This is a genomic window from Actibacterium sp. D185-2 (genome assembly GCF_054954595.1).
Window position 1 is genome coordinate 106436 of sequence record NZ_JBPWNX010000006.1, and the last position, 54715, is coordinate 161150.

Genomic DNA, 54715 nt, shown 5'->3' on the forward strand with positions numbered 1-54715 from the left:
AAAGGTGACCGCGGCGCTGGTCATCGCCGTGGAAGGCATCAGTGATCTGGGCGACCGGTTCGGCAGCCCCGCCGCCGATCTGGCGTTGCGGCGGATCGCAGAACGGCTGACCGGCGCGCTGCGCGGCGGCGACGTGCTGGCCCGGATGAACGGGTCATGCTTCGCCGTGGCGCTCTGCCCCGTCCGGCGCGGCGATCTGGAAACCCTGTTGCAGATATCCGGCAGGCTTCAGGATGCGGTGCGCGAACCGATCAGCATCGACGCGACCACCGCCTATCTGACCAGTTCGGTCGGCTTCTGCCTGCAAAGCCGCAGCCCCGCCGCCACGGGCGCCGCCATGCTGGATGCCGCCGAAGCCGCGATGCGCGAGGCACGCCAGCACGGGCCGGGCGCGATCCGCGCCTTTTCGGCGGAAATGCAAAGCGCGATCGCCCAGCGCCACGATCTGATCGACGAAGTGGCGCAAGCGCTGGAGGACGGGCAGATCCGGCCCTGGTTTCAGCCGCAAATCTCGACCGATACCGGCGCCGTGACCGGGTTCGAGGCGCTGGCGCGCTGGCCGCACGAAACCCGCGGTCTGATTCCGCCCGAAGAGTTTCTAGCCGCGATCACGCAGGCCGGGCTGTCCGAACGGCTGAGCCAGGAAATCCTGTTCAACGCCTTCTCGGCCCTGCGCGGCTGGGACCAGGCCGGAATCCGGGTGCCCGCGATCGGAGTCAATTTCTCGGGCGAGGAATTGCGCAACCCGAAACTGGTGGACAAGATCCGGTGGGAGCTGGATCGTTTCAACCTGTCTGCCGACCGGCTGACCGTCGAAGTGCTGGAAACCGTGGTCTCGAACGCCAGCGACGACATGATCACGCGCAACATCGCCGGGCTGGCCACCTTGGGTTGCGGCATCGATCTGGACGATTTCGGCACCGGCCATTCCTCGATCGCGTCGATCCGGCGCTTCGCGGTCGGGCGGTTGAAAATCGACCGCTCTTTCGTCACCCGCGTCGATCAGGACCGTGAACAGCAGAACATGGTGGCCGCGATCCTGACCATGGCCGAGCGGCTGGGCCTGGACACCCTGGCCGAAGGCGTGGAAACCGTCGGCGAGCACGCGATGCTGTCGCAACTTGGCTGCGGCCATGTTCAGGGCTTCGGGATCGCCCGCCCGATGCCGTTCGAAGACACGATCGCCTGGGTCCACAAACATCAGGAAAAGCTGGAAACCGCGGCCAGCCTGGGCCGTCAGGCCGGATAACCCGTGCCCGCCCCCAGCTGTGACGGGAAAACCGCTTGACCTTCCCCGCCCCGTTCTGTTGAACCTCCATCACCTTTCCAAGGACAGATGGCGGCCTGCATATGGACGATCAGAACAAGAACCTAATCCTCGCATCGGTGCTCAGCTTTGTGGTGATCCTCGTGTGGTTCATCCTCTTCCCGCCCGAAACGCAGGCCCCGCCACCACCCGCACCGGCCACGGTCGAAGAAACCGGACTGGCCCCGACCCCGCCCGCGGTCGGCACCGGCGGCGCACCGGCACCGGCGCTCGGGTCCGTACCCGCCGTGGCCGACGCCCCGCGCGTTGCAATCGACACGCCCAGCCTGGCCGGTTCGATCTCTTTGCTGGGCGGGCGGATCGACACCCTGTCGCTGAAGGGCTACCGCGACACGCTTGAGCCCGACTCGGCCAATGTCGCCCTGCTGGCCCCGGTCGGCGGCGCGCATCCCTATTACGCGATCTATGGCTGGGCCCCTGCGGGCGATCTGGCCAACAGCGCGGTGCCCGGCCCCACCACGCCCTGGACCGTCCAGGAAGGGGCCGCACTGACCGCAGAGACCCCGATCACCCTGAGCTGGGATAACGGCGCCGGCCTGATCTTCCGCCGTACGATCGCGATCGACGATCAATACATGTTCCGGATCACGCAAAGCATTGAAAACACGACCGCTGCCCCGGTGCGCGCGGCCCCCTACGGAATCGTGGCCCGGCAGCATAAACCCGAACAGGCGAAGTTTTTCATCCTGCACGAAGGCGTCGTGCGCCAGAACGACAACGAGCTGAAAGAAATCGCCTATGACGACATGCCCGACATGGATTTCGTCGAGCGTGAGGCCGCCCGCGCCGATGTCGCCAACGTCGAGTCCGACGGCTGGATCGGGTTCACCGACAAATACTGGATGACCACGCTGATCCCCACGCCGGGGCAAAGCTTTACCTCGGTCGCGAAATATGTGGCCCAGTCCGACATCTATCAGGTCGAGGCCCGACAGCCCGCCCTGACCGTCGAGCCCGGCGCGACCGTCACCGCCGAAACCATGCTGTTTGCCGGCGCCAAGGAGTGGGAGGCGATCCGCAACTATGAAGAAACGCTGGGCGTCAAGAAATTCATCGACTCGATCGACTGGGGCTGGTTCTTCTTCCTGACCAAGCCGATCTTCCGGGTGCTGCATTTCCTGAACGGCTTTATCGGGAACATGGGCTGGTCGATCATCGCGCTGACCCTGCTGATCAAGGCCTGCGTGTTCCCGCTGGCCAAGAAATCCTATGTCTCGATGGCGAAGATGAAAGAACTTCAGCCCGAGATGGAGAAGCTGAAAGAGCGCGCCGGCGACGACCGCCAGAAGCTGCAGCAGGAAATGATGGCGCTGTACAAGAAGGAAAAGGTGAACCCCGCCTCGGGCTGCCTGCCGATCTTTCTGCAAATCCCGATCTTCTTTTCGCTCTACAAGGTGATCTTCGTCACGATCGAACTGCGTCACGCGCCCTGGATCGGCTGGATCAGGGACCTTTCCGCACCCGATCCGTCCTCGATTCTGAACCTGTTCGGCCTGCTGCCCTTCGCGGCACCGGATGCGACCTCGTTCCTGGCGTTCTTCTCGCTGGGTGCGCTGCCGATCCTGCTGGGGGTCTCGATGTGGCTGCAACAAAAGCTGAACCCGGCCCCCGCGGACCCGGCGCAGAAGATGATCTTTGCCTGGATGCCGTGGATCTTCATGTTCATGCTGGGCCAGTTCGCCAGCGGGCTGGTGCTGTACTGGATCACCAACAACACCATCACCTTCCTGCAGCAATACATCATCATGCGCAGCCACGGGTATAAGCCCGACGTGTTCGGCAACATCAAGTCGAGCTTCCGCAAGGCCACGAAGCCGGACGAAAAGTGATGGCAGAACTGGCCCGCATCTGGCGCCACCCGATCAAGGGACACGGGGCCGAGGCGCTGGAAGCGGTCACACTGACTGCGGGCCGGACCATGCCATGGGATCGCACCTGGGCCGTGGCCCATGACGCGGCCAGGGCGGACGGGTCGGAATGGGCGCCCTGCGCCAACTTTTCGCGCGGCTCGAAGGCGCCAGCACTGATGGCCATTTCCGCCGTGTTGGACGAGGCCACCGAAACCGTCACCCTGACCCATCCCGCCCGGTCGCCGCTGCGGTTTCGCCCTGACGGCCCAACCGACGCCTTTCTGGACTGGGTCGCACCGCTGATGCCCGCCGACCGCGCGCAATCGGCGCGCATCGTGCGTGTGCCGGGGCGCGGCATGACCGACAGCCCGTTCCCCTCGGTCAGTTTGCTGAGCCTGTCCTCGCTGGCCGCGCTTAGCCAACAGGTTGGTCAGGATCTGTCACCGCGGCGGTTTCGCGGCAATCTGTGGATCGACGGGCTGCCCCCCTGGGCCGAGTTCGACTGGATCGGCAAGCGCGTGAAAATCGGCGGGGCCGTGCTCGAGGTGCGAGAGCGAATCATCCGCTGTCTGGCCACGACGGCGAACCCCGAAACCGGACTGCGCGACGCCGATACCCTGGCCGCGCTGAAAGATGGCTGGGGCCACACCGATTTCGGCGTTTATGCCGAGGTCGTGCAATCGGGCCCTGTCGCCCTTGGCGATACGCTGGAGGTATTTTGATGCAACTGCCATTTCCCGTCGCGGATGAACCCGACGCCGCCACAGCCGAATACGGCCGCATCCTGTTTGCAGGCCAGACCGAATTTCTGAAAGGCGTGGTCGCGATGGACGGGCTGCCGCCCGCTGACCGGCTGGAGGTCTGCTTTGCCGGGCGTTCCAACGTAGGGAAATCCAGCCTGATCAACGCGCTGACCGGCCGCAAGGGGCTGGCGCGGGCGTCGAACACACCGGGCCGCACGCAGGAGATCAACTATTTCACCCTCGCCGACAGTCACTATCTGGTGGACCTGCCCGGCTATGGCTATGCCGAGGCGCCGCTGCCGGTGGTTGCGAAGTGGCAGCGCCTGCTCAAGGCCTATCTGTCGGGCCGTCAGACCCTGCGCCGCGCCTTCGTGCTGATCGACGCGCGCCACGGCGTGAAAACGGTGGACGAGGAAATCCTGAAGCTGCTGGATCAGTCGGCGGTGACCTTTCAGGCGGTGCTGACCAAGGCCGACAAGGTCAAGGCCGCCGACCTGAAAAAGGTACTGGATCAGGTGCGCGGCGCGCTGGCGAAACACCCGGCCGCCTTTCCCGAAATTGTCGTGACCAGCTCGGAAAAAGGTGATGGCATCGCCACGTTGCGGGCCATTATCGCCACGCTGGAATAGGCCGCGCCCCGGCAAATCGCCCTTGGCAGGCTGGCCGTGCTCCATTACCAAGCCTCAACCGAGGATCGCCCCATGAAGAAGCAAACCGCCATGAACCGCGACTGGATCGCCACCGCCCGGACCCTGTCCGAGGCCCTGCCCTATCTGCAGCGCTATGACGAATCGACCGTCGTCATCAAGTTCGGCGGCCACGCCATGGGCGATGACGATGCGATGGACACCTTTGCGCGTGACATCGTTCTGATGCAGCAGGTCGGCATCAACCCGGTGATCGTGCATGGCGGCGGCCCGATGATCAACGAGATGCTGGCCAAGCTGGATATCAAATCGGAATTCGTCCGGGGCAAGCGCGTCACAGACGAGGCCACCGTCAAGGTGGTCGAAATGGTGCTGTCGGGGCTGGTGAACAAGCGCATCGTGCAGGCGATCAACCGTCAGGGCGGCAAGGCCGTGGGCCTGTCGGGCAAGGATGCCAACCTGATGATCTGCGAGCAGACAAATGCCGATCTGGGCTTTGTCGGCACCCCGGTGGAAATGAACCCGGCGGTGCTGCGCACGCTGCACGCGGCGGAAATGATCCCGGTCGTGGCCCCCTTGGGCGCGGGCCGCAACGGCGAAACCTTCAACGTCAACGGCGACAACGCCGCCGGTGCCATCGCCGCCGCGCTGAAGGCCGACCGCCTGCTGCTGCTGACCGATGTAACCGGCGTCAAGGATGCCAGCGGCGAGGTGGTGACAGAGCTGACACCGGATCAGATCCGCGCACTGACCGCCGAGGGCGTGATCGCCGGCGGCATGATCCCCAAGACCGAAACTGCGCTGCATGCGATCGAAGGCGGCGTGCGGGCGGTGGTGATTCTGGACGGGCGTGCGCCGAATGCCTGTCTGCTGGAACTGTTCACCGAACATGGCGCGGGGTCGATCATCCGCCAGCCGCGGTAGCCCCCTGTGCGCCGCTATGACACGCTGCGCACCCGGGTGCGGGCCGCGCATCTGGATATTTTCGGCGCTTTCCACCCCGGCCCTGACGATGGCGCGCCAAAGGGGTGCGGTACGCTTGTGTTGCTGGGTCCGCTTGAGCCCGGCTTCTGGCCGCATGTCCGCGCCGCGCCGGAATTCCATGATGGCGCGGGCGATCCACTGGACCGCTGGTCGGCGCGGGTGATCGGGGCGTTGGCCGCCGATTTGAACGCGGTCGCTGTTTTCCCCTTTGGCGGCCCGCCATTTCAGCCCTTCATCCGCTGGGCGCAATGCTCGGGGCGGGCGTGGGCCTCGCCCGTGTCCCTGCTGGTGCATGATGTCGCGGGGCTGTTTGCGTCCTATCGCGGGGCGCTGGCCCTGAACGATGTTCTGGACCTGCCCGCACTCCCGCCCTGCCCCTGCGACACCTGCGTGGACCGGCCCTGCGCCCACGCCTGCCCGGTGGGCGCGTTGGGCGCCGGGGGCTATGATCTGGCCGCCTGTCACGGGTTTCTGGACAGCGCGCCGGGGCAGGACTGTCTGCAAAACGGCTGTGCTGTGCGCCGGGCCTGTCCCGTCAGCGAAACCTATGGCAGGATGCCCGCACAATCGGCATTCCACATGGCTGCGTTCCACAGATGACCCTGCGACTGATCCTTGTTCGCCACGCGAAATCCAGCTGGGACGATCCCACGCAAGACGACCACGAGCGTCCGCTGAACCGGCGGGGGCAGCGCGCGGCGCCGGCGGTTGCGGCGTGGCTGGCCGAACGCGGGCACCGCCCGGCCGAGGTTGTCAGCTCGACCGCGCGGCGCACCCTGGAAACATGGGAGCGCATGGCCCCCGCCTTTCCCAACGACACGCTGATGCGGCGCGAACCGGCGCTCTATCATGCCTCTTCCGAAACGATGCTGTCGGTGCTGCATCATTGCGCGGCCTCGCCGGTTTTGATGCTGGGGCATAATCCGGGCATCGGTGACTTCGCCGGGCGGCTGTTGCAAAAGCGGCCCGATCACGCCCGGTTCGGGGCCTATCCCACCTGTGCGGCGCTGGTGGCGGAATTCGACATCGACGATTGGGCCGATCTGGAATTCGGCACCGGCCGCGCGGTGGATTTCGTGGTACCCGCCGATCTGACTTCCTGAAACGAAAAACCCCCGGCGCAATGGCCGGGGATTTCCGTTCGAACAGTGATAAGATCAGTGGCCCAGGATCTGGCTGAGGAACAGCTTTGTCCGGTCGCTTTTGGGGTTGTTGAAGAACTCTTCGGGTTCGTTCTGTTCCACGATCTGGCCCTGATCCATGAAAATCACCCGGTTTGCCACCTGACGGGCAAAGCCCATCTCATGCGTGACGCAAAGCATGGTCATGCCCTCTTCGGCAAGCTCGATCATGGTATCCAGAACCTCCTTGATCATCTCGGGGTCCAGCGCCGAGGTCGGTTCGTCGAACAGCATGATCCGCGGCCGCATACACAGGCTGCGGGCGATCGCCACGCGCTGCTGCTGACCGCCCGAAAGCTGACCGGGATATTTCGACGCCTGCTCGGGGATCTTCACCTTTTCCAGGAAATGCATCGCCGTTTCTTCGGCTTCCTTCTTGGGAACCTTGCGCACCCAGATCGGCGCCAGCGTGCAGTTTTCCAGAATCGTCAGATGCGGGAACAGGTTGAAATGCTGGAACACCATCCCGACCTCGGAGCGGATCTTGTCGATGTTCTTCAGATCGTTCGTCAGTTCGGTCCCGTCCACCACGATCCGGCCAGCCTGATGTTCCTCCAGCCGGTTGATGCAACGGATCAGCGTGGATTTGCCCGATCCCGACGGGCCGCAGATTACGATTCGCTCGCCCCGGTTGACGGTCAGGTTGATGTCGCGCAGAACGTGAAACGCCCCGTACCACTTGTTCATATCGGTGATCTGGATGGCGATCTTTTCCGAGATCGTCAGCTTGCTGCGGTCAATTTCGCGGTCGATTGCAAGTTCAGACATTGGGTCACTCCTTTAGCGATGGCCTGTCTGAAGCTTGCGCTCCAGGAACATCGAATAACGGGACATGGAGAAGCAGAAGATGAAGAACATGAACGCGATGAAGCCGTACAGCTCCCACACGATACCGTTCCAGTTCACATCCGCACGAATAGAGTTCGACAGGCCAAGCGGGTCGAGCAGGCCGATGATCGACACCAGCGTGGTGTCCTTGAACACCCCGATGAAGGTCGACACGATGCCGGGGATCGAGATTTTCAGCGCTTGCGGCATGATGATCAGCCGCTGCGCCTTCCAGTAGTCAAGACCCAGCGCATCGGCGGCCTCGTACTGACCCTTGGGCAGCGCGGCCAGCCCCCCGCGCACCACCTCGGCCATATAGGCAGAGGCAAAGAGGGTGACCATGATCATGACCCGCACGATGATGTCGAAATCGGTGCCCGGCGGCATGAAATAGTTCAGCAGGACCGAAGCCACGAACAGCAGCGTGATCAGCGGCACGCCCCGGACGAACTCGATGAAACCAACGCAAAGCGATTTCACGATCAGCAGGTCGGACTGCCGCCCCAGCGCCAAAACGACGCCGATGGGCAGCGACACGGTGATTGCCACCAGACCGATGGTGATCGACAGCATGAAACCGCCGAAGTTCCGGCTGGCCACGGCCTCGATCCCCAGCGGGATCACACTGTGCAGCCCCTGCGCGACCGGGTTGGCCAGGAAAATCCACCACAGGATCGCCAGCACGACCGATGCGATCAACCCGGCCAGTTCGCCCATCACTTTCGCGACGATCACATAGGCGCCATAGCCGACCGCGAAACCGGCGATGACCGCCAGCGGCGTCCAGATCGTGCCGCCCCACAGCAGCCAGGGCACCAGGAACGGCGCAAAAATCGAAAAGCGCATCATCTGGCGCGGCAAACCGTTGAACAGGATCGGGGCCAGCGCGACAAGCGCCACGGCAAAGGCCAGGATCGGTCGCCAATACAGTTCGGACGGATAGAAGCCGAACAGCAGTTGCAGCCAACGCTCGCGGATCACCGCCCAGCACGCGCCGTGGGTGCCTTCGCCATAGGTGGCGGCGATCGCTGCGCGGCATTCGTTCAGCGACCCGGCGGACCAGCTGGACTGAAACACCCAAGGCAGGATCGAGGACAGGACGAAAAACACGAACAAGGCCGACAGAAGGGTCAGGATCGTGTTCAGGGCGCCGGAAAACAGATTTTCCCGCATCCATCCGATGATCCCGCCCGAGGCAATCGGCGGCTCCTGCTGCGGCAGCATTTCGCTGCGGACATAAGACAGATCAGACATCTTACCGCTCCACCAGTTTGACGCGATTGTTGTACCAGTTCATGACGCCAGAAATGGTAAGCGAGATGATCAGATAGACCAGCATCAGCAGCAGGACGCATTCCAGTTCGCGGCCGGTCTGGTTCATGGTGATGCCGCCCAGCGTGCCGGTGATGTCCATATAGCCCACCGCGATCGCCAGCGACGAGTTCTTGGTCAGGTTCAGGTATTGCGAAATCAGCGGCGGGATGATCACCCGCAGCGCCTGGGGCAGGATCACCAGCCGCATAGTACGATTCGGACGCAGGCCCAGTGCGGCGGCAGCCTCGGTCTGGCCCTTGGAAATGGCCATAATCCCGGCGCGCACGTTTTCCGCGATAAAAGCTGCGGTGTAGAAGGACAGCGCCAGCCACAGTGCGATCAGCGAGTTGCGCATATGGACGCCGCCCTGAAAGTTGAAGCCCTTGAGGGCGGGGTAGCCCAGATGGAACCCAAGTGCTGCCAGCACGACGATGATCGGCACGACGATGACGGCCAGGCTCAGATACCAGGTGGTCGGGCGCTCGCCGGTCGCTTCCTGAATGCGGTTGGCGCGCTTGGTGATCTGCGACGCCCCCCAGAACCCGGCAATCGCGACCGCGACCAGAACGATCAGCTCCAGGCTGATGTTGAAGATGCCGAAGAACGGAAGATCACCCAGCCCGCGGCTGAACAGCGGTTCAGGCACATAGATGCCGCGGTTCGTCACCGCCATACTGTCCCACAGCCACATCGATGCCGCAGGGTTTTCACCCCGGAAAGCATTGGGCGCGGGCAGCGTTTCGATCAGGATCGCCATGAAGAACACGATCCAAAGCAACACCGGCACGTTGCGGAAGGTTTCGACATAGACCGTCATGATCCGCGCCACCAGCCAGTTGTTGGACAGCCGCAGCACCCCGATAATGACCCCCATGATGGTCGCCAGGACACAGCCCAGCGCGGCCACCAGAAGCGTATTCAGCAGGCCGACGAAGGACGCGCGAAAATGGCTGCTTTGCGAATTGTAGTCGATCAGGCGCTGGTTGATGTCATAGCCGGCAGGGTCGCTGAAAAACCCGAAATCGAACTCTTTGCCCAAGGTGGACAGGTTCTGAATCGTGTTGTTAACCAGCCAGCCGGCGGCAAGCATGAACCCGATCAGCGCGACAACCTGGATGGTCAGGGACCGATACCGGGTGTCGTAGATGAGCATACTTAGCCGGAACGACTCCTTCGGAGGGTCGGTGAGTGTGGTCATGCGGATTTTCCCCGTTTCCCCAGATAGTGTCCCGTCCGGCGTGTTCTTTGCGCGCCTTGGCCCCTGGGTGTTTTCTTATGCACTTGGTACAGATGGCAGAAGGGCGCGGAGTGTCCGCGCCCTTCGCCAGATTGTCTTAGCGGAACGGCGGCGCATAGAGCAGGCCGCCATCGGTCCACTGCGCATTCAGGCCGCGCGCCAGGCCGATCGGGGTGGCTTCGCCGATGTTCTTCTCGAAAATCTCGCCGTAGTTGCCACCCGCCAGAATGGCGTTCTTGGCCCAGTCGGCGGACAGGCCCAGCATCTCGCCCAGGTTACCCTCGGTGCCAAGCATACGGTTGATTTCCGGGTTGTTGGTGCCGGTCGACAGCTCTTCGATATTGGCCGAGGTGACACCCAGCTCTTCGGCGGCGATCAGCGCGTTCAGCGTCCAGCGTACGACATCGGCCCAGTCGGAATCGCCATGGCGCACCAGCGGGGCCAGCGGCTCTTTGGAGATGATTTCCGGCAGGATCACATGCACCGCCGGATCTTCGAAGGTGGCGCGGGTTGCGGCCAGGCCGGATGCATCGGTGGTGTACACGTCGCAGGCGCCCGCCAGATACTGCTGCTGGGCTTCGGCGTTGGTTTCGATCGGAACCGGCTCGTAGCTGATGTTGTTGACGCGGAAGAAGTCGGCAAGGTTCAGTTCGGTCGTGGTGCCGGTCTGGATGCAGACGGTCGCGCCGTCCAGATCCTTGGCCGAGGATACGCCCAGCTCTTTCGGGACCATGAAGCCCTGACCGTCATAGTAGTTCACGCCGACGAATTCGAACTTGAGGTCCACATCGCGCGAGAAGGTCCAGGTGGTGTTCCGGGCCAGCACGTCGATCTCGCCCGAGGCAAGCGCGGTGAACCTGGTCTTGCCGGTGGTCGGCACGAATTCGACGGCGGTCGGGTCACCCAGAACTGCGGCGGCGACAGCGCGGCACACGGCAACGTCAAAACCGTTCCAAACGCCGTTGGCATCCGGCGCGGCAAAGCCGACGAGGCCGGTGGCAACGCCGCAGTTCAGCTTGCCGCGGGCTTTGACATCGTCCAGCGTCGCAGCAGCCGAGGCACCAGCGACAAGGCCGGCGACGGTCAGCGCGCCAAGAAATACGGATTTTTTCATTTTTACCTCTTCCTGATGGTCCGCCCTGATGGGCGGTTTCTTTCTGCCCCATGGGGGCGAGATGATACTGTAAGGCCAGATGCCCGTGTCAGCGCCGCAAGTTTGGGCAAATTAGCCTGAAAACGTCAAGGCCAGTGTCGGGAAACCCCAATTAACGTTCGGTCGACTTCACGGTTTTTACCATATGATTAATTCCTGAGCAAAAGAGCGGGGATTACGCAGCTTGTGCTGAACCATGCGTCAGCGCGTAAAACCGCATCGCGTGCAGGAAGTCGCGGTGCTTGCTCTCGGCCAGGGCGGTGGCGTCTTCATCGGCGCCCCATTGCTCTTCCTGCCAGGTCTCATCGATTCTCGACAGATGCCACAGCGCGTCCGCCGGGGCCCAGCCTTCAACGGCGGCGATCCCGATGATCAGGGACCCTGACAGCGCCACCAGATCGTGCAGCGCAGTCAGTTCGAATGCGTCATGCGCCGCGACCCGTGCGGCCAGCCGCGCCAGACTATCGGCCGGCTGGGTCTGATGGATGATGCCCGTGGTCACCAGAAGCGGGGTCTGCAATTCCTCGGCAGCGCGCCGCAACAGCGGGTCCCAGCCTTCGGCCTGACAGGCGATCAGCCCCTCGGGTCCGTCGGCGCGATAGCACAGCAGGTCGGTCTCGCCATAGGCGGCGACCAGCATCGCGACCTCGTGCCGCTGCGGCATCACCTTGTCGATGGCCGAATTGGCCGAACGGGTCACCGGCATAAGGCGCGGGTCGATCTGATCGCCCTGTGCGTTCCATTCGTCAGCCACGGCATTGGCCATGGCGACCGTCGGCAGGACCAGTGGGGCCTTTGCGGGGGTCTTGATCGCGCGTCCGTCCAGCGACACGGCATAGCCATTTGCGGCCTCGGCCACGCGGGCCTCTTTCCAGAATCGTTTGCGCTTCCAGTCAGTCATCCGTCACATACTCCACACCCTGTCCAACACGGCGGGCAATTCGGGAAAGGTCGCGATCACATGATCCGCCTGCGACAGCCCGCCAACCCCGTGATAGCCCCAGCTCACCCCCACCGTGCCCATACCGGCGGCGCGGCCCATTTCCATGTCGAAGCTGGTATCGCCGATCATCACCGCATCGCCCGGCGCCACCCCGGTTTCGGCCAGTGCCGCGTGCAGCATGGACGGGTGCGGTTTGGACGGATGGTGATCGGCCACCTGCTCGGTCACGAAGAACCGCTTCAGCCCCTGCGCGGCAAGCACATGATCCAGCCCGCGCCGCGACTTTCCCGTGGCCACGCCCATCAGCAGGTCATCCTGCGCGGCCAACTCCTCCAGCACCGCCAGCGCGCCGGGATATAGCGGCGACGGCATATCCGCCAGGCGCAGGTCCTGGAACGCCTCTTTATAGGCCGCGACCATGCGATCGGCCTGCGCGTCGTCCAGATCCGGCGCCAGCCGGCGGATCGCAATGGGCAGTGACAGGCCGACAATCGCCAGAACCGCCGCTGACGGCGGGCAGATCAGGCCGCCCACCTCGAAGGCCGCCGCCATCGCGGCCTTGATATGGGCCTGACTGTCGATCAGCGTGCCGTCGACGTCGAAGATGACCAGCCGCAGATCGCTCACTCCTGCTCCTCGAACGGGTCGGCGGGCACATCCCGTTCATGCCAGTCGAACGTCGCCCAGGTCTTTTTCATATGCTCGGGCAACGGCGCGGTGATGCTCAGCTGCGCGCCCGTTACCGGATGCGGCAGCGACAGCGACCGCGCGTGCAGGTGCAGTTTGCGGGACAGCTCGCCGCCCAGCTGCGCGCCCCAGCCATCGCCCAGGTTTTCCTGCCCCGAGCCGCCGTATTTGCCGTCACCGATGATCGGGTGGCCGATCTCGGCCATATGGGCGCGCAGCTGATGGGTGCGGCCCGTGACCGGCACCAGCGCGACCCAGCTGACCCGCTTGGCCAGCGAGCTGAGCACCGCGTAATCGGTGGTGGCGCGTTTGGCGCCCGGTGTGCTGTCCACCTCCTGCGGGTGGATGCACAGCATCTTTTCGGCCTCGCCATGGGCGCCGTGGCCGGACGCCTTGATCAGGCCATAACGGATCGTGCCCATCGGCGGGTGGGGCTGGCCGGCGACAGCCGCCCAATAGATCTTGCGCGTCTCGCGCGACCGGAAGGCGGCGGTCAGGGCCGCGGCAACCGCCCGCGTGCGTGCCAGGATCAGAACGCCGGATGTGTCCTTGTCCAGCCGGTGCACCAACCGCGGCTTTTCGTCGAAGCCAAAGCGCAGCGCGTCGGCCATGCCGTCCACATGGCGAATCTGTCCGGTGCCGCCCTGGGTGGGCAGGCCCGGCGGCTTGTTCAACGCGATGATGTAATCGTCGCGGTACAGCACACAGGACTGGATCAGCGCCACGTCGGCATCCGATACGTTGAACCTTGGCTGCGACGTGACCTCGCCCGGTTCAGGCAGTGGTGGAATGCGCACCTGCTGGCCCACCTCGACCCGTGTTGCGGGTTTGACCCGGCCACCATCGACACGAATCTCGCCCTTGCGGCACATCTTTTCGATCCGCCCCTGGCTGACATGGGGAAAGTGGCGGCGAAACCAGCGGTCAAGCCGCTGATCGCCGTCATCCGCCGTAACCTGAACCGTCTGAACGCCACTCATGCGAATACCCCCCGCGCCGCCAACAGGCCCAGCGCAATTGCCAACAGCGACAGGATGACCGAGGCCGCGACATAGCCCGCCGCCAACCCGGTCTGCCCGCGCTCGAAAATCGTTATCGCATCCAGTGAAAAGGCCGAAAATGTGGTGAACCCGCCCAGCAGGCCGGTCATCAGCAGCGGCGCGAACCGGGTGCCGCCCTTTTCGGCCAGAACCACCACCAGAACCCCCATCAGGAACGAGCCCGCGATATTCACAATCAGCGTCCCCCACGGGAATCCATGCCCGATCACCCGGGTCGCGGCCACGCCGGTCAGGTAGCGGCAACACGCGCCCAGCGCGCCGCCCAGTGCAACTTGTGCCAGTGTTGAAATCATGGGGCCTCTGTCATCCGGGCGGGCGGGCTTGTCAACCACCCTGCCGCCTGGCGCGCAGCTTGGCGAAATAGTCCACACGCTTTTTCAACTCGCGCTCATAACCGCGCTCGACCGGGGTGTAATAGACGCCGTGCTTCATGGTTTCGGGGAAATAGTTCTGCCCCGAAAACCCATCCTCGGCGTCATGGTCATAGGCATAGCCGTCGCCGTAACCCTGCTCCTTCATCAACGAGGTGGGCGCGTTCAGGATATGTTTGGGCGGCGGTTCGCTGCCGGTCTTCCTGGCCGCCGCACGGGCGGATTTGAACGCCACATAGCCCGCATTGGATTTCGGCGCGAGCGACAGATAGATCAGCGCCTGGGCCAGCGCCAGTTCGCCCTCGGGGCTGCCCAGACGCTCAAAAACCTCCCACGCGTGCAGGCAGATGGTCTGCGCCTGCGGGTCGGCCAGCGCGATATCCTCAACCGCCATGCGGGTGATGCGCCGGGCCAGATAGCGGGGATCCTCGCCGCCCTCCAGCATCCGGGCGAACCAGTACAGGGCGGCGTCCGGGTCCGACCCGCGCACCGATTTGTGCAGGGCCGAGATCAGATTGTAATGCTCGTCGCCGGATTTGTCGTATTTCGCCGCCCGCTTCATCAGCCGGGTGGCCAGCGCGTCCACATCAAGCGGCCCGGCCATCTTCCACGCCATCACCTGTTCGATCAGATTCAACAGCGCGCGACCGTCGCCATCGGCCATTTCCAGCAGCGCCTCGCGCGCCGGGCCGGTCAGCGACAGGGCGCGGTTCAGCTCTTGCTCGGCGCGTTGGGCCAGCAGTTCCAGATGCGCCAGATCCAGCCGTGTCAGCACCAGAACCTGGGCGCGGGACAGAAGGGCGGCGTTCAGCTCGAAGCTCGGGTTTTCGGTGGTGGCGCCGACCAGAAGGATGGTGCCATCCTCCATATGCGGCAGGAACCCGTCCTGCTGCGCCTTGTTGAAGCGGTGAATTTCATCCACGAACAGCAGGGTCCCCTGCCCGTTCGTGCGCCGAAGCTTGGCCGCCTCGAACACTTTGCGCAGCTCGGGCATGCCAGTGAAAATCGCGCTGATCTGCACAAAGGCCATGTCGGTCTCGTCGGCCAGAAGCCGCGCGATCGTGGTCTTGCCGACACCGGGCGGCCCCCAGAAGATGATCGAGGACAGGCTGCCCGAGCCCAGCATCACCCCCAAGGGCGCGTCCGGGCCCAGCACATGCTCCTGCCCGATCACATCGGACAGGCGCCTGGGCCGCAGCCGGTCGGCCAGCGGGCGGGGCGCATTGCCGTGCGGCGCCGGGTCCGGCGCTTGATCGAAGAGGTCAGCCATGCGCCAAGCCTATCCCAGCCGCATCAGACGCGAAAGCGCAACACGCCGCGCTGGCCATCGCGCAGATATTCGATCAGCCAGCTGCGCCCGGTGCCACCCGCCGCCGCGCGCACATCGCCGGTGTCGTTGATCATGGTCTTGTTGACCCGCAGCAGCACATCGCCCGGCCGCAGCCCCACCCGCGCGCCGACCTCGCCCGGGTCGGTCACCAGCACACCGCGATCGGTCGGGCCAAGGTTGAACTCACCCGCAACCGCCGGGTTGATGTTTACCACCGACAGACCGGCCAGAATACTGGCCCCGGCCACCGTGAACGGATCGCGCGCCGGGGTTTCGGGCGGCGCGATCATGGCGACCCGCGCCCGCCGCTGCCGCCCGTCGTGCAGATAGGACGCTTCGACCGTGCCGCCAACCCCGACGGCGGCCATGCGGAACATCATCTCTTGCGGGGTGTTGACCGGCATCCCGTCCAGCGACAGCACCACATCGCCAACCGACAGCCCGGCCTTGCCGAACGGGCTGTCGCCGTGCAGCTCGCTCAGCACCACGCCTTCGGGCAGACCCATGCCCAACCCCTCGGCCAGGGCCGCATCCACCGCCTGCCCCGACAGGCCCGCCCAAGGGCGCGCGAAACGGGTGTTGCCCGCCGCGGCCTGTTCGACGAAGCGCTGGACCAGATCGGCCGGAATCGCGAAACCGATGCCGTTGGACCCGCCCGAGCGGGTCAGGATCGCAGTGTTGATCCCCACCAGCCGGCCCTGCATGTCCACCAGCGCCCCGCCCGAGTTGCCGGGGTTGATCGCCGCGTCGGTCTGAATGAAATAGCCGCGCCCGCTGCCCACCGAAATGCCCGACCGCGCCAGGCCCGACACGATCCCGCTGGACACGGTCTGACCGATCCCGAACGGGTTGCCGATGGCCAGCACCAGATCGCCCACCTCGACCGACTCGGACGCCCGCAGCGCCAGCGCGGGCAGATCATGCGCATCGCTCAGACGCAGGATGGCCAGATCGGCCTCTTCGTCGGCCAGCATCACCACGGCGTCGAATTCACGCCGGTCGTTCAGCACCACCCGGATCTGATCGGCCTGACCGGCGACATGGTAATTCGTCACCACGATCCCGTCAGGCGACAGGATCACCCCCGAACCAAGCGCGTTCTGGACCCGCGGCATGGTCTGGCCGCGAAACAGATTTCCGAAGAACGGATCGTTGGCAAAGGGGCTGAGCTGCGCCTCGACCACGCGCTTGGCATAGATGTTGACCACCGCCGGCGCGGCCTGCTTGACCACCGGCGAAAAACTGAGTGCGATCTGGCTGCGGCTTTCCGGCACCGGCGGTTCAGCCTGGGCAGCGGTCACAACAAGAATGGCGGTAAGTATGGCGATCAGCCGTGTCATCGGGGCCTCCTGGCAAGTGCAGGCCCGATATGCGCTCTTGGCTTCCCGAGTTCAACGGGCAGGGCGCCCCCCGCCCGGGGGCGGAGGGCCGCTTTGCAAGGCCGCTTAGTGCAGATTGGCGGCAAAGTTCATCGACACGACCTGGTTGTCGATATTGTCGATGTTCATCACCGGACCCATGGCCGTCATGTCCACGCCGACACGCTTGGACCAAAGCGGCCAGTTCGCATTCAACAGGGTCACGCACTGGACCGCACCAAGGCCGCGCACCGCCTTGGTCAGTTCCAGAACCAGCTTGGCATAGATCGGGCGGCGCAGATGCACCGGCACCTTTTGCGACACGAACAGCCGGGAACTTTCCCAGACCGCGTCGGCCACCGGTGCCTCTTCGTACAGAAGGTTCGAGGGGATCGTATCCAGCAGCCCCTTCTGCGCATCGCGGATCATGTAGGTGTAGATGCCGCATTTCGCCGTGGTCGGGGTCAGCCGGTTGCCCGCCAGAACCTGCCCCAGTTCGTCGTGCACGACGACCCAGCGGCTGGCCGGTGTGTCGTATTGGTCATATTCCATGCCCAGGGCTTCGGGCAGATCCCATTTGTTCTGTTCGATGAACAGCTCGCGACGGGCGCGAAGCATGTTGGCGAACAGTTCGCCATGGTTGTGGAGATTTTCGAAGGAGAGTGTGGTGGTAAGCATGAGAGCCTCCTGCAGGGTTGGGTTGAGAAAGTTAAAACCTTGCGGAGGGCGATGTCCTCGTCAGAGCAACCTGTAATCTTTCGCTCGTTGAATAGCTTCGGCAGTGGTGCGCGCCATGAGCCGCTGACGTGCTGACGTCAACCGCGCCTTGAGAGCACTTTCCGAGATGCCCAGCTTTGCGGCTGCCGCCGCGTGCCGGTCGCCATCCGCAATGCATTTCAGCGCTTCGATCTGAGCTGAAGTCAGCTCTTGCGGAGGCTCGGTCATATCGTGAAGCCGGTGAACAATTCCTTGTACTTGTTCAATTTCGGCGTCCTCGAATTCCCGATCTGCTCGTGCCACACTTGCAATAGTCCGGGAACCGATAGGTCCCCAGGAGATCGTCACGCCATACCTCAATCCGAACCTTTCGGCCTCTTTCAGAATGCCGAACGGATCCGGGATATTTTCATTGCTCCACCGCGTTGCTCCGGTGGTTGAAAAGCCCCAGGCAACCATAGGGTCGCGCAGGACGTATCCGTTCTCAGTGTAGTGGCTCAGCCAAGTCGGGTCATAGCTCTGGAACGTCATCAGCGGAGAGGTGAACCTGATATGTAAACCTATATTGAACCCTTTGGGTGCCAAAGGGTCCAGCATCCGAAGTTCCCGATCAAAGACTGACTTTTCGAACATGTCTTTTTAGACAAGTTGCGTGAATCCCAGTCAACCTTAAATTGACCATAGTGACTCGCAGTTGAAATTTTCGGGAGTAGCCAGTGAGGGCCATCCACCCAAATCTATTTACACAAGTTATGCGGCTTCCTGCCGGCATGCGGGCCGATATCCTTGAATTTCTCGGGGCGACACCCGTTGAGGATGCACAGCTTCGGCAAATGCTCGCCGAAGCGTCGGCACGCTTGCAAGACAGCCCGGCATGCGACCAACCATCGCCCGCCTTGGGATAAACGAAAAACCCCGCCGAGACATCGGCGGGGTTTTCACTTTCAGGGCCTGTGCCCGAAACTTATTCTTCGAACGCTTCTTCCGCTTCCAGGCGTGCCCGGTCGCCGGCGCCTTTTGCAGCCATGTCGCGATCCACGAATTCGATGATCGCCATCGGTGCCATGTCGCCATAGCGGAAGCCAGCCTTCAGCACGCGCACATAGCCGCCATTGCGGTCCTTGTAGCGCGGCCCCAGGATGTCGAACAGTTTCGCCACATAGGCGTCCTGCTTCAACTTGCTGGCGGCCAGACGGCGCGCATGCAGATCGCCGCGCTTGCCCAGGGTGATCAGCTTTTCGATGATCGGGCGAAGTTCCTTCGCCTTGGGCAGAGTCGTCTTGATCTGTTCGTGTTCGATGAGAGAGCCAGCCATGTTCGCGAACAGCGCCTTGCGGTGTTCATGGGTGCGGTTCAGGCGGCGGTAGCCTTTAGCGTGACGCATGTTAATCTCCTGGTCGTCGTTTTGCTTTGTCCGGCGGTGCCTGGTCCTGGCGCCGCTCTCCTTGGGGCGTTTGCCCTTGTTTTCCCCGCCTGTGCGGGCATTTCGCGGGGGCCGTTTAGACCACGGCCCCCGTATCTGTCAATCTCAGAACTGGTCTTCGAACTTCTTGGCCAGATCTTCGATGTTTTCCGGCGGCCATTCCTCGACATCCATGCCCAGATGCAGGCCCATGCCGGACAGCACTTCCTTGATCTCGTTCAGCGACTTGCGGCCGAAGTTCGGCGTGCGCAGCATCTCTGCCTCGGTCTTCTGGATCAGATCGCCGATATAGACGATGTTGTCGTTCTTCAGGCAGTTTGCCGACCGGACCGACAGTTCCAGTTCGTCCACTTTCTTCAGCAGCAGCGGGTTGAACTCCAGCCCGTCATCCTCGGCTTCACGGCCGGCGGATTCGGGCTCTTCGAAGTTCACGAAGATCGACAACTGGTCCTGAAGGATCCGTGCGGCATAGGCCACCGCGTCGTCCGGGGTCAGCGAACCATCGGTTTCGATCTTCAGCGTCAGCTTATCATAGTCCAGAACCTGACCTTCGCGGGTCGGCTGCACGTCATAAGCCACTTTCTTGACCGGCGAATAGATCGCATCGATCGGGATCAGGCCGATGGGTGCATCTTCCGGCTTGTTCTTGTCGGCGGCGACATAGCCCTTGCCGGTGTTCACGGTCAGTTCGATGAACAGATCGGCACCTTCGTCCAGGTGGCAGATCACATGGTCCTTGTTCAGAACCTCGATACCGGCGGTTTCGGAAATCTGGCCGGCGGTCACGATGGACGGACCCTTGGCGGCAATCGAAACGCGCTTGGGGCCTTCGGCCTCCATGCGAATCGCGACACCCTTGAGGTTCAGCACCACGTCGGTGACATCTTCACGCACACCGGCGATCGAGGAAAACTCGTGCAGCACATTGTCGATCTGAACGCTGGTGATCGCAGCGCCCTGAAGCGACGACATCAGAACCCGGCGCAGCGCGTTGCCCAGCGTCAGGCCAAAGCCGCGCTCCAGCGGTTCGGCGATCACGGTCGCCTGGCGCGCGGGGTCGTTGCCCGGCTTCACCTCAAGCTGCGTCGGCTTGATCAGTTCTTGCCAATTCTTGTGGATCATGCGTGTCTCCTCAATCCCAGTTCCCTGCCCATGCCCAAAGCAGGCAACACCCGAGGTAATAATGACGAAAGCGGGCCGCGCGGATCATTCCACACGGCCCGAGCGTGAGTGCCTGATCAGACGCGGCGGCGCTTCGGCGGACGGCAACCGTTATGGGCGATCGGCGTCACGTCGCGGATCGACGTGATGTTCAGACCGACGGCGGCCAGGGCGCGCAGTGCGCTTTCACGGCCGGAACCGGGGCCCTGCACTTCGACTTCGATCGTTTTCACGCCATGTTCCTGTGCCTTCTTGGCTGCATCTTCGGCAGCCATCTGAGCGGCATAAGGGGTCGATTTGCGCGAGCCTTTGAAGCCCATCGTGCCGGCGGACGACCAGGAGATCGCATTGCCCTGCACATCGGAGATCAGGATCTTGGTGTTGTTGAACGAGCTGTTCACATGCGCCACGCCAGCGGCGATGTTCTTACGCTCTTTTTTCTTCGTACGGGTCTTTTCGCGTGCCATTGAAACTGCCCTCCCTTACTTCTTCTTGCCGGCAATGGCCTTTGCGGGGCCTTTGCGGGTGCGAGCGTTGGTGTGGGTACGCTGACCGCGCACGGGCAGGTTGCGGCGATGACGCAGACCGCGATAGCAGCCCAGGTCCATCAGACGCTTGATGTTCATCTGCACTTCACGGCGCAGGTCGCCCTCGACGGTGAAGTTCGCGTCGATATGCTCGCGGATGGCCAGCACTTCGGCATCCGACAGCTCGTTGACGCGGCGGGTCGCGTCGATTCCGACGGACTCGCAGATGGTTTTGGCCGACGCGGGGCCGATACCTGTGATATAGGTGAGTGCGATGGGGACGCGTTTCCCCGTCGGGATGTTAACGCCTGCAATACGTGCCAAGACGGACTTTCCTTTGGTTGCGGTTCCGTAGCGCCAGAACCTTTTTTCACAACTGAAGCCCGAAAGCATTTTGCCTTCGGGCCACGATTAATTTGTCATTTTGTGCTGGTCGGCAAATGCGACAACTTTCATGACGATTCTCTGTCGAGAGACCGTCCCTAGGGCCTTTTCAGCCCAAGGTCAAGAGCGCACCGTTAAGCTTTGTCAAGCACCGCCTTGATGCTGCCGGCCACGGTACCGACGTCGGCCAGGCCATCAATCACCGAAAGATCGCCCTTGGCATAGTAATAGCCGATCAGCGGCGAGGTCTTCTTGTAATATTCCATCAGCCGGGTGCGCAGGCTTTCCTCGTTGTCATCGGCGCGGCGCTTCAGATCGGTCGATCCGCAGACATCGCACTTACCAGCCTCTTTGGTCGGCTTGGTGACGTCGTGATACACTTCGCCGCAATTTCCGCAGGTAAAACGCCCGGTGATGCGGGCGACCAGCGCCTCGTCATCCACGCGCATTTCGATCACCGCGTCCAGGGTGCTGCCGTATTTCGTCAGCAACGCGCCCAGTGCGTCGGCCTGGGCCAGTGTCCGGGGAAAGCCGTCAAAGATGAAGCCGCCGCCCTGGGTGCCTTGCAGCTTTTCCTCGATCAGGCCGATGACGATCTCGTCGGTGACAAGGTCGCCGCGATCCATCACCTCGGCCACGCGCTTGCCCATCTCGGTGCCGGAACTGCGCGCCTCACGCAGCATGTCGCCGGTGGAAAGCTGAACCATGCCGCGCTCGTCAACCAGTTTGCGCGCCTGGGTTCCCTTGCCGGCCCCCGGGGGGCCAAGAAGTATGATGTTCATCGACGGGCTGTCCCTTTCTTGCCGCCGCGGCGTTTACCCCGCAGCTGAGATTTTTCGATCAGCCCCTCATATTGATGCGCCAGCAGGTGGGACTGAACCTGTTGAATCGTGTCCATCGTTACGGAAACCACAATCAGCACGGACGTGCCGCCAAAGTAAAACGGGATCGAGAATTGCGAGCGCAGGATTTCGGGGAACAGGCAGACCAGCGTCAGATAGGCCGACCCCAGCACCAGAACCCTGGTAACAACGTAATCCAGATACTCCGCCGTCTTCTTGCCCGGCCGGATACCCGGCACGAACCCGTTCTGGTTCTTCAGGTTTTCGGCCACATCATCGGTCTTGAAGGCGACGTTGTAGGTATAGAAATACGCGAAGAACACGATCATCGCGGCAAAGAACAGCAGATAAAGCGGCTGTCCGGGCCCGAAATAGGCCAGCAGGGTCGAGATCACCGGGCCGGTCTGCCCCTGCTGTGAAAAGGTCGCGATCGTGGTCGGCAGCAACAGCAACGACGAGGCGAAGATCGCCGGGATCACGCCGGCCGGGTTCACCTTGATCGGCAGGTGGCTGGAACCGCCGTCATAGACCTTCATGCCGACCTGGCGGCGCGGATACTGGATATGGATCTTGCGCAAGGCGCGCTCCATGAACACCACGAAGGCCAGCACCGCCACGACCATCACGATCGAACCCACGATCACCAGCGGAGAGACCGCCCCGGACCGCCCCTGCGCCAGGAACTGCGCGATGGCGGCGGGCACCTGGGCGATGATGCCCACGAAGATGATCAGCGAAATGCCGTTACCGACGCCGCGTGCGGTGATCTGTTCGCCCAGCCACATCAGGAACATGGTGCCGCCGACCAGCGTCACCACGGTGGAGGCGCGGAAGAACCAGCCCGGATCGGTGGCCAGCGACCCGGCCTCCAGGCTGACGGCCAGCCCGTAGGCCTGGAACGTGGCCAGAAGCACGGTGCCGTAGCGGGTATACTGGTTGATCTTCTTGCGGCCCTGCTCGCCCTCTTTCTTGAGGCTTTCAAGCTGGGGCACCATCGCGGTCAGAAGCTGGATGATGATCGAGGCCGAGATATAGGGCATGATGCCAAGGGCAAAGATACCCATCCGTCCCAGCGCGCCGCCGGTGAACATCGACAGGATGCCCCCGATGCCCTGGCTGGCCTGCTCCATGAAGTTGCGCAACGCCGCGCCGTCGATCCCCGGCACCGGGATATAAGTGCCCAGGCGATAGACGATCAGAAGCCCGAGGGTGAAGAAAATCCGCTGCCGCAGCTCGGTCGCCTTGCCCAAGGCGCCCCAGCTCATGTTCGCGGCCATTTGCTCTGCTGCAGATGCCATGCCCTGTGTCTCTTTCATGACTGCGCCGCCAAACCGTTTTCCGGTTTGGCGGCGCGAGGAAAACTATGATGTGATGTAAGCGGCAGAGGCGCCGCCCACAACCACTTATTCGGCCGCAGTCGCAGTCGTGACCGAAAGCGAGCCGCCGGCCTTCTCGACCGCATCGATGGCGGACTTGGAGGCGCCGGTGACGGCCAGCTTCACATTGGCGCTGAAATCGCCCTTGGCCAGCACCCGGATACCGTCCAGCTTGCGGCGCACCAGACCGCTGGCAATCAGCGTGTCCTCGGTGATCTCTGCCTTGGCGTCGATCTTGCCTTCGTCGATGAATTTCTGGATCAGACCCAGGTTCACCACGGCAAAGCTTTTGCGGTTCGGCTTGTTGAAGCCACGCTTCGGCAGGCGCTGATACAGCGGCATCTGACCGCCCTCGTAGCCTTTGATCGCCACACCCGAACGGGATTTCTGACCTTTGATACCACGGCCACCGGTCTTACCAGTGCCCGAACCGGCACCGCGACCGATCCGCTTACGGGATTTGGTCGCACCGGGATTGTCACGCAGTTCATGCAGTTTCATTGTCGCTTCTCCTATGCCGGAACTACCCCCCAGCGACGGATGGGGCAAACGCGGCGTTTCTTGGTTTTTGAGTCGGCCCATGGAAGGCCACCGGGGGCGTATAGACGGGTTGGAAGCGGCAATCAAGGGGCGCCACGACAAGCCTAGCCCCCTACTGCTGGTTTTGCGGCAAGCCGTCCGCAATATCGTAATAGTCGCCCTTGTCGGCAACAAAGATGTGAATGCCCAGGCGGGTGCCGGTCGGTTTGTCGAATGCCCCCATGGCGATGCCGATCCAATCCCGATGCAGCGGATCAAAGAACAGCGCAGATCCACAGATAGCGCAAAAACCTCGCCGGACCTTTGGCGACGACTGATACCAGATGACGTGCCCCTCGCCCTCCAGCGTCAGCGCCGTCTTCGGAACGTCGGTGCTGGCGAAATAGTGGCCGGATTGCTTTCGACATATAGTGCAGTGGCACGCATCGGGCGGGGACAACTCCCCCTCGACCTCGAACTGCACCGCCCCGCAAAGGCATGACCCCTTGTGCATCCGACTTTTCCTTCACAATGATTGCGGAAGATAGCACAAAATAAAACAGCTATGATCATATCGGACAAACGAAAACGCCCCGGCAACAGCCGGGACGCTTCCAAAAATCTTGGTATCGCAGAAACGCTCAACCGCGCTCTTCGATGATCTCCACCAGATGCGGGATCGAGTTGACCATGCCGCGCACGGAAGGGGTATCTTCCAGCTCGCGGGTGCGGTGCATCTTGTTCAGGCCCAGGCCGACCAGCGTGGCACGCTGGACGGCGGGGCGGCGAATCGGCGAACCGATCTGCTTGACGACGATGGTTTTTGCCATATCCCCGGTTCCTTACGCTTCGACCGCGACCGACGCATCGGCATCGGCTTCGGGCTTCTTGAACAGGTCCGCCACCTTCTTGCCACGACGCTGCGCGACATTGCGGGGCGAGCTTTCCTTGGTCAGCCCGTCCAGCGTCGCGCGGATCATGTTGTAGGGGTTCTGCGACCCGATCGACTTGGCGACCACATCCTGAACGCCCAGCATCTCGAACACTGCACGCATCGGACCACCGGCGATGATGCCGGTACCCTGCGGGGCGGTGCGCATGACCACCTTGCCGGCGCCATGACGGCCTTCCATGTCGTGGTGCAGCGTGCGGCCTTCGCGCAGCGGCACACGGATCAGGTTGCGCTTGGCCTGCTCGGTGGCTTTGCGAATGGCCTCGGGGACCTCTTTCGCCTTGCCTTTGCCGAAGCCGACGCGGCCCTTCTGATCGCCGACAACCACGAGCGCGGCAAAGCCGAAGCGCTTACCACCTTTCACGGTTTTCGACACACGGTTGATCGCCACGAGACGATCGGCGAATTCCGGGGTTTCATCGCGGTCGCGACGGTCCCGACGGTTGTCTTCTCTTGCCATGATCGTCTCCTTAGAACTTCAGCCCGCCTTCACGCGCAGCGTCGGCCAGAGCCTTCACCTTACCGTGAAAGAGGAAGCCACCACGATCGAAGTAACACTCTTCGATGCCGGCCTTCTTCGCGCGCTCTGCAATCGCCGCGCCAACCTTGGCCGCGGCATCGACGTTGTTCTTGCCGACCACACCCAGGTCCTTCTCAAGCGAGGAGGCCGAGACGAGCGTTACGCCATTCAGATCGTCGATCAGCTGCACGCTGATGTTCTTGTTGCTGCGGTGCACCGACAGGCGCGCACGGCCGTCGGCCATTTTCCGCAGCTTGTTCCGAACGCGCAAGCGGCGTTTCAGAAACAGGTCTCGTTTGCTGTTTGCCATTTTCGCGTCCTTACTTCTTCTTGCCTTCCTTGCGGAAGATGAACTCACCCTTATAGCGGATGCCCTTGCCTTTATAAGGCTCGGGCTTGCGCCACTCACGGATGTTCGCCGCAACCTGACCGACGAGCTGTTCGTCGATACCTTCGATCAGGACCTGGGTCTGCTTCGGGGCGGTGACGGTCACACCGTCCGGCACCTCGAAGTTGACTTCGTGCGACAGGCCCAGGTTCAGCTTCAGGGTGTTGCCCTGCATCTGTGCCCGGTAACCGACACCCTGGATTTCAAGCTCTTTCTTGAAACCGGTGGTCACGCCGCTGACCAGGTTTTGCACCATGGTCCGCGACATGCCCCATTGCTGGCGCGCCCGTTTGGACGACCCGCGCGGGGTGATCGAGACTACATTCTCCTCGACCGCGATGGTGACATCGTCGGTCGCGGTAAAGCTGCGGGCGCCTTTCGGGCCTTTCACTTCAACGGTCTGGCCGGAGACGGACGCCGAAACACCCGACGGCAGCTCGACCGGTCTTTTACCAATACGAGACATACCAAACCCCCTTAGAAGACCGTGCAGAGCACTTCGCCGCCAACATTGGCCGACCGTGCTGCTGCATCCGACATCACGCCCTTGGACGTGGAGACGATGGAGACACCCAGACCCTGACGGACCGAGGGGATTTCCTTGACGCTCATATACACGCGGCGGCCCGGCTTGGAGACCCGCTTAAGTTCGCGGATCACAGGGGTGCCCTCGTAGTATTTGAGGCTGATTTCAATTTCCGGCATGCCGAGGGAGCTGGTGGCATTCTCGTAGCCACGGATATAGCCCTCGTCCTGAAGCACATCCAGAACCCAGCCGCGAAGCTTGGAGGCCGGGGTGCGGACGGTGGACTTGCCACGCATCTGCGCGTTGCGGATACGGGTCAGCATATCGCCGAGAGGATCGTTTACAGACATATCAAACCCTCCTTACCAGCTCGACTTGACCATGCCGGGGATCTGACCGTCAGAGGCCAGGTCCCGCAGCTTGATCCGCGACACCTTGAGCTTACGGTAGTAAGCCTTCGGGCGGCCGGTCAGTTGGCAGCGGTTGTGAAGACGGGTGGCAGAGCTGTTGCGCGGCAGTTTCGCCAGTTTCAGGCGTGCCTTGAAGCGCTCTTCCATCGGCAGATCTTCGTTATTCGCGATCACTTTCAGCGCAGCCCGCTTGGCGGCGTACTGATCCACCAGCTTCTGGCGCTTCTTCTCGCGTTCGACCATTGCTTTCTTAGCCATGTTCTCTCTCTCCCCGCGCTCAGCTGTTGAAGGGCATGTTGAAATGCTTCAACAGCGCCTTCGCTTCCGCGTCGGTTTTCGCGGTGGTGGCAATCACGATGTCCATGCCCCAGACTTCATCGACCTTGTCGTATTCGATCTCGGGGAAAACGATGTGCTCTTTCAGGCCCATGGCATAGTTGCCACGACCATCGAACGACTTGCCCGAAATGCCGCGGAAGTCGCGGATACGGGGCATGGCGACGGTGATCAGACGGTCCAGGAATTCGTACATCCGGTCGCCGCGCAGGGTCACCTTGGTGCCCAGCGGCATCTCTTCACGGACCCGGAAGCCGGCAATCGACTTCTTCGCCTTGGTGATGACAGCCTTCTGGCCGGCGATCGCGGTCAGGTCGGCCTCGGCCGATTTGACCTTCTTGGAATCGCGAACGGCCTCGGCACCACACCCGATGTTCAGCACGATCTTGTCGAGCTTCGGGATCATCATGTCGTTGGTATAGCCAAACTCTTCCTTCAGCGCGGCGCGGATCGTGTCCGCATAAACCGTCTTCAGGCGCGGGGTATAGGTTGCAGCGTCAAGCATCAGACGGCCTCCCCGGTGGTTTTGGCATAGCGGACCTTCTTGCCGTCTTCCTCGCGGAAGCCGACGCGGGTCGCCTTACCCTTGCTGTCCAGCAGTGCCAGGTTCGACAGGTCGATCGGCATTGCGGTCGGCACGCGGCCACCCTGGTTGGTCTGCGACTGCTTGGTGTGACGGATGGCCATGTTGATGCCACCGACGATGGCCTTGCCAGCCTTCGGATTGACCGAGGAAATTTCACCCTCCTGGCCCTTGTCCTTGCCGGCCAGCACGACGACCTTGTCACCTTTTTTCAGTTTAGCGGCCATCTTACAGCACCTCCGGGGCGAGCGAGATGATCTTCATGAAGTTCTTGGCGCGCAGTTCACGAACGACCGGGCCGAAGATACGGGTACCGATCGGCTCGTTGTTGTTGTTCAGAATTACTGCGGCGTTCCGGTCGAACCGGATCGCGGTGCCGTCTTCACGGCGAACTTCTTTGGCGGTGCGTACGACGACGGCCTTGCGGACGTCCCCTTTTTTCACGCGGCCGCGCGGGATGGCTTCCTTCACCGAGACGACAATGATGTCGCCGACGGAGGCGTATTTACGCTTGGAACCACCCAGAACCTTGATGCACTGCACCCGGCGAGCGCCGGAGTTGTCAGCGACATCCAGATTGGTCTGCATCTGGATCATGTGGTTTCTCCCGACCTATGGGAACGTTCGTCCCAGGGTTTCGATCAAACCGAAAGGTTATTGCCTAGTTAGCAACAACCTCCCAGCGTTTGGACTTCGAAATCGGCGCGCATTCCTGAATGCGGACAATGTCACCGACCTTGAATTCGTTCTTCGGATCGTGCGCCCGGTACTTCTTGGACTTACGAACCGTCTTGTGCAGCAGCGGGTGCTTGAAGCGGCGCTCGACGGAAACCGTGACGGTTTGCTCGTTCTGGTCGCTCGTCACGGTGCCTTGCAGGATGCGTTTGGGCATGTGTCGTGCTCCTTAGTTCGCCGCCGCTTCAGCGGCTTTCTGGTTCAGAACCGTCTTCACGCGGGCGACGTCACGACGGACGCCCCGCATACGGGCGGTGTTCTCAAGCGCACCGGAAGCCTGTTGAAAGCGCAGGTTGAATGCCTCTTTCTTCAGGTTGGCCAGCTCTTCACGAAGCTGGTCCGGCGACTTCTCTTTCAGTTCTTGGGCGTTCATCGCCAACCCTCGCATCAGAAGTCACGGGGACCTGCCCCGCGCTTTTCCAACAAAAAATCCGATCCCCCGCCGACTGCGGAGGACCGAAGAAAACTTACCAGTCTTCGCGCACGACGATGCGGGTTTTCACCGGCAGTTTCATCGCAGCGAGACGGAGCGCTTCCCTTGCCACAGATTCGGTCACGCCGTCAATCTCAAACATGACGCGGCCGGGCTTTACTTTGGCCGCCCAGAAATCCACGGAACCTTTACCCTTACCCATCCGGACTTCGGTGGGCTTGGAGGTCACGGGAGTGTCGGGGAAAATCCGGATCCAGACCCGGCCCTGACGTTTCATATGACGGGTCATGGCCCGGCGGGCAGCCTCGATCTGACGCGCAGTGACGCGCTCGGGCTGGACCGCTTTCAGGCCATAGTGACCGAAGTTGAGGTCGAAGCCGCCTTTTGCCTGGCCGTGGATACGGCCTTTGTGCATTTTGCGGAACTTTGTACGCTTTGGTTGCAGCATCTCATCTACTCCTTAGCGCCGGCCGCCGGCGCCACGCGGCGCGGGACCTTCCTGAAGCTCCTGCTGGCGACGATCACGGGCAGACGGGTCATGCTCCATGATTTCACCTTTGAAGATCCAGACTTTGATGCCGATGATGCCATAGGGCGTCGTGGCTTCCTGATGGGCGTAATCGATATCGGCGCGCAGGGTGTGCAGCGGCACACGGCCTTCGCGATACCATTCGGTCCGCGCGATTTCCGCACCGCCCAGACGACCGGCGACGTTCACACGAATACCAAGGGCGCCCATGCGCATGGCGTTCTGCACGGCACGCTTCATGGCGCGACGGAAAGAAACCCGGCGCTCCAGCTGCTGCGCGATGCTTTCGCCGACCAGCTGGGCGTCCAGCTCGGGCTTGCGCACTTCGACGATGTTCAGGTGCAGTTCGCTGTCGGTCATCGCCGCCAGCTTCTTGCGCAGACCTTCGATATCGGCGCCTTTTTTGCCGATGATCACACCCGGACGCGCCGTGTGGATCGTCACCCGGCACTTCTTGTGCGGGCGCTCGATGATGATCCGGCTGACGCCGGCCTGCTTGCACTCTTCGCGGATGAACTCACGGATCTTGATATCTTCCAGCAGAAGATTTCCGTAGTCCTTGGTGTCGGCATACCAGCGGCTGTCCCAGGTGCGGTTGACCTGGAGGCGCATGCCAATCGGATTAACCTTATGACCCATTACGCTTGCTCCTCGACTTGCCGCACCTTGATGGTCAGCTCGGAAAACGGCTTGATGATCTTGCCGAACCGGCCACGAGCCCGCGGGCGACCGCGCTTCATGGTCAGGTTCTTGCCGACATAGGCTTCGGCCACGACCAGCTCGTCCACATCCAGGTTATGGTTGTTTTCAGCATTGGCGATAGCGGACTGAAGGCATTTCTTCACGTCATCGGCGATCCGCTTTTTCGAGAAGGTCAGATCGGCCAAGGCCTTGTCCACCTTCTTGCCACGGATCATCTGCGCCACCAGGTTCAGCTTCTGCGGCGAGGTGCGAAGCATGCGGGTTTTCGCCATTGCTTCGTTCTCGGCCACGCGGCGGGGGTTCTTTTCCTTACCCATGGCTTACTTCCTCTTCGCTTTCTTATCCGCCGCGTGGCCGTAATAGGTCCGCGTCGGGGCGTATTCGCCGAATTTCTGGCCGATCATATCCTCGGAGACGTTCACCGGGATGTGCTTCTGGCCGTTATAGACGCCGAAGGTCAGACCCACGAACTGGGGCAGGATCGTCGAGCGGCGCGACCAGATTTTGATGACTTCATTGCGGCCCGATTCCCGGCTTTTCTCGGCTTTCTTGAGAACGTAGGAATCAACGAAAGGGCCTTTCCAAACAGAACGCGACATGATTACCGGCCCTTCTTCTTGGCGTGACGGGAGCGGATGATCAGCTTGCCGGACGCCTTGTTCTTGTTACGGGTGCGGGCACCCTTGGTGGGCTTGCCCCACGGGGTCACCGGATGACGGCCACCCGAGGTCCGGCCTTCACCACCACCATGCGGGTGGTCGATCGGGTTCATCACGACACCACGCACAGACGGGCGGATGCCCTTGTGCCGGTTGCGCCCGGCCTTGCCGAGGTTCTGGTTCGAGTTGTCGGGGTTCGACACGGCACCGACAGTGCACATGCATTCCTGACGCACCATCCGCAGCTCGCCCGAGGACAGGCGGATCTGGGCATAGCCACCGTCGCGGCCCACGAACTGGGCATAGGTGCCGGCGGCACGCGCGATCTGACCGCCCTTGCCGGACTTCAGCTCGATATTGTGGACAATGGTCCCGATCGGCAGGCCGGTGAAGGGCATTGCGTTGCCCGGCTTCACGTCGGCCTTGACTGCGGCAATCACCTGATCGCCAACGCCCAGACGCTGCGGGGCCAGGATATAGGCCTGCTCGCCATCTTCATAGCGGATCAGCGCGATGAAGGCGGTGCGGTTGGGGTCATATTCGATCCGTTCCACGGTTGCGGGAACATCAAATTTCGTACGCTTGAAGTCCACGATACGATACAGACGCTTCGCGCCACCGCCGCGGCGGCGCATCGTGATCCGTCCGGTGTTGTTCCGGCCGCCCTTCTTGGTCAAACCCTCAGTCAAGGATTTAACCGGACGCCCTTTCCAAAGCTCCGAACGGTCGATCAGCACCAGCCCACGCTGGCCCGGCGTCGTCGGCTTATACGACTTGAGTGCCATGCTTTCTGTCTTCCGTCAGCTTTGGGGCAATTGCCCCGGTTTCAAAACAACGCCGGCCCCGGTCGAAACCGGGGCCGAAGATTCGGCGCCTTCTATCAGAGACCCGTGGTCACGTCGATAGTGTTACCCTCTTCCAGGGTGACATAGGCTTTCTTGACGTCTTTCCGCTTGCCCATCATGCCGCGGAACCGCTTGGTCTTGCCTTTGGTGATGGTCGTGTTCACGGCCTTCACCTTGACCCCAAACAGGCTTTCGACGGCCTCTTTGATCTGCGGCTTGTTCGCGTCGATTGCCACTTCGAACACAACCGCGCCGTTTTCGGACGCCATGGTTGCCTTCTCGGTGATGATCGGCTTGCGGATCACGTCGTAGTGCTCTGCCTTCGCGCTCATTTCAGTCGAGCCTCCAGTGCTTCGACACCCGCCTTCGTGAGCACCAGGGTGTCACGCTTCAGGATGTCATAGACGTTTGCGCCCACCGACGGCAGCACATCGAGACCCTCGATGTTGCGCGCGGCCATGGCGAACCCTTCGTTCACCGCGGCACCGTCGATCACCAGCGCACGTTTCCAGCCCAGGTTCTTCACCTGTTTGGCCAGCGCGGCGGTCTTGCCCTCGGCCTCGGCGGATTCGATGATGACCAGCTCACCGGCGGCGAACTTGGCCGACAGCGCGTGCTTCAGGCCCAGCTTGCGGAATTTCTTCGTCAGCTCGTGGCCGTGGCTCCGCGGGGTCGGACCCTTGTAGATACCACCCTTGCGGAAGATCGGCGCGTTGCGGTCACCGTGGCGTGCGCCGCCGGTGCCCTTCTGGCGATAGATCTTCTTGGTCGAGTAGCTGGTTTCCGAGCGCGTCTTCACCTTGTGGGTGCCGGCCTGCGCATTGTTGCGCTGCCAGCGGACCACACGGTGCAGAATATCCGCACGCGGCTCCAGGCCGAAGATGTCATCGGCAAGCTCGATGGAACCGGCCTTGCCGGCGTCCAGCTTGATCACATCAAGTTTCATGCTTCGCCTCCTTCAGCAGGCGCTTCTTCAGCAACGGCTTCAACCTTGGCCGATTTCAGACCCGCAGGCAGAACCAGATTCTCGGGAACCGGCTTCTTCACGGCGTCCTTGATCGTGACCCAGCCACCCTTGGAGCCCGGAACGGCGCCCTTGACCATGATCAGGCCACGGTCGGCGTCGGTCTTGATGACCTGCAGGTTCTGGGTGGTCACGCGGGCAGCGCCCATGTGGCCGGCCATTTTCTTGCCCTTGAACACGCGGCCCGGGTCCTGACACTGACCGGTGGAGCCGTGCGAACGGTGGGAAACCGACACACCGTGCGACGCACGCAGACCGCCGAAATTGTGCCGCTTCATGGCACCGGCGAAACCTTTACCGATCGAGGTGCCGGAAACATCCACGAACTGACCTGCCAGATAATGGTCGGCCGTGATTTCCTCGCCCACATCGATCAGGTTTTCCGGGGCGACCCGGAATTCCGCGATCTTCCGCTTCGGCGCGACGTTGGCCTTGGCGAAATGGCCACGCATCGGGGCCGGGGTCCGCTTGGCCTTGGCCGTGCCCGCGCCGAGCTGAACGGCGGTATAGCCATCCGTCTCGGCCGTGCGCTGTGCCACGACCTGCAGGTTGTCGAGTTGAAGGACGGTCACGGGAATCTGCTTCCCATCCTCCATGAACAGCCGGGTCATGCCGACTTTCTTTGCGATTACACCAGAGCGCATCGTCGATACCCTCCTTAAACCTTGATCTCGACGTCGACACCGGCGGCCAGGTCGAGCTTCATCAGCGCGTCCACGGTCTGCGGCGTCGGGTCGATAATGTCGAGAAGCCGCTTGTGCGTGCGGATTTCCCACTGATCGCGGGATTTCTTGTCGACATGCGGGCCACGGAGAACCGTGAACTTTTCAATCTTGTTCGGCAGCGGGATCGGCCCACGAACCTGAGCGCCGGTGCGCTTGGCCGTGTTTACGATTTCCTGCGTGCTGGCGTCCAGCACACGGTAATCGAAGGCTTTCAGCCGGATGCGAATATTTTGCGACTGCATTTCAGTGCCTTTCGCGGCTTGGAGTTGATAGGTGGAGCGGGGGTCATTCCCCGCCCCACGTCGAACCCGGAGGTCTTAATTACTCGATGATCTTGGAGACGACGCCGGCGCCGACGGTACGGCCGCCTTCGCGGATGGCGAAGCGCAGGCCGTCTTCCATCGCGATCGGCGCGATCAGCTCGACCTCGAACTTCAGGTTGTCGCCCGGCATCACCATCTCGGTGCCCTCAGGCAGCGTCACCGTCCCGGTCACGTCCGTCGTGCGGAAGTAGAACTGCGGACGGTAGTTCGCGAAGAACGGCGTGTGACGGCCACCTTCGTCCTTGGTCAGGATATAGGCCTCGGCCTCGAACTTCGTGTGCGGCGTCACCGAACCCGGCTTGCACAGCACCTGGCCGCGCTCGACGCCTTCACGGTCGATCCCGCGCAGCAGCGCGCCGATGTTGTCGCCCGCCTCGCCGCGGTCCAGCAGCTTGCGGAACATCTCGACACCGGTACAGGTCGTCTTCTTGGTGTCGTTGATGCCAACGATTTCCAGCTCGTCGCCCACGTTCACAACGCCACGCTCGATCCGGCCGGTCACAACCGTGCCGCGACCCGAAATCGAGAACACGTCCTCGATCGGCATCAGGAACGGCTTGTCCACCGCCCGGGCCGGGGTCGGGATGTAGTCGTCAACAGCCGCCATCAGTTCGCGGATCTTGTTCTCGCCGATCTCGGGATCGCGGCCTTCCAGCGCCGCCAGCGCCGAGCCCATGATGATCGGAATGTCGTCGCCCGGATAGTCGTAGGACGACAGAAGCTCGCGGATCTCCATCTCGACCAGTTCAAGCAGCTCTTCGTCGTCGACCTGATCGACCTTGTTCATGAACACGACCATGTAGGGGATGCCCACCTGACGGCCCAGCAGGATGTGCTCGCGCGTTTGCGGCATCGGGCCGTCGGCGGCGTTCACAACCAGGATCGCGCCGTCCATCTGCGCCGCGCCCGTGATCATGTTCTTCACATAGTCCGCGTGGCCGGGGCAGTCCACGTGCGCATAGTGCCGCGTGTCGGTCTCGTATTCCACATGCGCCGTCGAGATCGTGATCCCCCGCGCCTTCTCTTCCGGCGCGCCGTCGATCTGGTCATACGCCTTGAAGTCGCCGAAATACTTCGTGATCGCCGCCGTCAGCGTCGTCTTGCCATGGTCAACATGGCCGATCGTGCCGATGTTTACATGCGGCTTGTTACGCTCAAACTTTTCCTTAGCCATGATGGCCTCCTTTGTCTTGGGATGGCGGCGCGCGCATGGCGCGCCCCACGCTATTTCGGTTAGGCGTATTTCGCCTGAATTTCGTCCGAGATGTTCTGCGGGACCGGTTCGTAGTGGTCGAACTGCATCGAGAAGTTTGCGCGGCCCGAAGACATGGAGCGCAGGTTGTTGATGTAGCCGAACATGTTGGCCAGCGGCACGAAGGCGTTGATGACGTTGGCGTTGCCGCGCGTCTCCTGCCCCTGCACCTGACCCCGGCGAGAGGTCAGATCGCCGATGATGCCGCCGGTATATTCATCCGGGGAGACAACCTCGACTTTCATGATCGGCTCCAGCAGTTTCGCGCCGGCCTTTTTCAGACCTTCACGCATACCGGCACGGGCCGCGATTTCAAACGCCAGAACCGAGGAGTCCACATCGTGGTAGGCACCGTCGATCAGCGCGACTTTGAAATCGATCACCGGGAAGCCTGCCAGCGGACCGGAGTCCATGACCGACTTGACGCCTTTTTCAACGCCCGGGATGTATTCCTTGGGCACGTTGCCGCCGACAACCTTGGATTCGAAGGAATACCCTTCGCCCGGCTCGGTCGGGGTGATGACCATCTTGATCCGTGCGAACTGACCCGAGCCACCCGACTGTTTCTTGTGGGTATAGTCGATCTCGGCCTCATGGCTGATGGTCTCGCGATACGCCACCTGCGGCGCACCGATATTGGCCTCGACCTTGAATTCGCGCTTCAGGCGGTCCACCAGAATATCGAGGTGAAGTTCGCCCATGCCCTTCATGATGGTCTGACCGGATTCCATATCGGTCTCGACGCGGAAAGACGGATCCTCGGCGGCCAGACGGGCCAGACCGGCGGACATCTTTTCCTGGTCGGCCTTGGTCTTCGGCTCGACCGCGATCTCGATCACCGGGTCGGGGAAAGTCATGGTTTCCAGAACCACCGGATCGTTGATCGCGCACAGCGTGTCACCCGTGGTGGTGTCCTTCAGACCGGCCAGCGCGATGATGTCGCCGGCAAATGCCTCTTCGATCTCTTCGCGGTTGTTGGAGTGCATCATCATCATCCGACCGACGCGCTCTTTCTTGCCCTTGGTCGAGTTCAGCATGGTGTCGCCCTTCTTCATCGTTCCCGAATAAATCCGGGTGAAGGTCAGCGAGCCAACAAACGGGTCGTTCATGATCTTGAAGGCCAGGCCGGCAAACGGCATGGCGTCATCGGCGCGACGCGGGATGTTGCGCACTTCTTCCTCGTCGCCGGGCTTGAAGCCCATGTAATCGACAACGTCCATCGGGCTGGGCAGATAGTCGATCACGGCGTTGAGCAGCGGCTGCACGCCCTTGTTCTTGAAGGCGGAGCCACACAGAACCGGCACGAACGCCATCGCCAGGGTACCCTTGCGGATCAGCTTGCGCAGGGTGGCCACGTCGGGCTCTTCGCCCTCCAGATAGGCCTCCATCGCGTCGTCGTCCATTTCGACGGCGGTCTCGACCAGCTTTGCGTGCCACTCGTCAGCCTGATCCTTCAGGCTGTCACGGATCGGGCGTTTTTCCCACGAGGCACCCAGATCTTCGCCGGCCCAGACCCACTCTTCCATGGTCACGAGGTCGATGATACCTTCCAGCTCGGTTTCGGCGCCGATCGGAATCTGGATCGGGGCCGGGATCGCGCCGGTGCGATCCTGGATCATGTGCACGCAATTGAAGAAGTCGGCGCCGATCTTGTCCATCTTGTTGACGAACACAATGCGCGGAACCTTGTAGCGGTCAGCCTGACGCCACACGGTTTCGGTCTGCGGCTCGACGCCGGCATTGGCGTCCAGAACCGCAACCGCACCGTCGAGCACAGCCAGCGAACGCTCGACTTCGATGGTGAAGTCGACGTGGCCGGGGGTGTCGATGATGTTCATCCGGTGCTTCGGCGTGTCGGCGGTGGCGCCATCTTCGGTGCGCTCCCAGAAGGTGGTCGTCGCAGCCGAGGTGATGGTGATGCCGCGTTCCTGCTCCTGCTCCATCCAGTCCATGGTGGCGGCGCCATCATGCACCTCACCAATGTTGTGGGACTTGCCGGTATAGAAAAGGATACGCTCCGAGCAGGTGGTCTTACCTGCATCGATATGCGCCATGATACCGAAGTTGCGGTACCGGTCGAGAGGATAATCGCGTGCCATTGGTTCGGTCCTGGGCCTAGAGAATTACCAGCGGTAATGGCTGAAGGCTTTGTTTGCCTCGGCCATCTTGTGGGTGTCTTCGCGTTTCTTGACGGCAGAGCCACGGCTTTGAACGGCGTCAACCAGTTCACCGGCCAGACGCTCTTCCATGGTGTGCTCATTGCGGGCGCGCGCGGCCTTGATCAGCCAGCGGATGGCCAGGGCTTCGCGGCGCTCGGGGCGCACTTCGACCGGCACCTGATAGGTGGCACCACCAACGCGGCGCGAGCGAACCTCGACCGACGGCTTGATGTTGTCCAGCGCTTCGTGGAACACTTCCACGGGCGCGCGCTTGATCTTGGTTTCAACGCGGTCGAACGCGTTGTAAACGATGCGCTCGGCGGCAGATTTCTTGCCGTCGATCATCAGGTTGTTCATGAATTTCGTCAGCACCCGATCGCCAAACTTGGCATCGGGCAGGACTTCGCGCTTTTCGGCGGCGTGACGACGGGACATTGACGTCTCTCCTTACTTCGGACGCTTGGCGCCGTATTTCGAACGACGCTGCTTACGGTCTTTGACGCCCTGGGTATCCAGCACACCGCGCAGGATGTGGTAGCGAACACCCGGAAGGTCTTTTACCCGGCCGCCACGGATCAGGACGACAGAGTGTTCCTGAAGGTTATGGCTTTCGCCGGGAATGTAGCTGATCACCTCGAAACCATTGGTCAGGCGCACTTTTGCGACCTTCCGCATGGCCGAGTTCGGCTTCTTCGGCGTGGTAGTATAAACGCGCGTACAGACGCCACGCTTCTGCGGGCAAGCCTGCAGATGCATGGACTTCTGGCGCTTTACTTTGGGCTGCCGCGGCTTGCGGATCAGCTGTTGGATCGTCGGCATTCCGGTTCCCCGTGTTGCAACCAATTCAAATCTCGATGCGCGCATTCAAAACGCACAAATACCGCTGCGTCCCCTCGTTCGCGGGAACGACGCGGTGGAATTCCAGAGGATCGGGGCGTTCAGGCCCGGATCTTGACCACTTCAGTTCTGATTTCAGCCTGCTCAAAGGTTTCCCCGACAGGCCGAGTGGGCGCGGTATATGGAGAGTCGCCAGCCTTGTCAACAGCCCATCCCCGCTTCTGCGGCTTTCTAGCGGATGCGCAATCCCACCGGCCCGGCCCGCAGCAAGCGGCGCTCGCGGTAGAAGGTGAAAATCCCGGTGGCGACAACGATCGCGCTGCCCAGAAAGGTCAGTGGCGCCGGCCAGTCGCCGAAGATCACAAAGCCCAGAAACAGCGCCCAGATCAGCGCGGTATAGCGGAACGGGGCGATGAAACCGATATCGCCCAGCCGCATGACCATCACCGAAAACAGATAGCCGCCGATCACGAATACTGTCGCCCCGCCCAGTTGCATCCCCGCCTTGACCGACACCGGCACCCAGGGCTGAAACGCCGCCGCAACCCCGGTGAAAAGCGTCACCCCGACGGCCGCGCACAATGCCACCGCCAGCGACGGTACATCGCGCGACAGGCGGCGTGTGGACAGATCGCGCAAGGTGACAAAACCCACCGCGATCAGCGCATAGACGGAATAGAAGTTGAACCCATCGGTGCCCGGTCGCACAATCAGCAGCACGCCGCAGAACCCCACCAGAATGGCCGCCAGCCGCCGCCAGCCCACGGCTTCGCCCAGGAACAGCGCACCGGCCAGGGTTACGGTCAGCGGGATGGCCTGAATGATCGCGGTGACATTGGCGATCGGCGCGTTGAACAGGGCCGTGACGAAGAAATAGGCCGCGCCGACCTCGCCCGCCGTGCGCAGCGCGATCAGCACCCAGTCCCGTTTCGCCAGATCGAAGCGCAGCGCGCCCATCGCCCGCGCCACAGCCGCCAACAGCACAACCACCGCCACCCCGCGCAGGAACAGCGCCTGAAACAGCGGCAGCTCGTCAGAAAGCGCCTTCATGCAGGCGTCGTTGAAGGTGAAGGCCGCCATGCTGGCCATCATCATCAGCGCCCCGCGCGTGTTGTCGGAAAATGCGGCCATGTCCTGCCCTCCGTCCACCGCCATAACAGCCGGGCCTGCGCGCGAACAGCCCCGCCGGACGGGCAGACGAAAACCCCCGCCACGGGGGCGGGGGTTTCCAATCGATCGTGAAAGCGTGGGCTTATTCGCCGCGGCTTTCGGGCGTGTCCACCAGACCGCTGCCGAAATCATCGTCGCCAATGATATCGTCCATCGGTGCGGCCAGGGCCGCGGCGGCCTCGGCTTCGGCCTGACGTGCGTCGATCACCTTCTGGTCACGCTCGGCAGCAATCTTGCGCATCTGCTGCGTCGCGCCACCGGTGCCCGCCGGGATCAGGCGGCCGACGATGACGTTCTCTTTCAGGCCGACCAGCTTGTCGCGCTTGCCCTGAACCGACGCTTCGGTCAGCACCCGGGTGGTTTCCTGGAACGACGCGGCCGAGATGAACGAACGGGTCTGCAACGACGCCTTGGTGATCCCCAGCAGGATCGGTTCGCCCTGCGCCGGGCGGCCACCCTTCGACAGCGCCTTTGCGTTGGCTTCGTCGAATTCGGCCTTGTCCACGTTCTCGCCTTTCAGAAGCGTGGTATCGCCGCTGTCCTGGATTTCCCACTTCTGCAGCATCTGGCGCACGATCACTTCGATATGCTTGTCGTTGATCTTCACGCCTTGCAGCCGGTAGACGTCCTGCACCTCGTCGATCATGTAATCGGCCAGGGCCTCGACCCCCATGATCGCCAGAATGTCGTGCGGGGCCGGGTTGCCGTCCATGATATAGTCGCCCTTCTGGACGAAGTCACCTTCCTGAACCGGAATGTGCTTGCCCTTGGGCACCATGTATTCGACGGGTTCCATCGTCTCGTCGCTGGGCTCGATCGTGATCCGGCGCTTGTTCTTGTAGTCGCGGCCAAAGCGCACGTAACCATCGATCTCGGCGATGATCGCGTGATCCTTGGGGCGGCGTGCTTCGAACAGTTCGGCCACACGCGGCAGACCACCGGTGATGTCCTTGGTCTTGGCACCCTCGCGCGGGATACGCGCAACCACGTCGCCGGCTTTGATCTCCTGGCTTTCCTCGACCGACAGAATGGCATCCACCGACATCGGATAGGTCACCGGGTTGCCCGACTCGGTGCGAACGGGTTCGCCCGTGGCCGGATCGACGATGATGATCTCGGGCTTGAGATCGTTGCCCCGCGGCGCGGCGCGCCAGTCGGCCACGATCTTCTGGGTCATACCCGTCGCATCGTCGGTATCCTCGCGCACGGAAATGCCCGAGACCAGATCGACGAATTTGGCGACACCCGCCTTTTCGGCGATGATCGGCAGGGTATAGGGGTCCCATTCGAACAGCTTGTCGCCGCGCTTGACCATGGCGCCGTCGGCCACATGGACCTTGGTGCCGTAGCCCAGCTTGTGGCTGGCCCGTTCAACCCCGTTTTCATCCATGATCGCCAGAACCATGTTCCGGCCCATGACGATCAACTCGCCCGCCGCATTGGTCAGCAGGCTGGCATTGCGGAACTCGATCCGGCCGTCCTGGCTGGCTTCCTGGAACGACTGCTGGCCACCCTGCGCGATACCGCCGATGTGGAACGTCCGCATCGTCAGCTGCGTGCCGGGTTCGCCGATCGACTGTGCGGCGATGATGCCCACGGCCTCGCCGGTATTCACCATCGTGCCGCGTGCAAGGTCGCGGCCATAGCACATGGCGCAGACGCCTTCCTCGGCCTCGCAGGTCAGCGGACTGCGGATCCGCACGCTCGCCACCCCGGCTTTTTCGATCGCGTCGGACTTGCGCTCGTCGATCAACTCGTTGCGCGACACGATCACCTCGTCGGTGCCGGGGCGCAGAACATCCTCGGCAGAGACACGGCCCAGCAGGCGTTCCGCCAGCGAGGACACGACCTCGCCGTCGTTCACGGCCGCTTCGGCGGTAATCGCCATATCGGTGCCGCAGTCGCGCTGCCGCACGATGCAGTCCTGCGCCACGTCCACCAGACGCCGGGTCAGGTAACCCGAGTTGGCGGTTTTCAGCGCGGTATCGGCCAGACCCTTCCGGGCGCCGTGGGTCGAGTTGAAGTATTCAAGAACGGTCAGACCTTCCTTGAAGTTCGAGATGATCGGCGTCTCGATGATCTCGCCCGATGGCTTGGCCATCAGGCCGCGCATACCGCCAAGCTGCTTCATCTGCGCGGGCGAGCCCCGCGCGCCGGAATGCGACATCATGTAAACGCTGTTGGGCTCTTTCTCGGCGCCGGCGTCATCCACCCGCACGGCCGAGATTTCGTCCATCATCGCGCTTGCCACCTCGTCCGAGCATTTCGACCAGGCATCGACGACCTTGTTGTATTTCTCACCCTGGGTGATCAGGCCGTCCATGTATTGCTGTTCGAATTCCTTGACCTGGTCACGCACGCCATTGACGATCTCCCACTTGCTGTCGGGGATCAGCATGTCGTCCTTGCCAAAGGAGATGCCGGCCTTGAACGCTTCGCGGAAGCCCATGGTCATGATCTGGTCGCAGAAGATGACGCTCTCTTTCTGGCCGCAATAGCGATAGACGGTGTCGATGACCTGCTGCACCTCTTTCTTGCGCAGCAGACGGTTCACCAGATCGAACGGCGCCTTGGCGTTCAACGGCAAAAGCGCGCCCAGGCGCACCCGGCCCGGCGTGGTTTCAAACCGCTTGAAAACCTCGTTGCCCTCGTCGTCGATCTGTTTGACCCGGGCCTGGATCTTGGAGTGCAGATGCACCTCGCCCGCAGTCAGGGCATGTTCGATCTCTTCGACCGAACCAAAGACCATACCCTGGCCCTTCATCCCTTCGCGCGCCAGCGTGATGTAGTACAGGCCCAGGATCATATCCTGCGACGGCACGATGATCGGCGCGCCGTTGGCGGGCGACAGCACGTTGTTGGTGGACATCATCAGAACGCGCGCTTCCAGCTGGGCCTCAAGGCTCAGGGGAACGTGCACAGCCATCTGGTCGCCGTCGAAGTCGGCGTTGAAGGCCGAGCAGACCAGCGGGTGCAGTTGAATGGCCTTACCTTCGATCAGCGTGGGCTCGAACGCCTGAATGCCCAGACGGTGCAGCGTGGGCGCCCGGTTCAGCATGACCGGGTGTTCGCGGATCACCTCGTCCAGAATGTCCCAGACCTCGGGGCGCTCTTTTTCCACCAGCTTCTTGGCTTGCTTGACGGTCGAAGACAGGCCCTTGGCCTCAAGACGGCTGTAGATGAACGGCTTGAACAGCTCCAGCGCCATCTTCTTGGGCAGACCGCACTGATGCAGCTTCAGTTCCGGCCCGGTCACGATGACCGACCGACCCGAGAAGTCGACGCGCTTGCCCAAAAGGTTCTGACGGAAGCGGCCCTGCTTGCCCTTCAGCATGTCGGACAGCGATTTCAGCGGGCGCTTGTTGGCGCCGGTGATCACGCGGCCACGGCGACCGTTGTCAAACAGCGCGTCCACCGATTCCTGCAGCATCCGCTTTTCGTTGCGCACGATGATATCGGGCGCGCGCAGCTCGATCAGCCGCTTCAGGCGGTTGTTCCGGTTGATCACCCGGCGATACAGATCGTTCAAATCCGAGGTGGCGAACCGGCCACCATCCAGCGGCACCAGCGGGCGCAGCTCGGGCGGGATCACCGGCACGACGGTCAGGATCATCCATTCCGGGCGGTTGCCGGATTCCAGGAAGCTTTCAACCACCTTCAGGCGCTTGATGATCTTCTTGGGCTTCAGCTCGCCGGTGGCTTCCTTCAGCTCTTCGCGCAGACGGTCGGCCTCGGCCTCCAGATCGATCTGGCTCAGCATCTCGCGGATCGCCTCGGCGCCGATGCCGGCGGTGAAGGCGTCCATGCCGAACGCGTCCTGCGCGTCCATGAACTCTTCCTCGGTCATCATCTGGCCATAGGTCAGATCGGTCAGGCCGGGCTCGATCACCACGTAGTTTTCAAAATACAGGACCCGCTCCAGATCGCGCAGGGTCATGTCCAGCATCAGGCCGATGCGCGAGGGCAGCGATTTCAGGAACCAGATATGGGCGACGGGGGCGGCCAGTTCGATATGACCCATCCGTTCGCGGCGCACCTTCTGCAGCGTCACCTCGACGCCGCATTTCTCGCAGACGACGCCGCGATATTTCATGCGCTTGTACTTGCCGCACAGGCATTCGTAATCCTTGATCGGACCGAAGATCCGGGCACAGAACAGACCGTCACGCTCGGGCTTGAACGTGCGGTAGTTGATGGTCTCGGGCTTCTTGATCTCGCCGTAGGACCAGCTGAGGATCCGCTCGGGCGAGGCCAGAGAGACCTTGATCTCGTCGAATTGCTTCGGCGGGGTCAGCGGGTTGAACGGGTTGGTTGTCAGTTCCTGGTTCATGATCGGTCCTTTCCTGAGCGGGTCAGGTAAAACTTTTTTCCTGGGCGGCGGCCTGTGTCAGAAGCCGGCGATAGGTGGCAAAATTCGCGGTCTCGGCCACGGCCTTGCGCAGGGCGGTGTTCACTTCCGTCGGCGGGGTCAGTTCGACATCGTCATCGCGCTGGTCGGTTTCCGGGATATCCACACCCAGAAAGCGGTACAGTCGGGGCAGGCTTGTTCCCGCGATCATCAGATCGTGGAAACAGAAAATGCCCACCTGATCCGGGCGCTTTTTCGCGATCGCTTCGGTTCGCTTCAGACTGTCGTTCCATTCCTCGATCGCGGCCATATAGCCGCGGTCGTCAGCCCAGCCATCGTCGGGGTTGCCGGCGCGACGTTCGAAACTGTCGGCGATCGAGAACGGGTCGCGCAGGATATACACGACACGGGCCTCGGGAAACGCGCGAAACAAGGATCTGTAGCGGTTCGGCAGTTGCGGGTACTTGTCCCCCACCACACGGGCCTGACCGATCTTTCGCGCATGAAACGCGCGAAAGCCGGTCAGTTCCGGGTAATGCGTGTCGCCGGCATCCACATCCAGAAAGCGCCCTGGCTCGAAATGCGCCGGCGTCAGTTCCCTGCGCCGATGCAGTTTCGAAAAACGCTCGAAGCCGATGCAGATGTCCGGGTGCTTGTTCAGAAGGCGGGTCAACGCTGTTGTCCCGCTTCTGGCGCACCCGGTCACAAAGGCATAGCGTCGGCTGCCCTGCCGGGCATCCTCCGCCTGAGCCGCCGAGATGTGAATCTCAGACATAAAGCTCATTCGTCCTCCGCATCCAGCAGTTCCATGTTCAGGCCGAGGCCACGAACTTCCTTCACCAGAACGTTGAAGCTTTCCGGCACACCGGCCTCGAAGTTGTCCTCGCCCTTGACGATGGATTCGTAGACCTTGGTCCGGCCCGCCACGTCGTCCGACTTGACGGTCAGCATCTCCTGCAGGGTATAGGCGGCACCGTAGGCTTCCAGCGCCCAGACCTCCATTTCCCCGAAACGCTGGCCGCCGAACTGGGCCTTACCACCCAACGGCTGCTGCGTGACAAGGCTGTAGGGGCCCGTGGACCGCGCGTGGATCTTGTCGTCCACCAGGTGGTGCAGCTTCAGCAGATACTTCACGCCGACGGTAACCGGACGCGCGAACTGCTCGCCGGTGCGACCGTCAAACAGGATCGACTGACCGGATTCGCTGAACCCGGCGCGCCGCAGCGCATCGTTCACATCCGCCTCTTTCGCACCGTCGAAAACCGGCGTCGCGATCGGCACACCGCGGGTCACGTTCCCGGCGGCTTCCAGAAGCTGCGCTTCTTCCATGCCGGCGATGCCCTCTTCATAGGCCGCGTCGCCATAGGCCAGGCGCATTGCCTCGTGCACCGGGGTCAGATCGCCCGAGCGTTTGAACTCGCCCAACGCATCGTCGATCTTCAGCCCCAGACCGCGTGCGGCCCAACCCATATGGGTTTCCAGAATCTGACCGACGTTCATCCGCGACGGCACACCCAACGGGTTCAGACAGAAGTCGACCGGCGTCCCGTCCTGCAAGAAGGGCATGTCCTCCATCGGCACAACGCGCGAGATAACGCCCTTGTTGCCGTGGCGGCCGGCCATCTTGTCACCCGGCTGAAGCTTGCGCTTCACCGCGACGAAGACCTTGACCATCTTCATCACGCCCGGCGGCAGATCGTCGCCCCGGCGCACCTTCTCGACCTTGTCTTCGAAACGGTGCTCCAGTGCGCGCTTCTGCGCGTCGAACTGCGCGTTCAGCGCCTCGACCTGTGCCGCGTCGGCCTCGTCACCCAGCGCCAGCTGCCACCACTGCCCCTTGGACAACATGCCCAGCAGATCTTCGGTGATGTCCGAACCCGGCTTGACGCCTTTCGGACCTTTGACAGCCACCTTGCCCAGGATCATGCCCTTCAGACGCGCATAGATGTTGCGCTCCAGAATGACCATTTCGTCGTCCCGGTCACGGGCCAGACGCTCGACCTCTTCACGCTCGATCTGCAGCGCGCGTTCGTCTTTTTCCACGCCGTGGCGGTTGAAGACGCGCACTTCCACGACCGTGCCGAAATCGCCCGGCTTGACCCGCAGCGAGGTGTCGCGCACGTCGCTGGCTTTCTCACCGAAGATGGCGCGCAGGAGTTTTTCCTCCGGCGTCATCGGGCTTTCGCCCTTCGGGGTGATCTTGCCGACCAGAATGTCGCCCGGCTCCACATCGGCGCCGATATAGACGATACCGGCCTCATCGAGGTTGCGCAGGGCTTCCTCGCCGACGTTCGGGATGTCGCGGGTGATCTCTTCCGGCCCAAGCTTGGTGTCACGGGCGGCGACCTCGAATTCCTCGATATGGATCGAGGTAAAGACGTCATCGCGCGCGATCCGCTCGGAAATCAGGATCGAGTCCTCGTAGTTGTAGCCGTTCCACGGCATGAACGCGACGACCACGTTCTTGCCCAGTGCCAGTTCGCCCATATCGGTCGAGGGGCCATCGGCGATGACCTCGTTCTTGCCGACCGTATCGCCCACCTTCACCAGCGGACGCTGGTTGATGCAGGTGTTCTGGTTCGAGCGCTGGAACTTGCGCAGACGGTAGATGTCGACGCCCGGATCGCCCGGTTCCAGATCCTCGGTGGCGCGCACAACGATCCGGGTGGCATCCACCTGGTCGATGATCCCGCCACGCCTGGCCATGATCGCAGCACCCGAATCGCGCGCCACGACCTCTTCGATACCGGTGCCCACAAGCGGCGCGTCCGCCTGCAGCAGCGGCACCGCCTGACGTTGCATGTTGGACCCCATCAGGGCCCGGTTGGCGTCGTCGTTTTCCAGGAACGGAATCAGCGAGGCCGCAACCGACACCAGCTGTTTCGGCGACACGTCGATCAGATCGACCGTATCTTTCGGTGCCAGCATGTAGTCGCCCGACTGACGGGTCGACACCAGATCGTTGATGAACCGGCCCTCTTCGTCGAGGTTGGCGTTGGCCTGCGCGATGGTGTGGCGCTGCTCCTCGGTCGCGGACATATAGTTGACGTCATCGGTCACCTTGCCGTCCGTCACCTTGCGATAAGGCGTTTCGATAAAGCCGTATTTGTTCACGCGGGCATAGGTGGCCAGCGAGTTGATCAGACCGATGTTCGGGCCTTCCGGCGTTTCAATCGGGCACATCCGGCCATAGTGGGTCGGGTGCACGTCGCGCACCTCAAAGCCTGCGCGTTCGCGCGTCAGACCACCCGGCCCAAGCGCCGACAGGCGGCGTTTGTGGGTGACTTCCGACAGCGGGTTGGTCTGGTCCATGAACTGCGACAGCTGCGACGAGCCGAAGAATTCACGCACGGCGGCCGCGGCCGGTTTCGCGTTGATCAGATCCTGCGGCATCACCGTGTCGATCTCGACGCTGGACATGCGTTCCTTGATCGCACGCTCCATACGCAGCAGGCCAACGCGGTACTGGTTTTCCATCAGTTCGCCGACCGAGCGGACCCGGCGGTTGCCCAGATGGTCGATATCGTCGATATCGCCCTTGCCATCGCGCAGCTCGACCAGGGCCTTGATGCACGAAATGATGTCGTCGCTGCGCAGGGTGCGCTGCGTGTCGGGCGCATCGAGCGACAGGCGCATGTTCATCTTCACGCGGCCCACGGCAGACAGGTCATAACGCTCGGAATCGAAGAACAGCGTCTCGAACAGCGCGGTTGCGGCCTCGACGGTGGGCGGCTCGCCCGGGCGCATCACGCGGTAGATGTCCATCAGCGCGGTGTCGCGGCCCATGTTCTTGTCGACGGCCATGGTGTTGCGGATGTAGGGACCGACATTGATGTTGTCGATGTCCAGAACCGGGATGTTGGTGATCCCCGCATCCAGCAGTTCTTTCAGCGAACCGCCGGACACTTCGCCGGCCTTGTCCAGTTCCCAGGTCAGCTCATCGCCGGCTTCGACATAGATCGCGCCGGTTTCTTCGTTGATGATGTCCTTGGCGACATATTTTCCGATGATCTGATCGAACGGCACCAGAAGATTGCTGACATTGCCCTCGTCCATCAGTTTCTTGACGGCGCGCGGGGTGATCTTCTTGGTCGCTTCGGCAATCACCTCGCCGGTATCGGCATCGACCAGATCATAGGTCGGGCGGGTGCCGCGCACACGCTCGGGGAAGAACTTGGTAACCCAGCCCTTGTTCTTCTCAAGCTGGTAGTCGATCGTGTCGTAATAGGCATCCATGATGCCTTCCTGATCCAGCCCCAGCGCATAAAGCAGGGTGGTCACAGGCAGCTTGCGGCGGCGGTCGATCCGGGCAAAGACGATGTCCTTGGCGTCGAATTCGAAATCCAGCCAGGAGCCGCGATAGGGGATGATCCGGCAGGCGAACAGCAGCTTGCCGCTGGAATGGGTCTTGCCCTTGTCATGGTCGAAGAACACGCCAGGCGAGCGGTGCATCTGGGAAACGATCACCCGCTCGGTGCCGTTCACGACGAACGTCCCGTTCTGCGTCATCAGGGGCATGTCGCCCATGAAGACATCCTGTTCCTTGATGTCCTTGACCGACTTGGCGCCGGTATCTTCGTCGACATCGAACACGATCAGGCGCAGCGTCACCTTCAGCGGCGCGCTGTAGGTCATGTCACGCTGCTGACATTCCTCAACGTCGTATTTCGGCTTTTCCAGCTCGTAACGCACGAACTCGAGCACGGCGGTCTCGTTGAAATCCTTGATCGGGAATACCGACTGGAACACGCCCTGGATGCCGTCGCCGTCGGTCGGCTGCGGCTGATCCCCAGAGTTCAGGAACAGATCATATGAAGATTTCTGAACCTCGATGAGGTTCGGCATTTCCATAACTTCACGGATTTTACCGTAGAACTTGCGGAGTCGTTTCTGGCCTACAAACGTCTGCGCCATGTGCGTATTCACCTTTCGTCTGTCGCGTTTGCGCATGCCGTCGGGCTCCGGCTGCGCGCCGCTCACGAATGAAGGGGGTCAGGTCCCATTCCTGCAAGCCGTCCCACCGGCTGCTCCCGAACCTTGAACCGCGCCTTAGAAAGGGCTCGGGCATAAGCCCTTGCTAAGACAGGTTCGGCTGGGCCCGAAATTCCTCGGACCCAGCCTTTTCATGTGATCGCGGTCGGGGCCGCAACCGATTACTTGAGCTCGACTTCGGCGCCAGCCGCTTCGAGTTTGCCTTTGATCTCTTCGGCTTCGTCCTTGGAGCAGGCTTCCTTGACGGCTTTGCCGCCAGCTTCGACCAGTTCTTTGGCTTCTTTCAGGCCCAGGCCGGTGATGGCGCGGACTTCTTTGATGACGGCGATTTTCTGACCGCCAGCGGCTTTCAGGATCACGTCAAATTCGGTCTGCTCTTCAGCAGCGGCACCGCCGGCATCGCCAGCAGGGCCCGCCATCATGACGGCGCCACCGGCAGCCGGCTCGATGCCGTATTCGTCTTTCAGGATGGTTTTCAGTTCCTGGGCTTCGAGAAGCGTCAGACCAACGATCTCTTCAGCAAGTTTTTTCAGATCAGCCATTTCAGGTTTCCGTTCTTTCAGATGTGTTCCAACGCAGGGAAGTTCAACCCCACACAGGTCCCATGTTGCTTAAGCGGCTTCCGCGCGCTCCTCGATCGTCGAGAGGATGCTTGCGATGTTCGAAGCAGGCGCGCCAATGGCACCGGCGATGTTCGACGCAGGGGCACCGATACAGCCCACGATGGAAGCGATAAGCTCCTCGCGGGACGGCATCGAGGCCACGGCTTTCACACCGGCCGGATCCAGAGCCGTATCACCCATTGCACCGCCAAGGATGACAAACTTGCTGTTGTCCTTGGCGTATTTCTCGGCGACCTTGGCAGCAGCCACGGGATCTTCCGAGAAGGTGAGTACGGTCATGCCCGAAAGAAGGTCACCGATGCTTGCGCAGGGCTTTCCTTCAAGGGCGATCTTGGCGAGCTTGTTCTTGGCAACGCGTACGGACCCACCCGCTTCACGCATTTGCGCGCGCAGGTCCTGCATCTCAGCAACCGTGAGACCTGCGTAGTGTGCAACCACAACTACGCCAGAGCTTTCGAAGATCTGGCCGAGCTCGTCGACCAATTTCTCTTTCTGGGCTCTATCCACAGTATTACTCCAAATTTGGAAGGCTCACGCCTCCCGGCTCAGTTTTGCCGGATTGCTCCGGCGTTCGGGTCCTTATGGGTCCCGAGGCCAAGATCACCCGAGGATAACCCCGGAAATCAGTCTCGTTTCCCCATCTCAGGAAGGACATTAAGCCCCTAAGGGCACCCTCCGTCTCGGACAGGACAGGGCGTTGCCGCCCTGCCATCTGATCCCGGATCGTAACCCGGGATCAAATCTCTATCAGTCGTTTCCGGTGGCCGAAACCACATTGATCGACACGCCGGGGCCCATGGTCGAGCTCAGCGAGACCTTTTTCATATAGGTCCCCTTCGCGCCCGTGGGCCGGGCTTTGCTGACAGCACCGACAAAGGCGCGGATGTTTTCCGCCAGCTTGGCTTCGTCGAACGACGCCTTGCCGACACCGGCATGGACCACACCGGCCTTTTCGGCCTTGAACTGGACCTCGCCACCCTTGGCGGCAGCAACGGCGGTCGCCACATCCATGGTCACCGTGCCGACCTTCGGGTTCGGCATCAGGTTGCGCGGGCCCAGAATCTTGCCCAGGCGGCCGACGATCGGCATCATGTCCGGGGTCGCGATGCAACGATCGAAATCGATCGTGCCGCCTTGGATGATTTCCATCAGATCCTCGGCACCGACGATGTCGGCCCCGGCTTTCTGTGCTTCTTCGGCCTTCGGGCCACGGGCGAAGACGGCGACACGCACCGTTTTGCCGGTACCGTTCGGCAGCGCCACCACGCCGCGCACCATCTGGTCCGCGTGACGGGGGTCGACGCCCAGGTTCAGGGCGATCTCGACGGTTTCGTCGAATTTCGATTTGGCGTTGCCCTTGACCAGCGCAACGGCCTCTTCCACCGACAGTTCCGCCTTGCCAGCGAAGGCCTCACGCGCAGCGCGCGTCCGTTTACCATACTTAGCCATACCGATTACCCCTTCACCTCGATGCCCATGGACCGGGCGGAGCCCAGAATGATCTGCATCGCCGCTTCGATATCGTTGGCGTTCAGATCCTTCATCTTGGCTTCGGCGATCTCTTTCACCTGTGCCACGCTGACCGAACCGGCAACCGCGCGACCGGGCGTGTTGGAGCCGGATTTCAGCTTGGCGGCCTTTTTCAGGAAATAAGACGCGGGCGGCGTCTTGATATCCATAGTGAAGGACTTGTCCTGGTAATAGGTGATTACGGTCGGGCACGGCGCACCCGGCTCCAGATCCTGCGTCTTGGCGTTGAACGCCTTGCAGAATTCCATGATGTTGATACCGCGCTGACCCAGCGCCGGCCCCACGGGGGGGGACGGGTTGGCCTGCCCGGCTTTCACCTGCAGCTTCATCTTGCCTACGAGCTTCTTGGCCATCTGGCCTTCTCCTTCTTTTCACCACGCCTGACCCACGCGAGGGCGGCGCATCGGTTTAGTGGTCCGGTGTCACGGGCGCGCCCGCTCACCTCCCACACAGCACTCAGACTTCTTTCGAAACCTGCGTGAATTCCAGCTCGACCGGGGTCGCCCGGCCAAAAATCGAAACGGTCACCTTGAGGCGCTGATTTCCCTCATCAACATCCTCGACCATCCCCGAGAACCCCTCGAACGGGCCGTCGGTCACATTCACCTTCTCGCCGATCTGATAGACGATCAGCGAGCGCGGCGCCTCGACGCCTTCCTCAACACGGTTGAGGATCGCATTCACCTCGGCATCGCGCATCGGCATCGGGCGGCCCTGCGGCCCCAGAAACCCGGTCACGCGATTGATCGAGTTGATCAGGTGATAGCCCTTGTCCGACATTTCCATCCGCACCAGCACATAGCCGGGCATGAACCGCCGTTCGGTCGTCACCTTCTTGCCCCGGCGCACCTCGATCACCTCTTCGGTGGGCACCAGAACTTCCTCGATCTCGTCCTCAAGACCATTCTCAGCAACGGCAGTCTTGATCTGCTCGGCGATCTTTTTTTCGAAATTCGAGAGCACGCTCACCGAATACCACCGCTTCGCCATCTTGCCTGTTACCTCGCCTTTATCGACGTTTCCGCCGAAAATTCTAATAATTCCAAACGGTTAACCCGCTTCTCGCCGAAACGAAAAACAGCGCGCAACCCGAATCGCTGCACGCCGGTTTCCGAAGGTGCGCCCGCATTACCGGCCTTACCCCCGCTTTTCAAGGGCGCGATCACGAAAAAGATGTCAGCCGAAGAACTGCAGGAGCCCGGTAATCCCGAAGCGGATCAGCATATCCACCAGGGAAAAGAAGATCGCCGCCAGTGCCGCAAGGGTGAACACCATCGCGGTGGTCAGCAGCGTTTCGCGCCGGGTCGGCCAGACGACCTTGGAAATCTCCGCGCGGGTCTGCTGGATGAACTGAAGAGGATTCGCTTTCGCCATCTGTCGTCTCGACCTTCCTGTGAACGGGCTGCAGATACGCCTTCGCACGGGTGAATTCAACCCCGCACCCGGTATGTCACGCCTCGGGCATCAACGGTGCGGGCAGGCCATGTCCGCCGGACGCAAAGCGCAGCGCGGCCAAAGCCACGGGTGGCGGTTTGTGTCCCTTGCGGAAAGGCCTGGCAGGGGTTGGGGGACTCGAACCCACGACCCTCGGTTTTGGAGACCGATGCTCTACCAACTGAGCTAAACCCCTAAGGCCGAGTGACCGATTACGTCACTGCGCGGCAGGAATCAAGAGCGTAACGAAACGAACTGCGCCCCGAATGTTCAAACCGGGTCCGGTACCCTTACCCGTCGTGTCGACCGTTCGACCGCGCGCCCGCCGCTATCCTTGAAATCCGCGTAGCATTGGATACTGCGCGCCGCGCCCGTCAGCGATTTGGGCACTTCGCACAACAGTTCCCCCTGACACTGGCTGCCCCTGGTGATCCAGTCGCGGCTGTAAACCCACTGGGCAACGCGATCCGTCCGCTGTGCCACCACAAGCGGGCGCCGCTTGCGCCACCAGTTCTTGATCGGCCCGGAAAAGCGGAGCCGGGCATCGGCAACTTCCAGGATCTTTGCGCCGGCTTCGGCCTCGAAGTCAAACTCCGACGACCCGTCCGCCGCGATAGAGGTCGGATAGATTCCCGCGATCCTGATATCCCGGGACTCGGGCTGCATTTCCACCAGAATGCGGTCCACCAGATCATACCGCTTGCGGCGCTTTTGGCGGTCGCTCCAGGTGGGGTGCGCCGGGCGCTGGACGGGCGACATCAGAATGCGAAAAATGTCATGGGTCGCCGGGTTGTGGACCAGGCCCTGAAACAAGGTGCCCCTCTCTTCGTCCGTCAACGCGCTGTAATCAAGCCGTTCAGCCTGTTCCGAAATCTCGATTCGAAAAAATTCCATGCCCCCACCTGTTTTTGTGCAAACCAAGTCAGAAACCGACGGATCCAGATTCTTGTAACAGCGGCATGAAAAAAGGGCCGCCCCAACGGGCGGCCCTTCGCATAAGTTTTCCGGGTCTTAATTACTCGATGATCTTGGAGACGACGCCGGCGCCGACGGTACGGCCGCCTTCGCGGATGGCGAAGCGCAGGCCGTCTTCCATCGCGATCGGCGCGATCAGCTCGACCTCGAACTTCAGGTTGTCGCCCGGCATCACCATCTCGGTGCCCTCAGGCAGCGTCACCGTCCCGGTCACGTCCGTCGTGCGGAAGTAGAACTGCGGACGGTAGTTCGCGAAGAACGGCGTGTGACGGCCACCTTCGTCCTTGGTCAGGATATAGGCCTCGGCCTCGAACTTCGTGTGCGGCGTCACCGAACCCGGCTTGCACAGCACCTGGCCGCGCTCGACGCCTTCACGGTCGATCCCGCGCAGCAGCGCGCCGATGTTGTCGCCCGCCTCGCCGCGGTCCAGCAGCTTGCGGAACATCTCGACACCGGTACAGGTCGTCTTCTTGGTGTCGTTGATGCCAACGATTTCCAGCTCGTCGCCCACGTTCACAACGCCACGCTCGATCCGGCCGGTCACAACCGTGCCGCGACCCGAAATCGAGAACACGTCCTCGATCGGCATCAGGAACGGCTTGTCCACCGCCCGGGCCGGGGTCGGGATGTAGTCGTCAACAGCCGCCATCAGTTCGCGGATCTTGTTCTCGCCGATCTCGGGATCGCGGCCTTCCAGCGCCGCCAGCGCCGAGCCCATGATGATCGGAATGTCGTCGCCCGGATAGTCGTAGGACGACAGAAGCTCGCGGATCTCCATCTCGACCAGTTCAAGCAGCTCTTCGTCGTCGACCTGATCGACCTTGTTCATGAACACGACCATGTAGGGGATGCCCACCTGACGGCCCAGCAGGATGTGCTCGCGCGTTTGCGGCATCGGGCCGTCGGCGGCGTTCACAACCAGGATCGCGCCGTCCATCTGCGCCGCGCCCGTGATCATGTTCTTCACATAGTCCGCGTGGCCGGGGCAGTCCACGTGCGCATAGTGCCGCGTGTCGGTCTCGTATTCCACATGCGCCGTCGAGATCGTGATCCCCCGCGCCTTCTCTTCCGGCGCGCCGTCGATCTGGTCATACGCCTTGAAGTCGCCGAAATACTTCGTGATCGCCGCCGTCAGCGTCGTCTTGCCATGGTCAACATGGCCGATCGTGCCGATGTTTACATGCGGCTTGTTACGCTCAAACTTTTCCTTAGCCATATCGTGGCGCCTCATTGATTAGGGGGCTATCCGCGGCCCGATTCAACATCGCGCGCTAATTATTGTCTGCGAAGGGAGAAATCAAGCGTCAGTTGGTGGTTTCAGCCAGCGCCGGGGCGCCCGTGTCTTCGGGGCCGATGGCGGCGATTTCATCCGGCTGCGCGGCAGCGCCCTCTGGCGGGATTACGCCCTCTTCGCCTTCGGGCAACTCGGCCATCTCGCCGAACCACGCGGCCCGGTTTTCCACCATCCAGCGTTCAATCTGCTTGGCAGCGTTCTGGGCCAGGTTTTCCATCTGCTCTTCGCGCGACTTGGTATAGCCCGATCCGATCACCGTCCCGCCCGTGACGCTTTCCAGCACCGTCATCTGCTTGGGCTTTTCGGTCAGCTTTGCGCCCGCCGCGTCGTCCCAGATATTGACCGACATCACCAGTGCGGATTTCGGCGAGACCAGCACCGGAATGCCGGGAATGGCCAGCGCGAATCCGTCGACGCTGACCGCGATATGATACAGCTTTTCGCCCTC

Annotated in this window: 64 protein-coding genes and 1 tRNA gene (2 of these 65 cut by a window edge); 7 read left to right on the forward strand and 58 right to left on the reverse strand. The window is 62.1% G+C overall.

What is annotated here, in order from left to right; translation table 11 throughout:
• From ACSR1C_RS12320 to ACSR1C_RS12350, 7 genes are all read left to right on the forward strand, one after another.
• Window positions 1-1249: the 3' portion of a putative bifunctional diguanylate cyclase/phosphodiesterase gene (locus tag ACSR1C_RS12320; RefSeq protein WP_460259674.1), read on the forward strand. It extends 299 nt beyond the left edge of the window; the window shows 1249 of its 1548 coding nt (coding positions 300-1548); its start codon lies off the left edge, out of view; it ends in the stop codon at window positions 1247-1249.
• A 101-nt stretch (window positions 1250-1350) separates the two neighbouring features.
• Entirely contained in the window at window positions 1351-3156 is a 1806-nt protein-coding gene (gene yidC, locus ACSR1C_RS12325) for a membrane protein insertase YidC (protein ID WP_460259675.1), read from the forward strand.
• Window positions 3153-3899 carry an MOSC domain-containing protein gene (locus ACSR1C_RS12330; protein ID WP_460259676.1) on the forward strand — a complete coding sequence of 249 codons (747 nt, stop codon included), beginning with the start codon at window positions 3153-3155 and terminating at the stop codon, window positions 3897-3899. The genes yidC and ACSR1C_RS12330 overlap by 4 nt, the downstream gene beginning before the upstream one ends.
• Entirely contained in the window at window positions 3899-4549 is a 651-nt protein-coding gene (yihA, locus tag ACSR1C_RS12335; protein ID WP_460259677.1) for a ribosome biogenesis GTP-binding protein YihA/YsxC, read from the forward strand. The genes ACSR1C_RS12330 and yihA overlap by 1 nt, the downstream gene beginning before the upstream one ends.
• Before the next feature lie 72 nt (window positions 4550-4621).
• Window positions 4622-5491 carry an acetylglutamate kinase gene (argB, locus tag ACSR1C_RS12340; RefSeq protein ID WP_460259678.1) on the forward strand — a complete coding sequence of 290 codons (870 nt, stop codon included), beginning with the start codon at window positions 4622-4624 and terminating at the stop codon, window positions 5489-5491.
• 6 nt (window positions 5492-5497) lie between these two features.
• Complete coding sequence (locus ACSR1C_RS12345; RefSeq protein ID WP_460259679.1) at window positions 5498-6151, forward strand: ferredoxin; 654 nt, start codon at window positions 5498-5500, stop codon at window positions 6149-6151.
• Window positions 6148-6654, forward strand: coding sequence for a SixA phosphatase family protein (locus ACSR1C_RS12350; RefSeq protein WP_460259680.1), 507 nt, complete (start codon window positions 6148-6150; stop codon window positions 6652-6654). Before ACSR1C_RS12345 ends, ACSR1C_RS12350 begins: the two co-directional genes overlap by 4 nt.
• A gap of 54 nt (window positions 6655-6708) precedes the next feature.
• Here ACSR1C_RS12350 and ACSR1C_RS12355 read toward each other — a convergent pair whose 3' ends face one another.
• The 58 genes from ACSR1C_RS12355 to ACSR1C_RS12640 all read right to left on the reverse strand — a co-directional run.
• The gene (locus ACSR1C_RS12355; protein WP_460259681.1) at window positions 6709-7500 is read right to left on the reverse strand and encodes an amino acid ABC transporter ATP-binding protein; all 792 of its coding nucleotides are present in this window, start codon (window positions 7498-7500) and stop codon (window positions 6709-6711) included.
• Window positions 7501-7512: 12 nt separating this feature from the next.
• Complete coding sequence (locus ACSR1C_RS12360) at window positions 7513-8814, reverse strand: amino acid ABC transporter permease (protein WP_460259682.1); 1302 nt, start codon at window positions 8812-8814, stop codon at window positions 7513-7515.
• Between the two features lies 1 nt (window position 8815).
• The gene (locus ACSR1C_RS12365; protein WP_460259683.1) at window positions 8816-10072 is read right to left on the reverse strand and encodes an amino acid ABC transporter permease; all 1257 of its coding nucleotides are present in this window, start codon (window positions 10070-10072) and stop codon (window positions 8816-8818) included.
• Window positions 10073-10208: 136 nt separating this feature from the next.
• Window positions 10209-11225, reverse strand: coding sequence for an amino acid ABC transporter substrate-binding protein (locus tag ACSR1C_RS12370; RefSeq protein ID WP_460259684.1), 1017 nt, complete (start codon window positions 11223-11225; stop codon window positions 10209-10211).
• Between the two features lie 214 nt (window positions 11226-11439).
• Window positions 11440-12165 (reverse strand): ATP12 family chaperone protein, encoded by a 726-nt coding sequence (locus tag ACSR1C_RS12375; protein WP_460259685.1) that lies wholly within the window; start codon window positions 12163-12165, stop codon window positions 11440-11442.
• 3 nt (window positions 12166-12168) lie between these two features.
• Window positions 12169-12834 (reverse strand): HAD-IA family hydrolase, encoded by a 666-nt coding sequence (locus ACSR1C_RS12380; protein ID WP_460259686.1) that lies wholly within the window; start codon window positions 12832-12834, stop codon window positions 12169-12171.
• A complete protein-coding gene (locus ACSR1C_RS12385) occupies window positions 12831-13874 on the reverse strand; it encodes an RluA family pseudouridine synthase (RefSeq protein WP_460259687.1) in 1044 nt (347 codons plus the stop codon). The genes ACSR1C_RS12380 and ACSR1C_RS12385 overlap by 4 nt, the downstream gene beginning before the upstream one ends.
• Window positions 13871-14248, reverse strand: coding sequence for a fluoride efflux transporter CrcB (gene crcB, locus ACSR1C_RS12390; protein ID WP_460259688.1), 378 nt, complete (start codon window positions 14246-14248; stop codon window positions 13871-13873). Before crcB ends, ACSR1C_RS12385 begins: the two co-directional genes overlap by 4 nt.
• Before the next feature lie 31 nt (window positions 14249-14279).
• On the reverse strand, window positions 14280-15596 hold the full coding sequence (locus tag ACSR1C_RS12395; RefSeq protein WP_460259689.1) for a replication-associated recombination protein A: 1317 nt from the start codon (window positions 15594-15596) through the stop codon (window positions 14280-14282).
• A 23-nt stretch (window positions 15597-15619) separates the two neighbouring features.
• The gene (locus ACSR1C_RS12400) at window positions 15620-16996 is read right to left on the reverse strand and encodes a trypsin-like peptidase domain-containing protein (protein ID WP_460259690.1); all 1377 of its coding nucleotides are present in this window, start codon (window positions 16994-16996) and stop codon (window positions 15620-15622) included.
• A gap of 105 nt (window positions 16997-17101) precedes the next feature.
• Entirely contained in the window at window positions 17102-17692 is a 591-nt protein-coding gene (locus ACSR1C_RS12405; RefSeq protein ID WP_460259691.1) for an acyl-homoserine-lactone synthase, read from the reverse strand.
• 60 nt (window positions 17693-17752) lie between these two features.
• The gene (locus ACSR1C_RS12410) at window positions 17753-18364 is read right to left on the reverse strand and encodes a helix-turn-helix transcriptional regulator (protein ID WP_460259692.1); all 612 of its coding nucleotides are present in this window, start codon (window positions 18362-18364) and stop codon (window positions 17753-17755) included.
• A 331-nt stretch (window positions 18365-18695) separates the two neighbouring features.
• Complete coding sequence (rplQ, locus tag ACSR1C_RS12415) at window positions 18696-19115, reverse strand: 50S ribosomal protein L17 (protein ID WP_460259693.1); 420 nt, start codon at window positions 19113-19115, stop codon at window positions 18696-18698.
• 144 nt (window positions 19116-19259) lie between these two features.
• Window positions 19260-20276, reverse strand: coding sequence for a DNA-directed RNA polymerase subunit alpha (locus ACSR1C_RS12420; RefSeq protein ID WP_460259694.1), 1017 nt, complete (start codon window positions 20274-20276; stop codon window positions 19260-19262).
• 116 nt (window positions 20277-20392) lie between these two features.
• Window positions 20393-20782 (reverse strand): 30S ribosomal protein S11, encoded by a 390-nt coding sequence (gene rpsK / locus ACSR1C_RS12425; RefSeq protein ID WP_460259695.1) that lies wholly within the window; start codon window positions 20780-20782, stop codon window positions 20393-20395.
• A 15-nt stretch (window positions 20783-20797) separates the two neighbouring features.
• Window positions 20798-21166, reverse strand: coding sequence for a 30S ribosomal protein S13 (gene rpsM, locus ACSR1C_RS12430; protein WP_460259696.1), 369 nt, complete (start codon window positions 21164-21166; stop codon window positions 20798-20800).
• 194 nt (window positions 21167-21360) lie between these two features.
• A complete protein-coding gene (locus tag ACSR1C_RS12435; RefSeq protein WP_460259697.1) occupies window positions 21361-22008 on the reverse strand; it encodes an adenylate kinase in 648 nt (215 codons plus the stop codon).
• Window positions 22005-23366 carry a preprotein translocase subunit SecY gene (secY, locus tag ACSR1C_RS12440; protein WP_460259698.1) on the reverse strand — a complete coding sequence of 454 codons (1362 nt, stop codon included), beginning with the start codon at window positions 23364-23366 and terminating at the stop codon, window positions 22005-22007. Before secY ends, ACSR1C_RS12435 begins: the two co-directional genes overlap by 4 nt.
• A gap of 105 nt (window positions 23367-23471) precedes the next feature.
• Complete coding sequence (rplO, locus tag ACSR1C_RS12445) at window positions 23472-23945, reverse strand: 50S ribosomal protein L15 (protein ID WP_460259699.1); 474 nt, start codon at window positions 23943-23945, stop codon at window positions 23472-23474.
• A 151-nt stretch (window positions 23946-24096) separates the two neighbouring features.
• On the reverse strand, window positions 24097-24477 hold the full coding sequence (locus ACSR1C_RS12450) for a GFA family protein (protein ID WP_460259700.1): 381 nt from the start codon (window positions 24475-24477) through the stop codon (window positions 24097-24099).
• A gap of 127 nt (window positions 24478-24604) precedes the next feature.
• On the reverse strand, window positions 24605-24793 hold the full coding sequence (gene rpmD, locus ACSR1C_RS12455) for a 50S ribosomal protein L30 (RefSeq protein ID WP_072857172.1): 189 nt from the start codon (window positions 24791-24793) through the stop codon (window positions 24605-24607).
• 12 nt (window positions 24794-24805) lie between these two features.
• Window positions 24806-25375 (reverse strand): 30S ribosomal protein S5, encoded by a 570-nt coding sequence (gene rpsE / locus ACSR1C_RS12460; protein WP_460259701.1) that lies wholly within the window; start codon window positions 25373-25375, stop codon window positions 24806-24808.
• A gap of 10 nt (window positions 25376-25385) precedes the next feature.
• Window positions 25386-25745: a 50S ribosomal protein L18 gene (rplR, locus tag ACSR1C_RS12465; protein WP_460259702.1), complete on the reverse strand. Its 360-nt coding sequence runs from the start codon at window positions 25743-25745 to the stop codon at window positions 25386-25388.
• Between the two features lie 10 nt (window positions 25746-25755).
• Complete coding sequence (rplF, locus tag ACSR1C_RS12470; RefSeq protein WP_460259703.1) at window positions 25756-26289, reverse strand: 50S ribosomal protein L6; 534 nt, start codon at window positions 26287-26289, stop codon at window positions 25756-25758.
• Window positions 26290-26300: 11 nt separating this feature from the next.
• Window positions 26301-26699 carry a 30S ribosomal protein S8 gene (gene rpsH, locus ACSR1C_RS12475; protein WP_460259704.1) on the reverse strand — a complete coding sequence of 133 codons (399 nt, stop codon included), beginning with the start codon at window positions 26697-26699 and terminating at the stop codon, window positions 26301-26303.
• A 12-nt stretch (window positions 26700-26711) separates the two neighbouring features.
• Window positions 26712-27017 (reverse strand): 30S ribosomal protein S14, encoded by a 306-nt coding sequence (gene rpsN / locus ACSR1C_RS12480; protein ID WP_460259705.1) that lies wholly within the window; start codon window positions 27015-27017, stop codon window positions 26712-26714.
• Window positions 27018-27036: 19 nt separating this feature from the next.
• On the reverse strand, window positions 27037-27600 hold the full coding sequence (gene rplE, locus ACSR1C_RS12485; RefSeq protein WP_460259706.1) for a 50S ribosomal protein L5: 564 nt from the start codon (window positions 27598-27600) through the stop codon (window positions 27037-27039).
• The gene (gene rplX / locus ACSR1C_RS12490; protein WP_460259707.1) at window positions 27600-27905 is read right to left on the reverse strand and encodes a 50S ribosomal protein L24; all 306 of its coding nucleotides are present in this window, start codon (window positions 27903-27905) and stop codon (window positions 27600-27602) included. The genes rplE and rplX overlap by 1 nt, the downstream gene beginning before the upstream one ends.
• A 1-nt stretch (window position 27906) precedes the next feature.
• Window positions 27907-28275: a 50S ribosomal protein L14 gene (rplN, locus tag ACSR1C_RS12495; RefSeq protein ID WP_011567679.1), complete on the reverse strand. Its 369-nt coding sequence runs from the start codon at window positions 28273-28275 to the stop codon at window positions 27907-27909.
• A 64-nt stretch (window positions 28276-28339) separates the two neighbouring features.
• A complete protein-coding gene (gene rpsQ / locus ACSR1C_RS12500; RefSeq protein WP_460259708.1) occupies window positions 28340-28570 on the reverse strand; it encodes a 30S ribosomal protein S17 in 231 nt (76 codons plus the stop codon).
• A gap of 12 nt (window positions 28571-28582) precedes the next feature.
• Window positions 28583-28786 carry a 50S ribosomal protein L29 gene (gene rpmC / locus ACSR1C_RS12505; RefSeq protein WP_460259709.1) on the reverse strand — a complete coding sequence of 68 codons (204 nt, stop codon included), beginning with the start codon at window positions 28784-28786 and terminating at the stop codon, window positions 28583-28585.
• A 94-nt stretch (window positions 28787-28880) separates the two neighbouring features.
• Window positions 28881-29294 (reverse strand): 50S ribosomal protein L16, encoded by a 414-nt coding sequence (gene rplP, locus ACSR1C_RS12510; protein WP_460259710.1) that lies wholly within the window; start codon window positions 29292-29294, stop codon window positions 28881-28883.
• A gap of 12 nt (window positions 29295-29306) precedes the next feature.
• Window positions 29307-30014 (reverse strand): 30S ribosomal protein S3, encoded by a 708-nt coding sequence (rpsC, locus tag ACSR1C_RS12515; protein ID WP_460259711.1) that lies wholly within the window; start codon window positions 30012-30014, stop codon window positions 29307-29309.
• A complete protein-coding gene (rplV, locus tag ACSR1C_RS12520; RefSeq protein WP_460259712.1) occupies window positions 30014-30394 on the reverse strand; it encodes a 50S ribosomal protein L22 in 381 nt (126 codons plus the stop codon). Before rplV ends, rpsC begins: the two co-directional genes overlap by 1 nt.
• Window positions 30395-30397: 3 nt before the next feature.
• Window positions 30398-30676, reverse strand: coding sequence for a 30S ribosomal protein S19 (gene rpsS, locus ACSR1C_RS12525; RefSeq protein WP_068315468.1), 279 nt, complete (start codon window positions 30674-30676; stop codon window positions 30398-30400).
• 2 nt (window positions 30677-30678) lie between these two features.
• Complete coding sequence (gene rplB, locus ACSR1C_RS12530; protein ID WP_460259713.1) at window positions 30679-31521, reverse strand: 50S ribosomal protein L2; 843 nt, start codon at window positions 31519-31521, stop codon at window positions 30679-30681.
• A gap of 95 nt (window positions 31522-31616) precedes the next feature.
• Complete coding sequence (locus ACSR1C_RS12535) at window positions 31617-31913, reverse strand: 50S ribosomal protein L23 (protein WP_460259714.1); 297 nt, start codon at window positions 31911-31913, stop codon at window positions 31617-31619.
• On the reverse strand, window positions 31910-32527 hold the full coding sequence (rplD, locus tag ACSR1C_RS12540; RefSeq protein WP_460259715.1) for a 50S ribosomal protein L4: 618 nt from the start codon (window positions 32525-32527) through the stop codon (window positions 31910-31912). The genes ACSR1C_RS12535 and rplD overlap by 4 nt, the downstream gene beginning before the upstream one ends.
• Entirely contained in the window at window positions 32524-33249 is a 726-nt protein-coding gene (gene rplC, locus ACSR1C_RS12545; protein ID WP_460259716.1) for a 50S ribosomal protein L3, read from the reverse strand. The genes rplD and rplC overlap by 4 nt, the downstream gene beginning before the upstream one ends.
• A gap of 14 nt (window positions 33250-33263) precedes the next feature.
• Window positions 33264-33572 carry a 30S ribosomal protein S10 gene (gene rpsJ / locus ACSR1C_RS12550; protein WP_037209276.1) on the reverse strand — a complete coding sequence of 103 codons (309 nt, stop codon included), beginning with the start codon at window positions 33570-33572 and terminating at the stop codon, window positions 33264-33266.
• Window positions 33573-33651: 79 nt separating this feature from the next.
• Window positions 33652-34827, reverse strand: a complete 1176-nt coding sequence (tuf, locus tag ACSR1C_RS12555) for an elongation factor Tu (protein ID WP_460259731.1) — start codon at window positions 34825-34827, stop codon at window positions 33652-33654.
• Window positions 34828-34886: 59 nt separating this feature from the next.
• Window positions 34887-37004, reverse strand: coding sequence for an elongation factor G (gene fusA, locus ACSR1C_RS12560; protein ID WP_460259718.1), 2118 nt, complete (start codon window positions 37002-37004; stop codon window positions 34887-34889).
• A 24-nt stretch (window positions 37005-37028) separates the two neighbouring features.
• On the reverse strand, window positions 37029-37499 hold the full coding sequence (gene rpsG, locus ACSR1C_RS12565) for a 30S ribosomal protein S7 (protein ID WP_460259719.1): 471 nt from the start codon (window positions 37497-37499) through the stop codon (window positions 37029-37031).
• A gap of 12 nt (window positions 37500-37511) precedes the next feature.
• Window positions 37512-37883 (reverse strand): 30S ribosomal protein S12, encoded by a 372-nt coding sequence (gene rpsL, locus ACSR1C_RS12570; RefSeq protein WP_035253348.1) that lies wholly within the window; start codon window positions 37881-37883, stop codon window positions 37512-37514.
• Window positions 37884-38132: 249 nt separating this feature from the next.
• A complete protein-coding gene (locus ACSR1C_RS12575) occupies window positions 38133-39032 on the reverse strand; it encodes a DMT family transporter (RefSeq protein ID WP_460259720.1) in 900 nt (299 codons plus the stop codon).
• Between the two features lie 121 nt (window positions 39033-39153).
• Window positions 39154-43401 (reverse strand): DNA-directed RNA polymerase subunit beta', encoded by a 4248-nt coding sequence (gene rpoC / locus ACSR1C_RS12580; protein WP_460259721.1) that lies wholly within the window; start codon window positions 43399-43401, stop codon window positions 39154-39156.
• Window positions 43402-43423: 22 nt separating this feature from the next.
• Window positions 43424-44203, reverse strand: coding sequence for a sulfotransferase family protein (locus ACSR1C_RS12585; RefSeq protein WP_460259722.1), 780 nt, complete (start codon window positions 44201-44203; stop codon window positions 43424-43426).
• The gene (gene rpoB / locus ACSR1C_RS12590) at window positions 44200-48333 is read right to left on the reverse strand and encodes a DNA-directed RNA polymerase subunit beta (protein ID WP_460259723.1); all 4134 of its coding nucleotides are present in this window, start codon (window positions 48331-48333) and stop codon (window positions 44200-44202) included. The genes ACSR1C_RS12585 and rpoB overlap by 4 nt, the downstream gene beginning before the upstream one ends.
• 239 nt (window positions 48334-48572) lie before the next feature.
• Window positions 48573-48953, reverse strand: a complete 381-nt coding sequence (rplL, locus tag ACSR1C_RS12595) for a 50S ribosomal protein L7/L12 (protein ID WP_460259724.1) — start codon at window positions 48951-48953, stop codon at window positions 48573-48575.
• 69 nt (window positions 48954-49022) lie between these two features.
• A complete protein-coding gene (gene rplJ, locus ACSR1C_RS12600) occupies window positions 49023-49541 on the reverse strand; it encodes a 50S ribosomal protein L10 (protein ID WP_460259725.1) in 519 nt (172 codons plus the stop codon).
• 240 nt (window positions 49542-49781) lie between these two features.
• Window positions 49782-50483 carry a 50S ribosomal protein L1 gene (gene rplA / locus ACSR1C_RS12605; RefSeq protein WP_460259726.1) on the reverse strand — a complete coding sequence of 234 codons (702 nt, stop codon included), beginning with the start codon at window positions 50481-50483 and terminating at the stop codon, window positions 49782-49784.
• 5 nt (window positions 50484-50488) lie between these two features.
• Window positions 50489-50917: a 50S ribosomal protein L11 gene (gene rplK, locus ACSR1C_RS12610; protein WP_460259727.1), complete on the reverse strand. Its 429-nt coding sequence runs from the start codon at window positions 50915-50917 to the stop codon at window positions 50489-50491.
• A 103-nt stretch (window positions 50918-51020) separates the two neighbouring features.
• Window positions 51021-51554, reverse strand: a complete 534-nt coding sequence (nusG, locus tag ACSR1C_RS12615) for a transcription termination/antitermination protein NusG (protein WP_460259728.1) — start codon at window positions 51552-51554, stop codon at window positions 51021-51023.
• 186 nt (window positions 51555-51740) lie between these two features.
• The gene (gene secE / locus ACSR1C_RS12620) at window positions 51741-51938 is read right to left on the reverse strand and encodes a preprotein translocase subunit SecE (RefSeq protein ID WP_460259729.1); all 198 of its coding nucleotides are present in this window, start codon (window positions 51936-51938) and stop codon (window positions 51741-51743) included.
• A gap of 180 nt (window positions 51939-52118) precedes the next feature.
• A tRNA-Trp gene (locus ACSR1C_RS12625) sits at window positions 52119-52194 on the reverse strand.
• 74 nt (window positions 52195-52268) lie between these two features.
• Window positions 52269-52892 (reverse strand): hypothetical protein, encoded by a 624-nt coding sequence (locus tag ACSR1C_RS12630; protein ID WP_460259730.1) that lies wholly within the window; start codon window positions 52890-52892, stop codon window positions 52269-52271.
• 121 nt (window positions 52893-53013) lie between these two features.
• A complete protein-coding gene (gene tuf / locus ACSR1C_RS12635) occupies window positions 53014-54189 on the reverse strand; it encodes an elongation factor Tu (RefSeq protein WP_460259731.1) in 1176 nt (391 codons plus the stop codon).
• 88 nt (window positions 54190-54277) lie between these two features.
• Window positions 54278-54715 carry the 3' portion of a hypothetical protein gene (locus tag ACSR1C_RS12640; RefSeq protein ID WP_460259732.1) on the reverse strand. 240 nt of this gene lie beyond the right edge of the window, so the window shows 438 of its 678 coding nt (coding positions 241-678); the start codon falls outside the window, past its right edge; its stop codon occupies window positions 54278-54280.

What these genes read in the sequence shown, in the direction of transcription:
- rpsQ (WP_460259708.1), bottom strand. Translation starts at nt 28,570, where the DNA reads ATGCCCAAACGCATCCTGCAAGGCACCGTGACGAGCGACCAGAACGAG.
- ACSR1C_RS12375 (WP_460259685.1), bottom strand. Translation starts at nt 12,165, where the DNA reads ATGACTGACTGGAAGCGCAAACGATTCTGGAAAGAGGCCCGCGTGGCC.
- ACSR1C_RS12575 (WP_460259720.1), bottom strand. Translation starts at nt 39,032, where the DNA reads ATGGCCGCATTTTCCGACAACACGCGCGGGGCGCTGATGATGATGGCC.
- rplA (WP_460259726.1), bottom strand. Translation starts at nt 50,483, where the DNA reads ATGGCTAAGTATGGTAAACGGACGCGCGCTGCGCGTGAGGCCTTCGCT.
- rplQ (WP_460259693.1), bottom strand. Translation starts at nt 19,115, where the DNA reads ATGCGTCACGCTAAAGGCTACCGCCGCCTGAACCGCACCCATGAACAC.
- rpoC (WP_460259721.1), bottom strand. Translation starts at nt 43,401, where the DNA reads ATGAACCAGGAACTGACAACCAACCCGTTCAACCCGCTGACCCCGCCG.
- rplD (WP_460259715.1), bottom strand. Translation starts at nt 32,527, where the DNA reads ATGAAACTTGATGTGATCAAGCTGGACGCCGGCAAGGCCGGTTCCATC.
- rplO (WP_460259699.1), bottom strand. Translation starts at nt 23,945, where the DNA reads ATGAAACTGCATGAACTGCGTGACAATCCCGGTGCGACCAAATCCCGT.
- rpsN (WP_460259705.1), bottom strand. Translation starts at nt 27,017, where the DNA reads ATGGCTAAGAAAGCAATGGTCGAACGCGAGAAGAAGCGCCAGAAGCTG.
- crcB (WP_460259688.1), bottom strand. Translation starts at nt 14,248, where the DNA reads ATGATTTCAACACTGGCACAAGTTGCACTGGGCGGCGCGCTGGGCGCG.
- rpsH (WP_460259704.1), bottom strand. Translation starts at nt 26,699, where the DNA reads ATGTCTGTAAACGATCCTCTCGGCGATATGCTGACCCGTATCCGCAAC.
- yihA (WP_460259677.1), top strand. Translation starts at nt 3,899, where the DNA reads ATGCAACTGCCATTTCCCGTCGCGGATGAACCCGACGCCGCCACAGCC.
- secY (WP_460259698.1), bottom strand. Translation starts at nt 23,366, where the DNA reads ATGGCATCTGCAGCAGAGCAAATGGCCGCGAACATGAGCTGGGGCGCC.
- ACSR1C_RS12435 (WP_460259697.1), bottom strand. Translation starts at nt 22,008, where the DNA reads ATGAACATCATACTTCTTGGCCCCCCGGGGGCCGGCAAGGGAACCCAG.
- rpsK (WP_460259695.1), bottom strand. Translation starts at nt 20,782, where the DNA reads ATGGCACGCGAAAAGACCCGTACGAAGAAAAAAGAGCGTAAGAACATC.
- rpoB (WP_460259723.1), bottom strand. Translation starts at nt 48,333, where the DNA reads ATGGCGCAGACGTTTGTAGGCCAGAAACGACTCCGCAAGTTCTACGGT.
- ACSR1C_RS12385 (WP_460259687.1), bottom strand. Translation starts at nt 13,874, where the DNA reads ATGAGTGGCGTTCAGACGGTTCAGGTTACGGCGGATGACGGCGATCAG.
- tuf (WP_460259731.1), bottom strand. Translation starts at nt 54,189, where the DNA reads ATGGCTAAGGAAAAGTTTGAGCGTAACAAGCCGCATGTAAACATCGGC.
- ACSR1C_RS12365 (WP_460259683.1), bottom strand. Translation starts at nt 10,072, where the DNA reads ATGACCACACTCACCGACCCTCCGAAGGAGTCGTTCCGGCTAAGTATG.
- rpsL (WP_035253348.1), bottom strand. Translation starts at nt 37,883, where the DNA reads ATGCCGACGATCCAACAGCTGATCCGCAAGCCGCGGCAGCCCAAAGTA.
- rplK (WP_460259727.1), bottom strand. Translation starts at nt 50,917, where the DNA reads ATGGCCAAGAAGCTCGTAGGCAAGATGAAGCTGCAGGTGAAAGCCGGG.
- rpsC (WP_460259711.1), bottom strand. Translation starts at nt 30,014, where the DNA reads ATGGGTCATAAGGTTAATCCGATTGGCATGCGCCTCCAGGTCAACCGC.
- rplE (WP_460259706.1), bottom strand. Translation starts at nt 27,600, where the DNA reads ATGCTTGACGCTGCAACCTATACCCCGCGCCTGAAGACGGTTTATGCG.
- rpsE (WP_460259701.1), bottom strand. Translation starts at nt 25,375, where the DNA reads ATGGCAAGAGAAGACAACCGTCGGGACCGTCGCGACCGCGATGAAACC.
- ACSR1C_RS12535 (WP_460259714.1), bottom strand. Translation starts at nt 31,913, where the DNA reads ATGAGCGCGAAGGCAGAGCACTACGACGTGATCCGCAAGCCGATCATC.
- rplN (WP_011567679.1), bottom strand. Translation starts at nt 28,275, where the DNA reads ATGATCCAGATGCAGACCAATCTGGATGTCGCTGACAACTCCGGCGCT.
- rplF (WP_460259703.1), bottom strand. Translation starts at nt 26,289, where the DNA reads ATGTCTCGTATTGGTAAAAGACCGGTCGAGCTGCCGTCGGGTGTTTCG.
- argB (WP_460259678.1), top strand. Translation starts at nt 4,622, where the DNA reads ATGAAGAAGCAAACCGCCATGAACCGCGACTGGATCGCCACCGCCCGG.
- ACSR1C_RS12410 (WP_460259692.1), bottom strand. Translation starts at nt 18,364, where the DNA reads ATGTTCGAAAAGTCAGTCTTTGATCGGGAACTTCGGATGCTGGACCCT.
- ACSR1C_RS12450 (WP_460259700.1), bottom strand. Translation starts at nt 24,477, where the DNA reads ATGCACAAGGGGTCATGCCTTTGCGGGGCGGTGCAGTTCGAGGTCGAG.
- ACSR1C_RS12405 (WP_460259691.1), bottom strand. Translation starts at nt 17,692, where the DNA reads ATGCTTACCACCACACTCTCCTTCGAAAATCTCCACAACCATGGCGAA.
- rplP (WP_460259710.1), bottom strand. Translation starts at nt 29,294, where the DNA reads ATGCTGCAACCAAAGCGTACAAAGTTCCGCAAAATGCACAAAGGCCGT.
- rplB (WP_460259713.1), bottom strand. Translation starts at nt 31,521, where the DNA reads ATGGCACTCAAGTCGTATAAGCCGACGACGCCGGGCCAGCGTGGGCTG.
- ACSR1C_RS12400 (WP_460259690.1), bottom strand. Translation starts at nt 16,996, where the DNA reads ATGACACGGCTGATCGCCATACTTACCGCCATTCTTGTTGTGACCGCT.
- ACSR1C_RS12350 (WP_460259680.1), top strand. Translation starts at nt 6,148, where the DNA reads ATGACCCTGCGACTGATCCTTGTTCGCCACGCGAAATCCAGCTGGGAC.
- tuf (WP_460259731.1), bottom strand. Translation starts at nt 34,827, where the DNA reads ATGGCTAAGGAAAAGTTTGAGCGTAACAAGCCGCATGTAAACATCGGC.
- yidC (WP_460259675.1), top strand. Translation starts at nt 1,351, where the DNA reads ATGGACGATCAGAACAAGAACCTAATCCTCGCATCGGTGCTCAGCTTT.
- nusG (WP_460259728.1), bottom strand. Translation starts at nt 51,554, where the DNA reads ATGGCGAAGCGGTGGTATTCGGTGAGCGTGCTCTCGAATTTCGAAAAA.
- rpmD (WP_072857172.1), bottom strand. Translation starts at nt 24,793, where the DNA reads ATGGCAAAAACCATCGTCGTCAAGCAGATCGGTTCGCCGATTCGCCGC.
- rpsG (WP_460259719.1), bottom strand. Translation starts at nt 37,499, where the DNA reads ATGTCCCGTCGTCACGCCGCCGAAAAGCGCGAAGTCCTGCCCGATGCC.
- rplV (WP_460259712.1), bottom strand. Translation starts at nt 30,394, where the DNA reads ATGGGTAAGGAAAAGAACCCCCGCCGCGTGGCCGAGAACGAAGCAATG.
- secE (WP_460259729.1), bottom strand. Translation starts at nt 51,938, where the DNA reads ATGGCGAAAGCGAATCCTCTTCAGTTCATCCAGCAGACCCGCGCGGAG.
- ACSR1C_RS12355 (WP_460259681.1), bottom strand. Translation starts at nt 7,500, where the DNA reads ATGTCTGAACTTGCAATCGACCGCGAAATTGACCGCAGCAAGCTGACG.
- ACSR1C_RS12360 (WP_460259682.1), bottom strand. Translation starts at nt 8,814, where the DNA reads ATGTCTGATCTGTCTTATGTCCGCAGCGAAATGCTGCCGCAGCAGGAG.
- ACSR1C_RS12420 (WP_460259694.1), bottom strand. Translation starts at nt 20,276, where the DNA reads ATGATCCACAAGAATTGGCAAGAACTGATCAAGCCGACGCAGCTTGAG.
- rplR (WP_460259702.1), bottom strand. Translation starts at nt 25,745, where the DNA reads ATGGCAAACAGCAAACGAGACCTGTTTCTGAAACGCCGCTTGCGCGTT.
- rplC (WP_460259716.1), bottom strand. Translation starts at nt 33,249, where the DNA reads ATGCGCTCTGGTGTAATCGCAAAGAAAGTCGGCATGACCCGGCTGTTC.
- rplL (WP_460259724.1), bottom strand. Translation starts at nt 48,953, where the DNA reads ATGGCTGATCTGAAAAAACTTGCTGAAGAGATCGTTGGTCTGACGCTT.
- fusA (WP_460259718.1), bottom strand. Translation starts at nt 37,004, where the DNA reads ATGGCACGCGATTATCCTCTCGACCGGTACCGCAACTTCGGTATCATG.
- ACSR1C_RS12395 (WP_460259689.1), bottom strand. Translation starts at nt 15,596, where the DNA reads ATGGCTGACCTCTTCGATCAAGCGCCGGACCCGGCGCCGCACGGCAAT.
- ACSR1C_RS12630 (WP_460259730.1), bottom strand. Translation starts at nt 52,892, where the DNA reads ATGGAATTTTTTCGAATCGAGATTTCGGAACAGGCTGAACGGCTTGAT.
- ACSR1C_RS12370 (WP_460259684.1), bottom strand. Translation starts at nt 11,225, where the DNA reads ATGAAAAAATCCGTATTTCTTGGCGCGCTGACCGTCGCCGGCCTTGTC.
- rpsJ (WP_037209276.1), bottom strand. Translation starts at nt 33,572, where the DNA reads ATGCAGTCGCAAAATATTCGCATCCGGCTGAAAGCCTTCGATTACCGT.
- ACSR1C_RS12585 (WP_460259722.1), bottom strand. Translation starts at nt 44,203, where the DNA reads ATGAGCTTTATGTCTGAGATTCACATCTCGGCGGCTCAGGCGGAGGAT.
- rpsS (WP_068315468.1), bottom strand. Translation starts at nt 30,676, where the DNA reads ATGTCGCGTTCTGTTTGGAAAGGCCCTTTCGTTGATTCCTACGTTCTC.
- rpmC (WP_460259709.1), bottom strand. Translation starts at nt 28,786, where the DNA reads ATGAACGCCCAAGAACTGAAAGAGAAGTCGCCGGACCAGCTTCGTGAA.
- rplX (WP_460259707.1), bottom strand. Translation starts at nt 27,905, where the DNA reads ATGGCCGCTAAACTGAAAAAAGGTGACAAGGTCGTCGTGCTGGCCGGC.